This window comes from Hyphomonas sp. UBA3195, assembly GCF_002366485.1.
Taxonomy (GTDB): domain Bacteria; phylum Pseudomonadota; class Alphaproteobacteria; order Caulobacterales; family Hyphomonadaceae; genus Hyphomonas.
Genome location: NZ_DEXB01000014.1, coordinates 99,120 through 156,241 on the forward strand (window position 1 = coordinate 99,120; position 57,122 = coordinate 156,241).

47 protein-coding genes and 1 tRNA gene (1 of these 48 only partly in view) are annotated in these 57,122 nt (G+C 57.0%); 29 read left to right on the forward strand and 19 right to left on the reverse strand.

Translation table 11 applies throughout. The features are described 5' to 3' along the window. From B2344_RS04395 to B2344_RS04430, 8 genes are all read right to left on the reverse strand, one after another. Positions 1-728 carry the 5' portion of an NADPH:quinone reductase gene (locus tag B2344_RS04395; RefSeq protein ID WP_034738356.1) on the reverse strand. Its footprint begins 256 nt before the window's first position, so 728 of the gene's 984 nt are visible here — the first part of the coding sequence; it begins with the start codon at positions 726-728; its stop codon lies beyond the left edge, outside the window. A gap of 92 nt (positions 729-820) precedes the next feature. Beyond that, positions 821-2,707 (reverse strand): AMP-binding protein, encoded by a 1,887-nt coding sequence (locus B2344_RS04400; protein ID WP_349679777.1) that lies wholly within the window; start codon positions 2,705-2,707, stop codon positions 821-823. 175 nt (positions 2,708-2,882) lie between these two features. Next, entirely contained in the window at positions 2,883-4,313 is a 1,431-nt protein-coding gene (locus B2344_RS04405; protein ID WP_273241464.1) for an outer membrane lipoprotein-sorting protein, read from the reverse strand. Positions 4,314-4,350: 37 nt separating this feature from the next. Beyond that, positions 4,351-6,273, reverse strand: a complete 1,923-nt coding sequence (locus B2344_RS04410; RefSeq protein WP_273241466.1) for a hypothetical protein — start codon at positions 6,271-6,273, stop codon at positions 4,351-4,353. A 59-nt stretch (positions 6,274-6,332) separates the two neighbouring features. Further along, a complete protein-coding gene (locus tag B2344_RS04415; protein WP_273241468.1) occupies positions 6,333-8,660 on the reverse strand; it encodes an efflux RND transporter permease subunit in 2,328 nt (775 codons plus the stop codon). 46 nt (positions 8,661-8,706) lie between these two features. Further along, positions 8,707-9,798 (reverse strand): WD40/YVTN/BNR-like repeat-containing protein, encoded by a 1,092-nt coding sequence (locus B2344_RS04420; RefSeq protein WP_146740220.1) that lies wholly within the window; start codon positions 9,796-9,798, stop codon positions 8,707-8,709. A 72-nt stretch (positions 9,799-9,870) separates the two neighbouring features. After that, positions 9,871-10,653, reverse strand: coding sequence for a 3-(cis-5,6-dihydroxycyclohexa-1,3-dien-1-yl)propanoate dehydrogenase (gene hcaB / locus B2344_RS04425; protein ID WP_034738352.1), 783 nt, complete (start codon positions 10,651-10,653; stop codon positions 9,871-9,873). 701 nt (positions 10,654-11,354) lie between these two features. Next, positions 11,355-12,110: an IclR family transcriptional regulator gene (locus B2344_RS04430; protein ID WP_290484735.1), complete on the reverse strand. Its 756-nt coding sequence runs from the start codon at positions 12,108-12,110 to the stop codon at positions 11,355-11,357. 116 nt (positions 12,111-12,226) lie between these two features. On the opposite strand from B2344_RS04430, the gene B2344_RS04435 reads away from it, so the two are divergent. The 4 genes from B2344_RS04435 (at position 12,227) to B2344_RS04450 (ending at position 16,141) form a co-directional block, all read left to right on the forward strand. After that, positions 12,227-13,015 (forward strand): 2-keto-4-pentenoate hydratase, encoded by a 789-nt coding sequence (locus B2344_RS04435; protein ID WP_034738348.1) that lies wholly within the window; start codon positions 12,227-12,229, stop codon positions 13,013-13,015. A 12-nt stretch (positions 13,016-13,027) separates the two neighbouring features. After that, the gene (locus B2344_RS04440; RefSeq protein ID WP_045699440.1) at positions 13,028-13,975 is read left to right on the forward strand and encodes an acetaldehyde dehydrogenase (acetylating); all 948 of its coding nucleotides are present in this window, start codon (positions 13,028-13,030) and stop codon (positions 13,973-13,975) included. Continuing rightward, positions 13,975-15,024, forward strand: coding sequence for a 4-hydroxy-2-oxovalerate aldolase (gene dmpG, locus B2344_RS04445; protein ID WP_045699438.1), 1,050 nt, complete (start codon positions 13,975-13,977; stop codon positions 15,022-15,024). The genes B2344_RS04440 and dmpG overlap by 1 nt, the downstream gene beginning before the upstream one ends. A gap of 298 nt (positions 15,025-15,322) precedes the next feature. After that, complete coding sequence (locus B2344_RS04450; protein ID WP_034742714.1) at positions 15,323-16,141, forward strand: DNA -binding domain-containing protein; 819 nt, start codon at positions 15,323-15,325, stop codon at positions 16,139-16,141. Positions 16,142-16,469: 328 nt separating this feature from the next. On the opposite strand, the gene B2344_RS04455 is transcribed toward B2344_RS04450, so the two are convergent. Continuing rightward, positions 16,470-16,904 (reverse strand): GNAT family acetyltransferase, encoded by a 435-nt coding sequence (locus tag B2344_RS04455; RefSeq protein WP_290484736.1) that lies wholly within the window; start codon positions 16,902-16,904, stop codon positions 16,470-16,472. A 287-nt stretch (positions 16,905-17,191) separates the two neighbouring features. Between B2344_RS04455 and B2344_RS04460 the strand changes: the two genes are divergently transcribed. The 7 genes from B2344_RS04460 (at position 17,192) to B2344_RS04490 (ending at position 24,212) form a co-directional block, all read left to right on the forward strand. Further along, positions 17,192-17,758 carry an antirestriction protein ArdA gene (locus tag B2344_RS04460; protein WP_045695777.1) on the forward strand — a complete coding sequence of 189 codons (567 nt, stop codon included), beginning with the start codon at positions 17,192-17,194 and terminating at the stop codon, positions 17,756-17,758. 3 nt (positions 17,759-17,761) lie between these two features. Continuing rightward, positions 17,762-18,238 (forward strand): hypothetical protein, encoded by a 477-nt coding sequence (locus tag B2344_RS04465; RefSeq protein WP_045695779.1) that lies wholly within the window; start codon positions 17,762-17,764, stop codon positions 18,236-18,238. Further along, the gene (locus B2344_RS04470; RefSeq protein ID WP_081812297.1) at positions 18,235-20,253 is read left to right on the forward strand and encodes a ParB/RepB/Spo0J family partition protein; all 2,019 of its coding nucleotides are present in this window, start codon (positions 18,235-18,237) and stop codon (positions 20,251-20,253) included. Before B2344_RS04465 ends, B2344_RS04470 begins: the two co-directional genes overlap by 4 nt. Before the next feature lie 453 nt (positions 20,254-20,706). Then, positions 20,707-21,030 (forward strand): DUF736 domain-containing protein, encoded by a 324-nt coding sequence (locus B2344_RS04475; protein WP_034744474.1) that lies wholly within the window; start codon positions 20,707-20,709, stop codon positions 21,028-21,030. A gap of 243 nt (positions 21,031-21,273) precedes the next feature. Beyond that, a complete protein-coding gene (locus tag B2344_RS04480) occupies positions 21,274-21,489 on the forward strand; it encodes a helix-turn-helix domain-containing protein (protein WP_045695780.1) in 216 nt (71 codons plus the stop codon). Between the two features lie 81 nt (positions 21,490-21,570). Beyond that, on the forward strand, positions 21,571-22,311 hold the full coding sequence (locus B2344_RS04485; RefSeq protein ID WP_290484737.1) for a S26 family signal peptidase: 741 nt from the start codon (positions 21,571-21,573) through the stop codon (positions 22,309-22,311). Next, positions 22,308-24,212: a DUF3363 domain-containing protein gene (locus B2344_RS04490; RefSeq protein WP_290482813.1), complete on the forward strand. Its 1,905-nt coding sequence runs from the start codon at positions 22,308-22,310 to the stop codon at positions 24,210-24,212. The genes B2344_RS04485 and B2344_RS04490 overlap by 4 nt, the downstream gene beginning before the upstream one ends. Before the next feature lie 191 nt (positions 24,213-24,403). Here the strand turns inward: B2344_RS04490 and B2344_RS04495 are convergent, their stop codons facing one another. Genes B2344_RS04495 through B2344_RS04515 form a run of 5 tightly spaced genes read right to left on the reverse strand, consistent with a single transcriptional unit; the run spans position 24,404 to position 31,182 of the window. Continuing rightward, a complete protein-coding gene (locus B2344_RS04495; protein ID WP_290482814.1) occupies positions 24,404-25,465 on the reverse strand; it encodes a caspase family protein in 1,062 nt (353 codons plus the stop codon). Further along, complete coding sequence (locus B2344_RS04500) at positions 25,462-27,945, reverse strand: effector-associated domain EAD1-containing protein (protein WP_290484738.1); 2,484 nt, start codon at positions 27,943-27,945, stop codon at positions 25,462-25,464. The genes B2344_RS04495 and B2344_RS04500 overlap by 4 nt, the downstream gene beginning before the upstream one ends. Further along, positions 27,945-28,784, reverse strand: coding sequence for a hypothetical protein (locus B2344_RS04505; RefSeq protein WP_290482818.1), 840 nt, complete (start codon positions 28,782-28,784; stop codon positions 27,945-27,947). Before B2344_RS04505 ends, B2344_RS04500 begins: the two co-directional genes overlap by 1 nt. Next, positions 28,781-29,752 carry a TRAFAC clade GTPase domain-containing protein gene (locus B2344_RS04510; RefSeq protein WP_290482819.1) on the reverse strand — a complete coding sequence of 324 codons (972 nt, stop codon included), beginning with the start codon at positions 29,750-29,752 and terminating at the stop codon, positions 28,781-28,783. Before B2344_RS04510 ends, B2344_RS04505 begins: the two co-directional genes overlap by 4 nt. Continuing rightward, positions 29,749-31,182: a GTPase-associated system all-helical protein GASH gene (locus B2344_RS04515; RefSeq protein WP_290484739.1), complete on the reverse strand. Its 1,434-nt coding sequence runs from the start codon at positions 31,180-31,182 to the stop codon at positions 29,749-29,751. The genes B2344_RS04510 and B2344_RS04515 overlap by 4 nt, the downstream gene beginning before the upstream one ends. 489 nt (positions 31,183-31,671) lie before the next feature. On the opposite strand from B2344_RS04515, the gene traG reads away from it, so the two are divergent. The 14 genes from traG (at position 31,672) to B2344_RS04585 (ending at position 46,031) form a co-directional block, all read left to right on the forward strand. After that, positions 31,672-33,735: an IncP-type conjugal transfer protein TraG gene (gene traG, locus B2344_RS04520; protein ID WP_290482822.1), complete on the forward strand. Its 2,064-nt coding sequence runs from the start codon at positions 31,672-31,674 to the stop codon at positions 33,733-33,735. Next, positions 33,732-34,193 carry a CopG family transcriptional regulator gene (locus tag B2344_RS04525; RefSeq protein WP_290484740.1) on the forward strand — a complete coding sequence of 154 codons (462 nt, stop codon included), beginning with the start codon at positions 33,732-33,734 and terminating at the stop codon, positions 34,191-34,193. Before traG ends, B2344_RS04525 begins: the two co-directional genes overlap by 4 nt. Beyond that, positions 34,186-35,202: a P-type conjugative transfer ATPase TrbB gene (gene trbB / locus B2344_RS04530; protein ID WP_290484741.1), complete on the forward strand. Its 1,017-nt coding sequence runs from the start codon at positions 34,186-34,188 to the stop codon at positions 35,200-35,202. The genes B2344_RS04525 and trbB overlap by 8 nt, the downstream gene beginning before the upstream one ends. A 5-nt stretch (positions 35,203-35,207) precedes the next feature. Then, positions 35,208-35,519, forward strand: coding sequence for a TrbC/VirB2 family protein (locus B2344_RS04535; RefSeq protein WP_290484742.1), 312 nt, complete (start codon positions 35,208-35,210; stop codon positions 35,517-35,519). After that, the gene (locus B2344_RS04540) at positions 35,519-35,791 is read left to right on the forward strand and encodes a VirB3 family type IV secretion system protein (RefSeq protein ID WP_290484743.1); all 273 of its coding nucleotides are present in this window, start codon (positions 35,519-35,521) and stop codon (positions 35,789-35,791) included. The genes B2344_RS04535 and B2344_RS04540 overlap by 1 nt, the downstream gene beginning before the upstream one ends. Next, on the forward strand, positions 35,785-38,214 hold the full coding sequence (trbE, locus tag B2344_RS04545; protein WP_290484744.1) for a conjugal transfer protein TrbE: 2,430 nt from the start codon (positions 35,785-35,787) through the stop codon (positions 38,212-38,214). Before B2344_RS04540 ends, trbE begins: the two co-directional genes overlap by 7 nt. Beyond that, positions 38,199-38,924, forward strand: a complete 726-nt coding sequence (gene trbJ, locus B2344_RS04550) for a P-type conjugative transfer protein TrbJ (protein WP_290484745.1) — start codon at positions 38,199-38,201, stop codon at positions 38,922-38,924. The genes trbE and trbJ overlap by 16 nt, the downstream gene beginning before the upstream one ends. 4 nt (positions 38,925-38,928) lie before the next feature. Next, positions 38,929-40,254, forward strand: a complete 1,326-nt coding sequence (gene trbL / locus B2344_RS04555; protein ID WP_290484746.1) for a P-type conjugative transfer protein TrbL — start codon at positions 38,929-38,931, stop codon at positions 40,252-40,254. Between the two features lies 1 nt (position 40,255). After that, the gene (trbF, locus tag B2344_RS04560) at positions 40,256-40,942 is read left to right on the forward strand and encodes a conjugal transfer protein TrbF (RefSeq protein WP_290484747.1); all 687 of its coding nucleotides are present in this window, start codon (positions 40,256-40,258) and stop codon (positions 40,940-40,942) included. A gap of 13 nt (positions 40,943-40,955) precedes the next feature. Beyond that, positions 40,956-41,984 carry a P-type conjugative transfer protein TrbG gene (gene trbG, locus B2344_RS04565; protein WP_290484748.1) on the forward strand — a complete coding sequence of 343 codons (1,029 nt, stop codon included), beginning with the start codon at positions 40,956-40,958 and terminating at the stop codon, positions 41,982-41,984. Then, a complete protein-coding gene (locus B2344_RS04570; protein WP_290484749.1) occupies positions 41,981-43,237 on the forward strand; it encodes a TrbI/VirB10 family protein in 1,257 nt (418 codons plus the stop codon). Before trbG ends, B2344_RS04570 begins: the two co-directional genes overlap by 4 nt. Further along, on the forward strand, positions 43,234-43,464 hold the full coding sequence (locus B2344_RS04575; RefSeq protein WP_290484750.1) for a DUF2274 domain-containing protein: 231 nt from the start codon (positions 43,234-43,236) through the stop codon (positions 43,462-43,464). The genes B2344_RS04570 and B2344_RS04575 overlap by 4 nt, the downstream gene beginning before the upstream one ends. A 209-nt stretch (positions 43,465-43,673) precedes the next feature. Further along, positions 43,674-44,780: a tyrosine-type recombinase/integrase gene (locus tag B2344_RS04580; RefSeq protein ID WP_290484751.1), complete on the forward strand. Its 1,107-nt coding sequence runs from the start codon at positions 43,674-43,676 to the stop codon at positions 44,778-44,780. A 129-nt stretch (positions 44,781-44,909) separates the two neighbouring features. Beyond that, positions 44,910-46,031 (forward strand): Fic family protein, encoded by a 1,122-nt coding sequence (locus B2344_RS04585; RefSeq protein WP_290484752.1) that lies wholly within the window; start codon positions 44,910-44,912, stop codon positions 46,029-46,031. Positions 46,032-46,258: 227 nt separating this feature from the next. Here B2344_RS04585 and B2344_RS04590 read toward each other — a convergent pair. The 3 genes from B2344_RS04590 to B2344_RS04600 all read right to left on the reverse strand — a co-directional run bounded on the left by B2344_RS04590 (position 46,259) and on the right by B2344_RS04600 (position 50,328). After that, positions 46,259-46,334, reverse strand: a tRNA-Val gene (locus B2344_RS04590). Positions 46,335-46,423: 89 nt separating this feature from the next. Beyond that, entirely contained in the window at positions 46,424-48,841 is a 2,418-nt protein-coding gene (gene lon / locus B2344_RS04595) for an endopeptidase La (RefSeq protein WP_290478643.1), read from the reverse strand. 170 nt (positions 48,842-49,011) lie between these two features. Then, positions 49,012-50,328 carry an NADH:flavin oxidoreductase/NADH oxidase family protein gene (locus tag B2344_RS04600; protein WP_349679776.1) on the reverse strand — a complete coding sequence of 439 codons (1,317 nt, stop codon included), beginning with the start codon at positions 50,326-50,328 and terminating at the stop codon, positions 49,012-49,014. Positions 50,329-50,366: 38 nt separating this feature from the next. Here B2344_RS04600 and parE point away from each other — a divergent pair, with 38 nt between their 5' ends. Beyond that, entirely contained in the window at positions 50,367-52,364 is a 1,998-nt protein-coding gene (gene parE / locus B2344_RS04605; RefSeq protein WP_206992285.1) for a DNA topoisomerase IV subunit B, read from the forward strand. An 84-nt stretch (positions 52,365-52,448) separates the two neighbouring features. Further along, positions 52,449-54,050 (forward strand): diguanylate cyclase domain-containing protein, encoded by a 1,602-nt coding sequence (locus tag B2344_RS04610; protein ID WP_290484753.1) that lies wholly within the window; start codon positions 52,449-52,451, stop codon positions 54,048-54,050. 86 nt (positions 54,051-54,136) lie between these two features. On the opposite strand, the gene B2344_RS04615 is transcribed toward B2344_RS04610, so the two are convergent. Beyond that, entirely contained in the window at positions 54,137-54,751 is a 615-nt protein-coding gene (locus B2344_RS04615; protein WP_290484754.1) for a hypothetical protein, read from the reverse strand. A gap of 352 nt (positions 54,752-55,103) precedes the next feature. Between B2344_RS04615 and B2344_RS04620 the strand changes: the two genes are divergently transcribed. Beyond that, on the forward strand, positions 55,104-55,787 hold the full coding sequence (locus B2344_RS04620) for a hypothetical protein (RefSeq protein WP_290484755.1): 684 nt from the start codon (positions 55,104-55,106) through the stop codon (positions 55,785-55,787). A 10-nt stretch (positions 55,788-55,797) separates the two neighbouring features. Here B2344_RS04620 and B2344_RS04625 read toward each other — a convergent pair whose 3' ends face one another. Further along, positions 55,798-56,646: a hypothetical protein gene (locus B2344_RS04625; RefSeq protein ID WP_290484756.1), complete on the reverse strand. Its 849-nt coding sequence runs from the start codon at positions 56,644-56,646 to the stop codon at positions 55,798-55,800. 108 nt (positions 56,647-56,754) lie between these two features. Between B2344_RS04625 and B2344_RS04630 the strand changes: the two genes are divergently transcribed. Further along, positions 56,755-57,122, forward strand: a 368-nt coding sequence (locus B2344_RS04630) for a nitrilase-related carbon-nitrogen hydrolase (RefSeq protein ID WP_290484757.1), incomplete at its 3' end; no start/stop codon positions are given.

Sequence of the window (57,122 nt, forward strand, 5' to 3'; positions counted from 1 at the left end):
TAGATGACGGCCAGCCCCCCCTCTTTCATAATCGCCACGTCTGTTTGAATGTTGGCAGCCAGGTCTACTTCGATTATCCGGTCGACGCCCCGATGGTCCGTAACCTTGTTGATTTCTTCGACCAGCGTGTCTGTTTTGTAGTTGAATACAAAATCTGCTCCTGCGCGCCTCGCTAGGGCCGCCTTCTCCTCACTGCTGACTGTCGCAATGACAATTCTGGCACCACAAAATTTTGCCGCCTGAATCGCGTAATGGCCAACCGCACCTGCGCCACCCGCGACGAGGACAATCTGCCCTCGAACTCCTCCGTCAGTTGCGACGGCATGACAGGCGGTCATTGCAGGAATGCCGAGACATGCACCGTTCTCAAGCGCCAGCCCGTCCGGCATATGCTCGACCTGCTCAGAAGGCAGCACAACGAACTCAGCGGCAGTTCCATTGCTTCTGTTCCATGCGGCATTCCAGACCCAAACCGCATCGCCCGGCTGAAAATCGTCAACGCCATCACCAATCATATCAACCAGTCCGGCTCCGTCACTATGAGGAATGCGTGGAAATGGGATTGTGGAGGGGATGTGCCCACTGCGGGTTTTGACATCAGAAGGGTTCACACCCGACCATTTTAACCGCACCCGAACTTCGCCGGCCCCAGGCGCCGGCATCACCATCTCCCGCAGCGTCAATACGTCCGCAGCTGGCCCTGTATTCTCGTAGATATAAGCTTTCATGTTTTCCCTTTCTGGCGTCAATTCCAGATTCAAAAATTACTCATCCGTGGGCCGCCAAGACATTTGCCATTGTGGTGAGGCCGGATACGCGCCTACCGAGCAATGGCTGAAGTGATATCATTCAATACCTGCGGGTCATCGATCGTCGCCGGAACTACATAGTCTTGCGACTCCGCAATGCTCTTGATCGTTTTCCGTAGAATCTTTCCCGACCTTGTTTTTGGAAGTTGATCGACAACGATGACGCGCTTGAAGGCAGTTACCGGACCAATTTCGGTTCTCACCAAGTTTACGATTTCTCTCGTAATTTCTTCCTCTGCACGCGTGACCCCATCGTTCAAAACGATGAGCCCAATTGGTAATTCTCCCTTCAAAGAATCTGCAACTCCAATAACGGCGCACTCCGCGACATCTGGATGCGCCGCCACCACTTCCTCGATTGCACCAGTGGACAGGCGATGACCCGCAACGTTAATAATGTCGTCAACGCGGCTCATGACGAAGATGTAGCCCTTATCGTCTATATATCCGGCATCCCCGGTCTTGTAGTATCCGGGGTATTCCTCAAAGTATGATTTTAGAAATGCCTCATCGTCTTCCCACAGTGACAGCAAACACCCCGGTGGAAGCGGCAGCTTTATGACAATAGCTCCGTGCCCACCTTGCGGCATTTCAGAACCGCTCTCATCCACAATGCGAACATCAAATCCAGGCATAGGAACTGTGCTAGAACCATATTCTGTTGGCAGCTGTTCTATTCCCAACGGATTGGCTGCGATCGGCCACCCTGTTTCAGTCTGCCACCAGTGATCTACGACTGGCACATCAAGGAGACGCTCTGCCCACTGGATCGTGTCAGGATCTGCTCGTTCACCCGCAAGGAACAGCTGTCTGAAACCGGAATGATCGTAACCGGAAAATAATGAGCCTGCTGGGTCGACTTTCTTGATCGCCCTTAACGCCGTGGGTGCCGTAAAGAGCGTATTAACCCGGTGCCGCTCAATCACCCTCCAAAAGGTTGCAGCGTCTGGTGTTCCGACCGGCTTTCCTTCAAACAGTATCGTCGCACTGGCGTTAAGAAGCGGACCATACACAATATACGAATGACCGACGACCCATCCTACATCCGATGCGGCCCAGAACACCTCTCCCGGTTTGACATTGTATACATATTCCATCGACCATTTGAGAGCGACCGCATACCCCCCGTGATCCCTGACGATACCCTTCGGCTTTCCAGTCGTCCCCGATGTATGCAGAATGTATAGCGGGTCGGTAGACGCCACGCTCACACATTCGGCTCTCTCGCCAGCCGTTCTTGCGGTTTCAACCAGGGCGGCCCAGTCGAAGTCCCGCTCATGCTCAAGCTCGCACGTCCTGCTAGAACGCTGGAAAATGATTGAACACTCAGGTTTGTGCGGGCTGAGCCTGATCGCCTCATCAAGGAGAGGCTTGTACTCAACGATACGACCAGGCTCGAGCCCGCAGGACGCTGACAACACAATTCTTGGCGTCGCGTCCTCGATTCGAGTGGCAAGCTCTCTAGCTGCGAACCCCCCGAATACGACCACATGGACTGCTCCGATGCGCGCCGTCGCAAGCATCGCAATCACAGCCTCGGGAACCATTGGCATGTAAATCAAGACCCGATCGCCGGCATTCACCCCACGCTCTTTTAGCACGGTCGCAAGTATACCAACCTCATCGAGTAGTTCAGAATAAGTATACTTCCGCACCGCTCCCGTCATTGCGCTATCGTAAATCAACGCCAGATCATCTCCACGGCCATCGCGCACATGACGGTCCAAAGCATTCCAGCATATGTTGCATTCGGCGCCGACAAACCAACGGGTCGCATGATCTTTCGATTCTCTGAGTACGTCGTAAGGTCTATACCACTCCACGGCATGAGACGCTGCCTCCCAAAACTTATCAGGTGCCGATTCCCATTTCTGGTATGTCGTTCTATAACTTCCCATAAGAATGTCTTCCAATACTGCCGGGTCCGCCTTGCCGCCACTATGTTCTTTACAACCGCACAACCAGTTTCCGGCCTGTGACCAAGACGGAATAGTTCCAATTTTCTTCGGTGTGAATCGTAGCTCGGCAGCACGTGCGGGTTGGCAATCTTGATGAATGCCAACCCGAGAGTGACTAGCGTTTGTCTCTCAATTTATCGACGTCGAACAAAGAATTGTCCATCTGATCAACTTTCTCCCAATCCGACGACATGCTGAGTATCGTGTGCCGTTGTGAAATCAAGTTTGGAATAATCAGTGAACGCCACATTGCGCGTCCCGTTGTGGGCTGCCACCAGCGTGAATCGTCCCAAGTCCGCCATAGGTTACCCCGACGATCGTACATTTCCATCCACTGGGTATAGTAGAGTTCCTTATCTACCCAAATGCGTTTTTTGGAGTACTGGTAGCTGTTGGTGAGATCATCGATATCATAAACCCATACCGGCCTCAGCTCCATGTCAACAATTCCCGTCAAAGCGCAATGCGCCTCATCCGGACGATAAGGATCGTATGCTGCACCAACCTCCGGTGCGGCTAATACGAAGCCCTCTTTAACCATGGTGTACTTGAATTTGCGTTTATCAGTTTTGGTCCACTGACTACGCCATTCGTCCCAAGTAAGCTCCAGAGACGGAGCAATTGGATCTTGGCCATTGGTACCAGTAAGAGTGCGAGTACGACGGAGCGTAGGGATGAAAATCTTGAAGTTGTCATCTTTGTCAGCATCCGCGTACCGAAGTCGGACACCGGCTAATCCTCGCACATCCCTAGGCGAAGTTAGTAGCAAAGAACCCGCTTCGGTGACACCTTCATATCCCGGAACATTACCGAGCGGAGTTTTACCAACTCTACCCGCCATCTTGCGCCACCAAATATTGCCTGTGTAAGAGCGTTCGACCTTATTGCTGGAGCTACAGCCGGTCATCAGTACCGGGTTGAACCAGAGATCTTCTGTTCCCACGCCGTGCGCATTGAACAACCAGTTTAGTTCATCACCATTTTTTGGTGTCAGGAAAGGCAATCCGCTCTTTGTGAGAACGCCATTTTTTCCGTCCCTGTCTACCAGCTCACCCTTTTCATTAATCGTGAAGGGATCTTTGCCCAGCTTCTTGGTCGCATCGAGCAGAGCTTTCTGCATATAATAATGGTTCGTGGGAACAATGCGGATACCCTTGACACCCATCCACTCACTATTGAGCCGATCAATCCAGAACTTTGGAAGATAGTCTGACAACCAAGGCATTGACGCCAGGTTGTCTTTCGTGATGATTAACCCTGGTTTTAGCTCGCCCGGAATATCGGCGTCCTCTATGAGGCTCGAGGCCGTGTAACCTCTGAAATCCTTCCACTCTTTCTCAAGTTTTCGGGTCTCATCATTGTCAAGCATATCAGCCCAGGCTTTGTGTTCGGGCAAGCCCGTCTCCTTGGCAAACGCCTTCCAGCGCTCGATATAATCTTCTTGTGCATTCGCTACGGGCGTTGCTGCAGTCGCAACTGCCATAAGCGCCGTCGCTCCGATCAGAAAGCTTTTCAAGCTTAACCGTTTCATTTTCTTCTCCATCATCAAGAACCAGACATCTTTGCGTTATCGTTATGTTTCTCTAGAATTGGTAGGTCAGAGAAAACTCAACGTAGTCCGATTTGTTATAGAGCCCCAAAAGGCCCTGCTCATCCTTCCCGCTAAAGTAGCCCACTTCAATTCTGGGCTTCCAATTTCCTCCTCCTACGGAGAAATCTATTCTCTGCCTTATCGCAACGCCACCTTTATCCATGTCCCAGATCGCCAAGCCATCCAGAGTCACTTTGTCGTTTAAGAAACCCTTCGTGTACGTCTGAGTTATGAATTCCTGGTTCTCTTCAACATTTGTAAGCGCGTAAGGCGCCTGAAACAGGAGCCCATCAGCATCTTCGGTATGGATCTCGAAAAACTGAGTTGTCATAAAAATCGAACTGCGCTGGGATTCCCACCCCGGCACCCAGAAATTATAATCAAATCCGACCAAGACAGACAGCTGATCTCGTCTCGCGATTGTGTCGTCACGGGTAGTAATGAGAGCTGGTGTTCCGACGGTCACACGCCCGGGCACAAAGGGGTTCTGAATCACCCCCTTGTTGAAGGGTTTGTCAAACTCGTATGCCGCCTCCAAACGCAGTACCGGAGAGACATCCTTTCTACCGAATCGGAACTCCGTCATATCGCGTGTGAATGAAAAACCGACGGTCTTTTGCCGGAGTGTGTAATCGAGGTCAAAATCTGCAGTAATAGAACACGGCACCCCTCCCGCCGCCGGATCCAGAATATCAAGGCAGCCGAACGGAATTAAAGGAAAGTCCCCTGGCGCCGCAGTCCCAGCTGCTAGAGACTGGATGAAATCAACGTACTGACCCGGCGCATTCATCGCACCTATGGTGGTTGGGAGATCAATGGGCACATTGACAACGCCCGCTGCATTTGGATCTCCGATAAATGTGCCAATATGAACTGTTGCACCGGTGTTGACGACGATCGGCAGATCCTGAAAACCGTAAAAACCATTAACTGTCCCCTGCCCGCCAAGGACATCGAATTTTAGCCGCATGCCGACCTCGGAATCTTCCCAGTCGTCTGTTTCCTTGTCCGACAGCTTTGCTCCCAACAAAGGCATTCCAAAACCGGACTGCCCTTCCACCAATCTCGGAAAGGGCAGTCCGAAGGGCCCTCCGGACGTGCTGGAATTCGGCGTGGGATTATTCACGATGAATTCGGAATGGCGTACCACCGGAGTGTAGATCACTTCCAGTGATGGATCCTTGAGTCCTAGCCCCTCAAAAGGAGCAGCCAACCCAAGCTGGTCAATATCCAAAGATAGGGCAGCACTCCACTGAGGTATCCGCAAATCCTCGGTGTCTGTAAATATACTCCTTTGGCGGAGATCCTGTGGGTTCAGAATATCAAGAAGGCGCAGACCATCTGCTTGCCCCCACCCTCGCTGAAACTTTCCGACTTTTAGAGACGCGCGTCCCTCTGAATCAGCAAACGCTATCGACAGCTCTCTAATCACATCCTGCTCGAAATCATCGAGTATGCGATTTTCTTCACCGCTATTACCAAACGGTTCAGGAAGCGTGAGCGCCCCATCCTGCGAGAGTAAAAAATCAAAGCGATCTAGAAACGGAGGGCCTTTAGTAAAGTCTTGCGTGCCAGGCCCGGTTGAATCTCCATCATCAAGATCATAGTACCAATCGCCGCGCAGCCAAAAATCGGAAACGACCGTCACGTTGCTATTGGGAGTCCACTCAGCCTGAAGCTGCGCTACAAACTGGGAAGGCCCCACTCCAGTTCCACCACCATACCGGTCAAAATAGACGCCCGTCCCTTGCGTCAGACGTCCGCCCACCCAGACATTGTCGGGCAGGTTCAGCGCTTCAGCCAATGACTCGGCATTCGCTGCCAGCGGCATCATAAGGACTGTGGAAAATGCTGTAGCCCCGAGCAGGCATAGCTTTTGCGACTTAGTTTTAGTTTTTTTATTCTTGGTATTCATCTTTCTCTCCCTCACTTTCTATTTTTCCCGATGCGCAGCCAGGCTCTATCGCCCTCAATCTAACCAACCATAGCCCTGACTATTTTCTTCTGTGTGCTAAACGGAAATCCCCGTGGCTTCAGCAAGCCGATTGCTGCAGGCACAACAGTGAGCGCCCCCACCATGTTGAACATCAAGATGATCGCCAACAGAACGCCCATCTCGGCTTGGAACCTGATCGGAGACAGGAAGTACCACGGCAATAGCGGCAGTATCATCGTCAGTGCCGTAACTATCACGGCAATACCAGACGTGTTGAACGCCCGGCCCGCCGCCTTCGCGAATTCATGGCCGTGCCTCATTTCGTCGCGTATCCGGTCTGCCATGTAGATGCTGTAATCAACACCACGGCCCAAACCCAACGCAGCAAGCGGCAGCGTATTCAAGTTCATCCCCACGTCCATAAGCGTCATGACACTCATGGTGATAAAGTGAGATGTCGTCAGTACAAGTATGATCACGACTGCGACTGCGGGTGATCGATATAGCCAGAGCAGGTTAACTGCGATAACGATGATAATGGCAATAAGGAGTACATTTTCTTTGTGCTCGATCTCGTCGTTACTCGCCTTAATTATACCGATCTGTCCGCCGGCGAACCTCACACGCGGCTCCCCATCTGAAAACTGATAGGTGTTTAGAAATTCATGGCCCGCCGCCATCAACGCATTCACGGTGTCAGCACTATGCTCCCCCGTATAAATTGAGAGCTTACCGATGCTCCATTCCGGGTTCGTATAGGCGGCAAAGTCTCCTGGCTCACCGCCAGACCGGAACATGTAAATGTTAAACCCTATTTCTTCTTCTGTATCAGGAATTGTTTGGTATGAAGGGTCCCCTTCCCACAAAACCATGTTGATATTTTTTACAATTGGAACAAGGCTTTGTGCGCGAGTTGCGGGAAGAACTCGTTCGTAAATATAGCGATCAAATGCTTCGATCTGATGATACACACGCGGATCTAGCATTATCTCTCCATCACCGGAGAAATAGGCCTGCATTACATCCGTACCGACACGGTCAAAGCTCGAGTTGATTTTTTTGACATCTTTGTTGTATTGGGAATCTTTCCACAGGATCGGGCTCCCTTCTGCGTCACCTATTTTTAGCCCCTGCGAAATGAAAATGCCCGCAATCAACGCAGCGACAAAAGCCGGGAGGAATACATATCTGGACGCTTTCAGCCCAAAAATTTTGGCCAATACGGCTTGACCGGGTAAGGTGGTGCGGAATTTTGTCGGCTTCCGAAGGACCGCCATGAACGCCGCAGCAACAATAATTCCCGGGGTCAGCGTTAGAAGCCAAAACGTGCAAATGAAGGCAAGCGACTGTATGCTTGGGATAGTCACCAGAGCCAGAACCGTAAATCCAGCTGCATCGGTAATCACAGCCGCAGTGCTCGGGAACAGAAGGCGCTCAAGGCCTTCTTTTACTGCATCACGCATGGTGGCACTATTTTCGATTTCATCGAAAACGCGCGAAACGAATTGAACTGAATGGGATAAGACAGTGGCGAAGACGAAGAATGGGAGCAAGAGCAACAGGGGATCAAGATTGTAACCGACCAAGCCAATGACGCCAAAGCCCCAAATCGTGACGGCGAAGGCCACGAGCATTGGAACAGCAACGCCCACCCAGGACCTGAAATAGAAAAATAGGACGGCAGCGATAGCCAGCACAGAGGCCGCAAAAACCAACAGCATATGAGGCAGATATTTCTTAACCGTGCCCAGAAGTACGGGCCTGCCAACGACTGATATTTTTACATCTTTCGTCGAGAATTCTGATTTTAGATTGTCAATAAAGGCGACAAACTCCCGAGAATCCACCTCCTCTGAAAGCTCGGCAGAAATAAGCATTGAATGCTCATCCAGTGAGACCAATGAGCCGAGAAACTGCCCCCTGACGATTTGTTTGAAATGCTCCATATCAGACTCAGAGCGGGGCACTTCCGGCCACATAAGAGGACTGACCAGAATTTGCCCCTCCCCGCCGGCCACCGATCTCGTCTTCCGGAGATTGGCCGCCTCAAACAGAGGGCGGATATTGTTATCGTGAAAATAGAACTCGTCTGATACTTCCCGATACGTTTCAAGAAAGTCCGAATTGTAGATGTCGCCTGCTTTATTTTCGACTTCGACAAGGACATTATTGACTCCACCAAACTGACTCCGGAACTCCTTATAGAGTTCGACATTCGAATGGTTTGCAGGCAGCATATCTTCGATAACGACCTTCAACGAGACACCTGTCACGCCGAAATAAGCCGCCCCCGATGTGACCAGAAAAGCGATTGCCAGAATGATTCTGGGAAATCTTATGACGAAATTCGAAATATAACTTACCACTGAATTTGAGCCTTTGATTGAATTTGCAACAAGCGAACTACTCCTGTTACCACCGCACTAACGGCTCCGGATCTGAGACATCGAATTCGGTTTTTAGTACGGCACCGTTCGCCCCAACGACAACATACCCTCCGTGTTCTGATGTTTTAGAGACTCCTCCGTACCAAAGGAATCCTGGCTTACTCTCCAAGGGCAACAAATCCGATACAGGCAATCCAGCTTTTACACGGACCACACCGCCCTGGCCTACGATCACTCCGTCACCATCTTGGTCTAATGTTAGATCGAACAAATGCGCATCTGTCCCCGAGGACAAAGCTGTGATCGTCGGGACACGGTCCATTAAGCGTCCCGAGCCCTCTTCAACGTCACTGTCCGAACCAAATCGAACCATTGTAAGCTTGCCGCCAAGCCCAGATATTAGCGCCTCCGAACGCCATGCATCTACCGCTGTGAATGTGACCGAGGCATCGGGCGCGTCCAGCACCTCCCAGCTCAATCCATCATCGATTGACGACGCTATCAGGCCGAACTCCCCAACCAAAACCAACCGCCCGTCCTCGAGACGTGTAATGCCATTCAATCTCGGTAGATCACGTCCCTGATATCCGGATAACGCCTGAGTTTGCCACGTTTTACCGCCATCGGACGTGTGAAGCACTGTAGCCTCATGTCCGACGACCCAAGCTGTCTGGGCGTCGAGACAGTAGACATCTCGCAAGTTAATGCCCGACTCAATATGCACAACTTCCCAATGTGCGCCCCCGTCTTCAGACCTCAGGATCTTTCCTCTACTCGTGACAGCAATGCCGACGGACTCGTCCACAAAGTCGATCCGCCTAATTAAGTCCGTAAACGGTAAGGGCTCGCGCTTCCAGTGCCCTCCTCCATCCTCGGTCTTCAGTAGCGTCCCGTAGTATCCACCCGCCCAGCCCACAGAATCAGAGACAAAATCGACGGCAAATAAATTATCAGGAACAAACCGTACACGTCCGTCAGTTGGTAGCTCTATATTTGACCGAGGGCTTATGTCGGGGGCCGGTAAAACGGCCTGCTCAGCCAGCGCCCCAGGTTGGGAGAAGTAAAGTACCCCAGCAGCAACGGTAGCATGAGCGAATTTGAAGACCGGCAGGTTCATAGATTTGATCCAAAAGACCGCCAGCACTGCTGGCACAATTTCAACTTAGTTGGTGAACGCGTTCAGGCTGGGTCAGCCCACGCCAATACCGCCATCGGACAAGATGGTTGTGCCTGTGACGTATCGAGCCGACACCGGACAGGCAAGCAACGCATATAGCGCTACATGGTCTTCAGGCTTTGCGGCAAATCCGAGCGGTGTCATGCCCTCGAGAAGTTTGTCGATCTCTGGAATCTCAGCCATCTGGGACTTTGCGTGCTCGGATGAGGGCGACCCGGAAAGATTGGTAATCGTACCTCCTGGAGCTACGCCATTAACCCTAACGTCTGGCGCGACTTCCTTCGCAAGCTGCTTGATGAGTCCAATCACAGCGTGTTTCGATGCCACATATAGCGGACCACCTCCGCCCGTAAAAAAGCTTGAGCTAGAGGCCGTGAAAATTATGGACCCTTTAGACTGGCGAAGCGCAGGAAGACACGCGTACGCTCCGAGCGCGTACCCCTTTACATTCACACCAAAAATATCATCGCAGACTCTTTCGAGCTTTTCTTCATCCTGCGCTTCCAGAGGCGTTATAAAATCCCATATCCCTGCATTGCCGATAAAGGTGTTCAGTCCACCGAATCTCTCCACGGCAAGGGCCGCAGCGCGCTGATTGTCTGCCAGACTGCGCACATCCCCAATTACTGTTTCAACCTCAGCCCCGAACTCACCCCGCAACGAACTCGCCTGTTCGTCATTGACGCACAGAACACACAGTCTGGCACCTTCCTCGACAAAATGATGGACCACCGCCCGACCAATTCCCGTGGCTCCGCCCGTAATCAAAACGGAACTGCCGCTTAGTTTTGGCATATTTAAGTACCTCCCTAACAACCTTGCTTGAGGTGCAAGATTTTGTTCTTTTTTTGAGAAAAAATGATTTTTTTGATTGTGTCAATATTTATTTACGAACAGCGCGAGCTCAAATTCCGTAGCAAGGATCGAAATCTGCATGTGGCCAAAGGCAACTGTGCTATCGATGCCGCTGTTAATTTCGCCATACGGAACAGACGCCAGCGCAACTTAGTGCACCTGACTCCCGGATTGGAGCAGTGCTCGCCGCCCCGGATGTCGAAAAGCCATTTCCCGACTCCGAGATTTTTGTTCCGTATACTCGCTTATTTCTATCGGTTGTTCGGGAACGCTCAGAACGCAGTCCATGTTCCCACATGTCCGATTATTCGCGCATTGGCCGCTTTCGGGAATATTCTCGACGCACAAATATCATGGGTAGGCCTACAGAATTCCAATCCTGTTCACCCGAGCGCGTAGATTTCATAAAGTTTCACAATGTGGGAGCGATGCCACCCATTCGTATCCGGCCAGGTTGACGCGCAACCGGATCGCGGCACAACTCAAATGTGTCGTGTCAGGTTGAACTTCACTGCCATTCAAGGTCAGGGAACGCTCAAGAGATACGACAACCAGTCTGTTTCCTCCGGCGGAGCTAGGTCTCCGCCAAACTCTGGGAGCCTAAGCGGCTCCCATTTTTTTGACCTCTCATCTCCACATGATCAGGCGCCGGCCCCTAAAGTGGAAGAGATTGACTGAGCTACCCCGTTGAGCTGAATCAGGCGATCACGCTGTTCTTTAGGACTCGCCCACCTCTGGCTAGATGAACTAGAAATTGCGCCCACGACCATTCCCCGCGAAGTGAAGACTGGCACAGCGATGCAATAAAGTGCGTTATGAACCTCGCCATCGTCAACGCCGAATCCCCTAATGCGCGTGCGATGTAGTTCTCGTTCGATTTCGGCTGGGTCCGTGATCGTTTTATCCGTGAGCTTTGGAAAGGGCCCGCTGGTTATATACGCCTGTCGCTCGTCGACCGTCATGTGCGAGAGCAACACCTTGCCGATAGCAGAACAGTACGCCTCCAGCTGCCCTTTCTCGCGCGTGAACACCTCCTCTCCTTCAAATACCGCCTTCGCGAGGTAGGTAACCATGTCGTTCTCCAGAATGCCAAAGTGGGTCGTGGTTTCCAACGCGACACTTAGTTGTTCCAAAATGGGTCGTACTATTTCCGACAGCACAGCATGTGGTGTGAACCCCTCCAGCTTCTTCAAAAAAACAGGGTTTGGCAAATATCGTCCACGTTTGGATCGGCAGATGAGCCCGGCCGAATGGAGGGCATTCAGATGCCTGTACAGAGTCGATTCCGGCACTCCGAGCTGGACACTCATTGCGTCTGATTCGAATACACCGTCCTGCGCAACAAGTGCTCCGAACAAGGCCATCGCCTTGTCGAAGGAAGACATGGATCGTGTCACACGGATCTCCATTTATCACATTGTGATAGCAATTGGCCTGCCTCGGATTGCAGTGTCAAGTATATCGCGTAGTTAGCGATCTACATTCCAAGTTACTTACGGACGCGAACCAGACCATGATCTCCAGAGATGAAATTCAAAAGGCTGCGGATGCACTGTTCAACGCACACGCTGGACAAACCTACTGCGCGCCAGTGCGTGATCTCATTGGTCTTGATCCGCAAGCCGGATACGAGGTCCAGGCGATCAACACAGCCCGGTGGGTATCCGCAGGGCGACGGATTGTTGGCCGGAAAATTGGCCTGACGTCAGCGGCAGTCCAAAATCAACTTGGCGTAGACCAGCCCGATTTTGGCGTCCTCTATGCGGATATGGAATATTGCGACGGTGATGAAATTCCGTTGTCAGCAACTCAACAACCCAAGGCCGAGGCTGAAATAGCCGTTATACTCGGCAGGGACATCAACGCGCAGGATACAACGCCAAGCGAACTGATCCGAGCCATAGACCACGTCGTGCCTGCCATCGAAATTGTGGGCAGTCGTATCAAGGACTGGGATATCCGCATTTCGGATACGATCGCGGATAACGCCTCATCAGGCCTATATGTCCTGGGCGGTCCTGTTCGTGCACTGCATGGGCTTGATCTCGTCAATGCTGGCATGGTGATGAAATGCAATGGACGCCCGGTTTCATATGGCGCCGGCATCGCGTGCCTTGGAAATCCGCTAAACGCCGCACTCTGGCTCGCACGAAAATGCGCAGAGCTCGGAGCACCTCTCAAGGCCGGCGACGTCGTTCTGACAGGTGCTCTTGGCCCGATGGCCTCAATGGAGCCTGGTGATCTGTTTGAAGCAGATATCGAAGGTATTGGGTCGGTTCGCCTCGCAATTGCGGCGAAATAGGAGACATTGGAAATGACAACTCTCAAGAAGACCAAGGTTGCGATCATCGGATCCGGAAATATCGGAACTGACCTCATGATCAAGGTCATACGCAAGTCAAAGGGTCTCGAAATGGGCGCGATGGTCGGGATCGATCCCGACTCGGACGGCCTTGCCCGGGCAAAGCGCATGGGTATCGCGACCACGCATGAAGGAATTGAGGGTCTCGTTAAGCTCGACGTGTGGCCCGAAATCGGAATTGTCTTTGATGCGACATCTGCTGGCGCACACAAGCGGCACAATGAAGTCGTCACGTCCGCCGGAAAGGTGATGATCGACCTCACGCCTGCGGCGATCGGGCCGTATGTCATACCCGTCGTCAATGGTGACGCGCATCTGGATGCGTCAAATGTCAACATGGTCACTTGCGGCGGGCAGGCGACGATCCCAATCGTGGCAGCAGTAGCATCCGTCGCGACAGTCCACTATGCGGAGATCGTCGCTTCCATCGCCTCCAAGTCAGCCGGGCCGGGAACGCGGGCCAACATTGATGAATTCACCGAGACCACCTCAAAGGGTATAGAAGAGGTTGGAGGAGCCCGGAAAGGCAAAGCCATAATCGTCCTGAACCCGGCGGAGCCTCCGATGATCATGCGCGATACGGTATTCACCCTCTCTAGTGGCGCAGATGAGCCGACAATTGAGGCCTCAATCGAAGCAATGGTTGCAAAGGTCAATGCCTATGTGCCCGGCTATCGGATGAAGCAAAAGGTTCAGTTCGAACGGTTCGGCTCGAACAACCCGGTCAAGATTCCGGGCCTGGGCACGTTTGAAGGCATCAAGACCAGCGTCTTCCTGGAAGTCGAGGGTGCGGCCCACTACTTGCCTGCATACGCGGGAAATCTCGACATAATGACGTCAGCTGGCATTGCGACCGCTGAGAAGATCGCCGCGCAGCGGCTAGCCAAGGAGACTGCCTGATGGCGTTCGATCCAAAATCCGACAATCTTTACATTCAGGACGTCACTCTGCGCGACGGGATGCATGCGATCCGACACCAATACGGTATCGAGCACGTCAGCAAGATTGCCGCCGCCCTTGACCAGGCCGGGGTCGACGCAATCGAGATTGCACATGGAGACGGCCTGAATGGCTCAAGCTTCAATTATGGTTTTGGTGCCCACACAGACTGGGAGTGGATTGAAGCCGTCGCAGATTCAGTGAAAACGGCGAAACTGACCACGCTCCTCCTTCCCGGGATCGGAACGATCGAGGAGCTGAAGCATGCCTACAAGCTTGGCGTCAGGTCTGTCAGGATCGCCACACACTGCACGGAAGCCGACGTATCGAAACAGCATATCGGTGTTGCCAGAGATCTGGGTATGGACACGGTTGGCTTTCTTATGATGTCCCACATGGTTGAGCCTGAGAAATTGGCTGAACAAGCCGCCATGATGGAAAGCTATGGTGCCGAATGTATCTATGTCACCGATAGTGGCGGCGCGCTCGACATGGATGGATACATCGCACGGCTTCAAGCCTACGAAAAAGTCCTGAAGCCGGAAACTGAACGGGGTATCCACGCCCACCACAATCTGTCGCTTGGCGTCGCCAATTCCATTGTCGGCGTTCAACATGGCGCAAGACGCGTGGATGCTTCGCTGGCCGGCATGGGTGCCGGGGCCGGAAACGCACCGCTTGAGGTGTTCATCGCAGCCGCCGAGCGAAAGGGGTGGAAGCATGGATGCGATCTTTTCGCGCTCATGGATGCCGCTGAGGAACTTGTCCGCCCACTCCAGGACCGCCCCGTCCGCGTTGATCGCGAAACGCTCTCGCTGGGCTATGCCGGGGTGTACTCGTCCTTCCTCCGGCATTCAGAGAAGGCAGCGAAAGATTATGGGATCGATACACGTGAAATCCTGGTTGAACTAGGACGTAGGCGTATGGTTGGTGGCCAGGAAGATATGATCGTCGACGTAGCCCTGGATATATTGAAAGAACAACAATCCACTCAAAAACTTGCGACGTGAGCGACCAATCTTTATTGACTGTTGTCTTGCATCGCGGTCACGATGCGAGACTACAATCATCTATCTGGTATCAATCTCTCGATGCAGCCTGTTGTAATTGTGACGGCTGCGAGATTCAATCTGTCTGGACGAACGGCGCAGTCAGAACACGCTCAATCTGCTTATGTGCGTACAGTGCTTTTGGCTCGGTGAGCGCACTTTTTCATCGCCTTTTGACCTAAGCGAGCAACCTTGAAGTTTCCATGATAAATTGAAATTGGCACGCCTTCTGCATTCCCCTGACGCGGGAGGCAGATCCATGCTTGTTCACACGATAGAAGACCTGAACGATACCCTCGCCAGGTATGACTACACCGCCAATCTCTCACGCGGGAACTGGGCCTGGGAATTCGCCCGGCGCAATTCCGCGCTGAAAGCCGCCGCCTATGCTGCGCAACCTGACTTTGAAACAAGAACGGCATGTTGTGACATACAGCTTCTCCGGCTTTGCGAGCAGGACCGCCAAGCCGAAGACTGGGGACTTCTCTATTTTCCGAACCCAGATCAGTCGGCCCTTACCACGCATGTCTTCTGGTCCGACAAGACCTATCCCCGCAAGGTCGCCGTTCACGTGCGTGAAAGAGAGCGCGGCGAGATCGACGAAATCTTCGAAAAGAGCACGCGCCTCTGCAAGATCATCCATCTCGTGGATGCCTTCGAGCACGAACACATCCTTGTCAAAGGTAAGAAGTGCTCGATCCAGGTCAGGTGCAGTGGCAAGTCGCTCTTGTCCCTCGAGCCTGTAAAAATGGAATTCTCCATCTCGGGATTCAGCACAATGCAGGATCACGTGAATGCGCTGAACCGTGCCCAGAAGGTCTACGGCGACGACGACATGTCGCCTCCTGTCTGGTCACGCAAGGGCCTCGGCTATCGCAACGCTCTTGTCGCCTTGGATGCCCACGACGCGGGACTCACCTATCGTGAAACCGCGACGATTTTCTATGGTGAGAAGCGCATCTCGGAAGAATGGGGCGGACCGTCGTCCGCCATGAAGTCCGAAATGGCCCGCCTGCTCGCCAAGGGCCAGCGCCTTCGGGACGGCGAATATTTCTCCCTTTTGGAAGAGAACCTTTGACCTGCCCCTCCGCACATCGAAGAGCGCATACGACGTCATCCGGTCGAACGCTCTATTTCGATTAGCGGCTTACGAACTGGTAGACACCTCTTAGTATCTCAAAGCACTTGTAAGCATCGCCCCTCCCCCGCCTGCTGACGCGGGGCTGTCCGGGAGACGAGAGCCCTCCACCTCGTCCACGTCACCTGACCGGGCCCGGCTCGTCTCCGGTCACGCGGCCACCCGTTCGGGTCGCCGCGCGCTGCGGGGGCTCGCCGGCGGGGGCCGCGCTTTGCTTCCCACTGGCCTTACGGCCAGAGGGGTCAGGCGCGCGTGGCCTCTCGATACCTCAATCTGCCTCGGGCGAGGGCATGAGCCATTTGCCGAGAACGGTCACATCCTGGCGCTCGTAGCCGAGGGCATTGTAGAAGGCAGTCGCGGTCTCGTTCTCCCCGCGCACCATGAGCTGCACCTTCGGCGTCCCCCGCGCCGTCAGCCAAAGCTCGGCTTCGGCCATCATTTCGCGCCCATGGCCGCAGGCTTTACGGTCTGGGCTGACAGCCAGATAGTAGATCCAGCCGCGATGGTCGTCATGGCCGACCACGGCGCTGGCAATGACATCGTTATCTAATGTACCGACGAGGATCGTGGCATCGCGGGATGCGATCGACCGGTCCATGTCTGCATTCGGGTCGTCCCATGGCCGGGTCAGCGCACACGCCTCCCAAAGCGCAATCAGCGCTGCGCGGTCAGCTTCCCGGAAGTCTCGTATATCCAAGGCCATGGCTGTCGGGTCTGGAAGGATTCGTATCCACGGCACCAGCCTGCCTGTTTGGTGTTTGAAAGCGTGGACAAGCTTTCCCAGCAGCCGGGAGGGGGCGGACGGCGCGTCTGCCCGGGCGCGGCCCGCGCGCAAGGCGCCGGTGACCTGGGTCCGCCGGTTCTTTCCGTGCCTCCTACCTTTCCGCCTTGCCCCCGGCCCTCATACGCCCGGGCGCCCGCACCTTTCGTCCGCCCCCTCCCGCCTGCCGGGAAAGGCACGCGGGCGAGGTTCAATTTTGCGAGGCTGACATGACCCCTTCACACGAGACTCCCGCTCCCCTTGGAACAGCGACCGGACCAGATTTGCGGGACACGCCCCGCATCTATGTCGCCTGTCTTGCCGCGTATAATAATGGACGGCTCCACGGGGCGTGGATCGACGCGACAGAACCGGACGAGATGATGCAGGGCGTCCGCGCCATGCTGGCGGCGTCGCCTGAACCGGGTGCGGAGGAATGGTCAATTCATGACTATGAGGGGTTCGAAGGCGCGCGCATTTCCGAATATGCCTCCTTCGAGACAGTTTGCGCCCTTGCGGACTTCATCACCGAACACGGGAGCCTTGGAGCGAAACTCTACCGCGAATTCGGCGATGACCTTGAACAGGCTCACGCCGCGTTTGAAGACTATGCAGGCGAATATCGCAGCGCCGCAGACTTTGCCGAGGAAGTGACGCGCGACAGCGGGACAGAGATTCCGGCCTCGCTCGATTACTATATCGACTGGACCGCGCTTGCCCGCGACATGGCGATGAATGGCGAGATCATGGTGTTCCAGACGGGCTTTGATGAAGTCCACATTTTCTGGAGCCGCTGAGTCATGGCGTTCCGGGAGAGATTTGACCGCTATGTGTGCGAGGGCGACAGCATTGCCGTCGAGATTGACGGCTTTCGCGTCACCGCGCGGATCGTCCGCGACGACTGTCCGGATAGTCCAGACGAGCGCCAGGACGGATTCTGGCCATCGCTCAATATTGGCGACCCGGGATTTATCGGACCCGGAAACAATTTCCGCGAGCGGCTGACGAAGGCGCAAGCAGACGCCGAAGCCGTCATGGACGCGTGGCGCAAGGATGAGTGGTTCTATTGCGGAATCGTGCTCGCCATTGAACGCGAAAGCGTGGAACTGGAATCTCATGCCGCCAGCATCTGGGGTATAGAGGCCAACGATCCGAGGTCGGAGAACGCCTACCTGACTGAAGTCGCATGCGAACTGCTCCCCGAAGCCTTGCAAGCCGGGCACAGAGCCTTAGCGCGTTTGATGGCGTCCGCACCTGCACGGGTCGCGCAGGCATGAGCGCGCTGGATGACCTATTAGGGCCACGTCCGCACATGACCCTCGTCATAGAGGAGTCCCGCGTCGTCGAAATCTGGGTCGATGGCCGCGCGCCGCTGATTGGCCTGCATGACTATGACTGGGGCGAGACCGATCCGGACGCAAACCGCGACGCGGAAGGCCTCCCCTTCAGCCCGATCAACTGGAAAGGCCCGGCATGGGCGCTTGGCCTTTCACTTTACCCGCCAGAACAGGAGGACAATCCCATGGCACAACCCGCACTGAAAACACTTCCCCTTGAGCAACTCCATATCAGCAAGCTCAACATGCGGCACAACCGCAAGGCGCCTGATGTCTCCGACATCTTGCCCTCCATCCGGGAGAAAGGAATCCGCCAGACACTTCTGGTGCGCCCCGAAGGTGATGGCTATGGCGTCGTCGCGGGACGGCGGCGCTTCCATGCCTTGCAGGTCATTGCCGCTGAGACCGGCAAGTCAATCGCCGTCCCGTGCGCAATCATGGAAGCGGATGACGACGCCGCAGCGGTGGAGGCCTCGCTCATCGAAAATGTCGCCCGCCTGCCCGCCACGGAAATGGAGCAATACAATGCGTTCGGAAAGCTGGCGCATGCAGGCCGGACGGTGGAAGAGATTGCCGGACATTTCGGGGTCACGGACCTGAAAGTCCGGCGTATCCTCGCCCTCGCCAATCTCTCCAGCCCGATCCGTGCGCTTTACGCCAAAGACGAAATCGACCCGGAGACAATCCGCGCGCTCACACTTGCTACGAAGGACCAGCAGGCAGACTGGCTGGCCCTGTTTCGAAGTGAAACAGAGCGCGCGCCCATGGGCCGCGCCTGCAAGGCATGGATCACGGGCGGGGCCACCATCACGACCGACAAGGCGCTGTTTGATCTGGCGATCTATGAAGGCAAAGTGGCAGCTGACCTCTTCGGTGAGACAGGTGTCTTCGCAGAGGCCGACACGTTTTGGAAAGCCCAATCGGCAGCGCTTGCGGCCAAGGTCGAGACCTACATTGACGCCGGGTGGCGCAATGTAGAGGTTCTCGAACGCGGGAAATATTTTGCCAGTTGGGAGTATTTGAAGCGCCCCCGGACGAAGGGCGGCAGCGTGATTGTCGAAGTCCGCGATGATGGCACTGTGACCTTCCATGAGGGCTACATTACGCAGGCCGAAGCCCGGAAACTGGAGAAGCGCGCAAGGCCGGACGGTGATGCGGAAGCAGCCGACACCAAGCCCGAAATGTCCGGGCCGCTCGCACAATACATTGCCCTCCACCGCCATGGCGCAGCGCGTACAACCTTGCTTGGACACCCTGGAATCGCCCTCCGGCTGATGGTGGCGCATGCCATGGTCGGGTCCGCTCTTTGGACTGTCAGGCGGCACGACTTCCTCGCCCGGAAGGAGGACATACAGGCCAGCGTGGAGGCATCACGCGCCGCCGCAGAAATGCGGGCCGCCGGGGACCATGTCCGCAGCCTGTTTGACGCCCATGGGGTCGCATCCCTGCGCGCAAACGGGGACGCCTATCACCTCAGCGAGGTCTTTGCGGCGCTGCTCGAAATGAACGATGCGGAAACCCTGACCGTGCTGGCTTTTGTGATGGCGGATACGCTGGAAGCGGGCGGCCCGGTTGTGGAAGCCGTCGCTGTCGCCACCGAAACCGACATGGCCGCTTACTGGAAGCCGGAGCGTGTCTTCCTTGATCTCGTTCGGGACAAGCGCGCCATTAACGCCATGGTGGCAGACATTGCGTCTCCATCGACGGCGAAAGCAGCGCTCACAGACACGGGCAAAGCCCAGAAGGAACTGGTCTGGAACCGGATCACTGGCGAAGAGTGTGAGGCCAATCCGGGCTGGCGTCCGGGATGGATGCAGGTGCCGCCTACGCGCCTTGTTACAAACGCAGGGTCGCCGCCAGCAGATGCATGGGTCCGGATCGCCAGCCTGTTTACCTCTGGCGAGGACGAAGCTTCTCCCGAAGACCAGTCTGTCGCAGAGCAGGACGCCGCCTGACATGTTGCAGTCTCCTTGTCCGTGGAAGCGAAAGCCGTTCGGCAGCATGCCGGGCGGCATTTCCACATGCTTCTACCGGATGAGTGTGTACTCCTGCGGTTCAGATCAAGACAGATGCGCCTCCGAAAAATCGCCCGTCTGTGGGTTTCTTTTTGCCTCCGAGTGCGATTGCCAAAGCGGTCTGTTCCGCTCTCCGCTTGCCCCGAAAGACCCCTTGTTCCCGTCTATTGCCGTGTGACCTGGACGACACGAAACGGCCCTGAAACCGGACAGTCCCACGAATTTCCCCGCCGCTTTGCGGCTCCTCGCGAGACAAATTCATGCGCCTGTCCGGTGCTCCGCTTTGCTGCGCCCTTGCAGGTTCAGGCCCGCCCCGCGCCGTCCGGGCGGTCCGGCGTCGACGGGGACAAGGTGTCCCTCGAAGACAGCCACGGAAACGAAAAGGAGACCCCCATGGCAAACGCACTCGGATATGTCAGCGAAACCAAAACCGGCTTCGAAGGCGCCCTCGCAATGATGAACCTCTCAGCCGCCATCCGCATCGAAAAGAACGCGGACAAAGCTGAAGAGGCCCAGCCGGACTACCGCATCTTCGCCGGTGAGACCGCGACCGAAATCGGCGGCGGCTGGATGCGCAAGGCAAAGTCTTCCGGCCGCGAATACGTCTCCCTGACCCTCGCAGATCCGCAGATTGGCCCGCGCCGCATCTACGCGAACCTCGCACCGGTCAAAGGCAAGAAAGGCCGCCACGTGATCCTCTGGAACCCCAAGGACTAGCCCCGCACTCATCGCCAAACTGGCCGCTCCGGAGATCATTCCGGGGCGGCTTCTGGCATGTTTAATTCGCTCGATAGAGGGGCATCTGTATGCTTACGAAGTCATGCGCGCTGCGCATGGTTAAACAGGGTATCGCCGCGAAGCCGCATATCTTCGTGACTCCCAATTAGAATTTTCTTTTGTTTTCTGGGACGTGTTGAAGCCGCCACGTTGATCTGTGCCCGGCAAGACGGGGTACGGGGAATGAACGAGGCAAAAGGACGTCCAAGTCCTTTCCTGACGACGAAAGAGGCGGCGGCTTATCTGCGTATCACGGTTCGCACGATGGAGAACTGGCGCTGGTCGAACAATGGACCGCAATACAGAAAACATGGCGGCACCGTCGTCTATCATGTCGATGATTTGAATGATTATTCGACCGTCTGGAATAGGTCCCGGGGAGGCGGTCATGGCGCTTGAAATCAGGGCATTGAGAACAGATTCAATCACATTGTCGATGGCCAATTGGAGACTTCTTTCGAGCAACTGGAGGGGCTTTTCATGAGCCTCCGCGCAGTATTTTGGAGCGGTATTTCTGTGCTCGGAGTGGCATTGACAGGCCTTCCGGCGACTGGTGTTTTACCGCCCATATTACTCTACAATCCGAGCGAAAGTGCTCCGCTTGGGTGGTATCGCGTCGAACCTTTGGAGGTGATTTCGCGGGGTGATCTGGTTGTCTCGAACCTGCCAGAGGCCGCTTCGAGACTCGCGATCCAGAGGCGCTATCTTGCGCCAGGCATCCCCGTCATCAAGAACGTCCGGGCGCTCGAAGGCGACACGGTTTGTGAGATCAAGGGTGTGTTACAGATCAACGGGACTTCGACTGTCCGCCTGCTATCAACAGATAGTATGGGACGCGCCCTGCCGTCTCCCTGGACGGGCTGCAGGCAGCTTCAGGCAGAAGAGGTTCTGCTCCTTTCTGATCGCACACCGGATTCCTTTGATGGACGGTATTTTGGAGCGGTCAGGGAGGGCGACATCATTGGTCGTGCGGTGTGGATAGGCGGTGATCGGAAGGAGCATGCAGAAGGGTTGATTGGGAAAAATGGGGACAGATCGGAATGCAAGATAAAAGCTCATAGAGCCAATGAGGGGCTATCGCCTTGTCTGCACATCGATTTTTATGGTTCCATGCCTCAGGATACAGCTCTGTCCTCTGATGGAAAGCTCAATGACGACAACAGGTTCGCATGGCTCCATTCGCAGAATTTGGCCTGTTTTCCCCCGGATCAGGCCGAATGAGCACGCCGCCGGACAATCCCTTCACCCCCAGACCTGGCAGGATTCGGTCGGCCGGATCAGGGGGACGCGCAAAGACCTATCTGACGCGGATGACGAAGGCCTTGTCGTCGGCCGGCGGCGTTCGTAGGACTGCCCTGCCCGCCCGGCCGCGTGTCGGTCCACGCGGTGGGCAAAGGCGCGTGATCGTCAAGGCGCGCATTGTGCGCATGTCGGCATCGAGCGTGGCAGCACTTGCCGCGCATATCGGATACATCCGAAGAGACGCCGCGCTTGAGGAGAAGGATCGCGGAAAGCTTTTTGACGCCATGAGCGAGGATGCCAACGCGTCCGATCTGGTCAAATCCATCACTGATGACCGGCATCATTTCCGGTTCATCTTCTCGCCCGAGGACGGCACTGAGATGGCAGACCTCAAGCCCTTCGTTCGCGACTTGGTCTCGCAGATGGAGACCGATCTGCGGACGCGGCTCGAATGGGTCGGCGCTGTGCACCATGATACGGGTCGGCCGCATGCGCATTTGGTCATCCGGGGACGGCGCGAGGATGGCTCTGATCTTGTCATGCCGCGGGCGTACATTTCCCACGGGATCCGGGAACGCGCGGAGGACCTGGTCACGCTGGAGCTTGGCCCGGAAACCCGGCTCGAGCAGGAGCGAAAACTTCAATCGGATATTGCTGTCGAACGCGTCACAAAGATCGACCATTTTATCGCCCGGCAAGTCGGCCCCGAAGATGAGTTTCGGTTGAAGGATAGTCCTTCTCAGTATCGCACCTTGCATGCCGCACGGCTGCGGACTCTGGAACGTCTTGGGCTTGCCGAGAAACTCGGCGCCGGACGCTGGCAGATGCGGGAGAATTTCCGGGATGTCTTGCGGGGGCTTTCTGAGCGTCACGACATCATCAAGACGATGAACCGTGCGCTCGCTGGACGCAACGACCGGCGTATCGACGCGGATGTGATTTTCGATAAGTCCGATCCAGACGGGCGGAGCGTGACAGGCGCGGTTCTTCAGGCAGGTCTCTCGGGCGAAGCACATGACAAAGCCTACACCATCATCGACAGCCTGGATGGTCGCGCTGTGTTTGTCGAACTGGGTGTCGCTGGCGAGGTAGAGGAGTTGAAGCGCGGGGCAATTGTAACCGTGTCGCCGCCGAACCTTGAGCCAAAGCCGTCAGACGTCACGATTGAGCGGATCGCGCGGGCGAATGGCGGGATCTATTCGGCAGGGCTGCACCAGGCCGATGATCCGCGATCAGGTCCCGAATTTGTCGCGGCCCATGTGCGAAGGCTGGAGGCCTTGCGACGAGCAGGTCATGTCGAGCGGACAGCCGATGCAGACTGGAAGATTCCATCAGACTATCTGGACAGGACGAAAGCGTACGAGCGGAGTCAGGCGCGGTTCCGAGCGGCGCAGGTGTTGGTTCGCTCAGAGCTGGGCCTAAGAGTACAGGAAACGGCGCTCGGCGTGACGTGGTTGGATGATGTGCCTGCCCCGTCCAGCGTGCCGCTCGGATTTGGGCGGGAGGTGGCTGAAGCGCAGGTGAAGCGACGGACGTTCATGGCGGGGATTGGAATAATGGTAGAGGCTGGCGTTGGCTTGTCTGCCGCGCAGAGAACTGAGTTACTGAAGCGAGATCTTATGCATGCCGGCCGGACGCTGAGCGAAGAGATCGGGAAACCGTATTCGCCGGCTCCGGATCGAGGTCACGTGAATGGTACTTATCGCGAGCCGGTGTCGCGAGTGAGCGGGAAGTTTGCGGTGATTGAGCGGCAGAGGGATTTTACGATTGTGCCCTGGCGGCAGGTGCTGGAGCAGCGGCGCGGGATGGCCGTGTCGGGGGTCGTGCGCGGGGGGCGAATTTCTTGGGCGCTTGGGCGTGGGGTTGGGATAGGAGAGTAACCCAACGCCACGAGCAATCGTATTGCATAAATCTACTCTGTAGGCACTGCACAATCTTAGACAAATGTCTTTTCGGATCGTAATTCTGACTAAAGTCAGGGCTCAGAAGAATTGAGCAGTTCCAGCAAGCGACGGGCTTGAGGTGGTGAGGGTCGCAGCCACTGAGGCAGGGCGCCCAGTTGAATTGGACATCAACCATCCCGCAGCATTTCGAGATTTCGATTCTTCGGATAATCCTCAAATGCAACGTTGATGATGTCAGGGATAGAAACGCTCAATCCGCGATCGATCTGCCTCAACGCGCGAACCCATTGTATTCGTCCCGTTCCTGACAAGACCAGTCTAGAGATGTCGCCGCCTGCACGCACCCAGAGTTCCTGATCTGTTGGGCCTAGCGGATAAAGAACGCAGAATAGCTCCACTAGAGAGTCTGCTTTCGTCATATGAGCTATTTCGGAATGCAACGATTTAGGTCGAATGCGCTTTTCCACTGCTTCGCAATAAGCCACGGCAAAATTAGAGTCTTGATGATGAGCGGCATAGACCGGGGCCTGACTAGGCCATTCTGCTCTAACACTTACGGCGACATAGTTGAACAAGTCGAACACGCGAATAAAGCCGCCTTCATCGTGACCACCAGCGCCGCGAAACCCCGCGACCAGATGCTTAGTAAAAAGGCTGGTCGAATCACCGCCAAGGATCATCGAAGATTCAGAGCTTCGGCTAGACGCAATAACAACGATCCCCTCCCCATCTTCCATTTCGTCGAGCAGTGCATTGCCCAGCCATTTCGAGCTCTTGGCGCGTGCACCAGTAAGGTCAATGCCTCCGGAACAACAGGCATCAATAGCAATAAGCTTTCTTTTGGATCGGACCTTAAGCAGCGCTTCCGCAAGCAATTGGGAAGTAAGCAGCCCAGTGCCCTGAGTTGGGACGGCATCAACAGGAGCCAAAAATGCGCCGCCCGCACCAACATCTCCGTGACCAGAATAGAATAGAAAAAACGGGTCGTCCTCTTCGATGATTGCAGACATTTTCTCTAGGGTGTCTTTGATGGCTTGTAGCGATGCGTCGGCACCCGATAAGCGAACGACATTTTTGTCAGCATATCCGCAAAGGCCGGGGTCTATGAGGATGGCCCTAACGGCGTCTCCATCTGCGATCACCGCCTTGCCAAGGTCTTTGAATGCCGGGTCGATATTCGAGTCGACCGTAACAATTAGTGCGTGTCCACGAAACTCTCGATAGTTCATTGACCAATCACCCCTGAAATTTGCTGCAGCCGAGAGTTGAGGGGATAATCAGCCAACATAGCGTTTAGAAGGTCTCGCAAGCTTATCTCACCCCCAAATCTTGCGAAGCGAAGTGCCTCTCGCCACTGATTCCGGCCAGAGCCGTGTGTACTCAGGCGTGAAAGGTCCCCGCCCGCCTGCTCCCAAACATCCGCTTGTGTCGGTCCATTAGGGTAGAGCTCGCACACTACTTCAAGAAGAAGGATTAATAGGTCTTCTTGGCTCGGTCGCCATAACCCGTTTGAAAAGCGCGTCCAGGAATCCAGATGGTCGCTACAGACAACGAAATAGGGTTTCAAGCGCGGAACACCGAACGTGTAGCCAAACGTGCGTGACGCAGTACGCCAGTTGCGCGCAACGGCGAGCCGCCCCGCTCGCTCCAACTCTACTCCATCCGGTGTTCGCCCAGCCCCTAGGAAGGCCTTGAAGGTGTCAATAAACAATCCCATCGGCAATGCGTGGTTGCCAAGAAAGGTATCCAACGCGGCTTCAAATGTCCCTGCCTTGAGCGCCGCCAACAATTTATGACTCTGCGAATCATCTGCAATAGACTCTGCAAGCGGCATTTCCGGTGTGAAGAATGCTGGGTTTCCGACATTGGCTGGGTAGCTAGCGATCCAGCTGGCAGCGGTCTCCGACAGTGCTGATGATCTGCAGGTGGACGGCAACAGGCCCCAGACCTGTGCTCTGCATTCGAAAGCGCACCAATCTCCGAGCGGCGTCGACATGAGAATCGTCAGCAAACCTGCATTCACCCCAGCACCCGAGATGGCTTTGAACAAGCGGTCCTGTATCGAAGATATATCTGGCGCGATTTGCCACGCTAGTTGGCTCTTAAGCAAACTTCGATGCCAAAGGGTTTGAACTTGTGATTTGGAAATATCGTGGCGAAAAAGAAAACTCGGATCCTTCGCGACCACCTTAGCGCCTGCTTCAATGACCAGGTCATTGTCCAGACTCGTCGCGCTAGTGACAATAACTTCGTCTGGCAAAGCTAACAGACAATATTCGATAGCGGTGTCGCCGTACACAGAATGATCCCGGCCGCAGGCCTCCTCAAGAGCCGCAAGTATGTTCTTAGGGTGACTGAGAAGCAGAAGTTGCGCTTCGGACTTGTGGAAGCGAGCTCTGGCAAGCAAAGGAGAGAGCTGCTCAATTGCCTTGCCCGCGATTGTTGGTGGCGTTTGCGACATCGCAAGATCAAGGAGAGCCGTAGGAGCTTCGCCGAGGACCATCACTCCAATCTCAGTATTGGTGACAAGCAAAGTCCATATGTGGGGAGCTAGTTTGATCGCCATATTTTTGGTCATCGCGCCTAGCACGCCAATGCCTGCCCGCCGCCATTCCCTGGTCGCTGCTTCTGCATCAAACATCGCCACGAGAAGTTCGCATACATCATCCTGAGGGCCGATGCTCGCCATTCGATTTGCGAAGGACATTTCAAGTTCTTCGGGTTGATCCAAAGCCAGATTGAATGGCGCCCAATTCACATTCCGTATGGCCATAATGTGTTCTAGTGCAGCCGGACCTGGACGAGACAAGACGGCGTCCAAGATCTTACGCTTCACTGACGTTCCTTTGTCCGGATCAGGCTGCAACACCCCTACTACGCGCAAGGCTGCAACAGCGTCGCTGAAGGACACACTTGTCTTTTCTGCGATCTCGCATGATCGTCCAAGTAGTGCGATTTTTGACAGGCTGATCGAATGGATGTTGAGATCTTCGATATGTGCTTCGAGTTTCCCGCTAGACCCGCTTGACAGGTACCGCCCCGCCGCGGTTCGGGCCGGAGACTGATCGTATGTCGCATCGATCCGCCTCTCAAGCGGCCAGAGCATCTCAAGCGAAGCAGGAACCAAGGCGATTTGCAGGCCCTGACTTTGCGCTTCGTCCGGCCCAAAACTCAAGCCGAACCTAAGCTCACTGCGCATAGCTGGCGGAAGCTTGGCCCAGAGGCGTATGATAAGATTCTCAAACCGCGCGTCGTCGACCGTAATGGCAGGAAACTTCGAAGGCACAGTCACCATATCGGAAAAGGGGCCTGGTGGAGGTTCCTCAACCCTACCGGTCGCACTGATCATTCGACGTTCAGCGAGTAGCGGCGAGCTTCGCGCTTTCTGCAGATGGCCAAAGATCGCCCGTAAATCCGCAAATGCCTCGATGTCGTCTTTTGCGACAACAATTGCATGACTGAAAACCATGCCGTTTCTCTCGGCGCTGGGGTCAGAGCTCGTGCGCGCGACGACATAGCTATTCCCGATCAAAGCGCCTGAAACATAGCTTGTCAGCACGTAGCCTTGTGGTGGTTGGCCCGGAAGGTCAAGGTAGTGTGCGAGGCTTTGCGATTGTGCGTCAGAGACACTCGATGACAACACATTCATCCCTCGATCACGTTCTCCGACGAAAATTTCGTCAACAACCAAGGGCATCGGTTTAACCACTAACTGCGCCTAGCAGCGTTAAGTACCCATTCTACCGGTGACAGCAAATCCCCGGATTGGGCGCCGTCTTCATCAAGAACATAACCCATCTTATCGGGCCCCTTGGCGACGAAATCAGCATCTGGCTCGGAATCGCTTAGCGCTTGACCAAGTGGCGAGACGCCGAAAATTCGCAGGTCTTCTGAACTCCAATTTGTACGCAAGTAAGCGTCAAGGAGCGGCAATTTCAGGCGCGAGTACTCAGCGGGAGAGAGGTCCGTTTTCAATTCATCATAACAAGACAAGATCACACATATAGGTGGCGGGTTGGTCCATGCCTCCGAATAGGCGGCGACCTTGAAACGAAGCATCTGCAGCGTTTCGACAAGGCGCGATTGAGCGGATAGAACACTTTCAGTTTCATCATCTTCGGCAGGCAATCTGACCTGACGCGTAAGGACATCTTCTGGCAAGCGCACGCGGCTGGCTCGAACCATAAAGACCCATGCAGAGGTCGATTCAATCTTCTCGCGCCATGCAATCGGCATGCGCCGTTCCGCGACCATAGCGCTTATTTGCTCACCGCCATAATCGGGCCATTCAAGGGTGAAACGCGCGTCATCAGATTTGCGTCTTATAGTCCAGCGACTTGTCGACGACTCGCTTCTTGGAGTGTGGCGTCCCGCCAAACCCTGGCTGATCTGGTCCATGGTTTCGCGGAAAGGCTGAAGATTGTCGCTATTGATGAGTTCCATCGTTCCAAGACCGCTATTGAGACGCCTCAGAAGCTGAGCGCCGAAATGCGTCTTGCCGACATCGGACTCACCGATCAGAAGAATTGAAGCGGAACGCTCAGTCATGATGCGTCTCGATATGCCATGAAGGGATCGAATGCGGCGTGGTCAGGCCTCGTCAGAGAAATGGTACGGCTCCGGGGCTCGAAAGCCCAAGAGAAAATCACCTCCAACTCTTGCAGTGTCTTGTCAGGGTCAGGATTTTCTTGCTCTGGGACGCCAATCGCGAACACTGGCCCATCCTTGAAACAGGATCGGAATAGGTCTTCGATCGTATTTGACAATTCTGCGTCTCGCGGGAGATCATTCTTGGTCCATACCAGCGCCACACCTTCGGTGCCAGAATCGCTGGCAATTCTCCTGATTAAAAACTCCAGCTCCCGGCGAGAAACCCCACCCTTCTTTCCCATCAAGGCGTCGGTGTCTGCGGCGATAAGCAGTTTGTCAGAATGGTCCGCTGTCCAGCGAGCGCCGGCCGCTTTTTCCGATGTCGGCTTGTCAGTCCATGCAGAAAACCACTCCCCTGAAGCGTCGGCCAAAAGCACATCCATGCGGTTCCGATCATCGTCAGAAAGCCCCAAATGCAAAAGGCCAGGTACTCGCCCGTTCTGGGATGTATGCGGTGGAAATTTGATGGTTTCTCCTGCATTCAATTGCAAATGACGCGCGATGTTCTCCCAGCCCTGTAGAGTAAATGAGCCAGAAAACGTATGAGGACCGATACGGCGCCCGCGATAGATGGCCAGAAAAAGAAGACAGAGAAGCGTCGTTTTTCCAGCGTCAGCTGCACCGGCAATTCCTACAAGGTGCGGGCGACGTGTCGCCGAGACGAAGCGAAGATCGATGAGGCCAAGTGGACGTCCAGTCCATGGGAAAAGTTCATCATCCTCAGTACGAAACGCTCCCATTGCCACGATTGCATTGGGTGCCACAAAGTGCGGACATTTCGAAGGATCCATATGGCCTTTCGCGCACGACGTTTGGGGAACAAAGCAGTCGTCTTGCTTGCAAGTTTGGTTATCGGACAAACTCATTTGGCGGCGCCCGTCACTTTTCCGGCTGTTCCGGCCTCGTCAGGGGGAGACACCGGCGTGACATGTTGAATCGCTTTCAAGGCTTGGAATTCAAGGAACAAAAGCGAAGCGAAGGCTGCCGGATCTAATTTCAGGGTTCCTTGGAAGACGGTCCGCTCGGAGATGAGTTCTGGGCGAGTTGCCCCCTCCAGGACAAGAGCGCCCAATGGTCTTAAGTTGGCTGTTTGATCTGGTTGCGAACTCTTGAATGGAACTATTTCATCGGCCTCTGACATCGCGGCAAGAAAATCGCCCAGTGAAGTCGTTTCGTTCTCACCCGAAAGGGTACGAACCGATTCTCGCAAAAAGGCTACAACACTGGCAGGCGCGAGCGCCGGAAGCATGGATTGATAGTCCAGGGCCATTAAACCAGGCGCCACTTTGCGGTCGATCAATCGATATTCTTTCCGGGCACTCGGCGAAATCTTAGCCTCCTTCCACCAAAGCAGCCTAGATCGCAGTTCGACACCATGGGATGCAGCCGCGGTTTGATTTATCGCTGCACTGACATAAGCGGTAACCATTGTACTGATTGCGCCAAAGATTTCATCCGATGCCAAATTGTAGACCCGCTCGCCTGCGGCTCTCTTAACCGCTGTCGCGATTGCTTCTGTCGCCAGTGGAACAAATTCATTCGACCAAGTTGCGCCAGCGTTCGGCGCATGAGGATTGCCGCCAGTTTCCTCACCGGCCTTGTTATTCGGTCCTGCAGCCTTTTCGAGCCCCTTCAGCAAAGCGGCTTCGTCGATTTTGATGGCACCCAATTTGCCTTTTATCTCGGGTGGTTTGACTGCGACCATAGGAGCAAGCGCGATGGCGCTCGGAACTGACCAGCGCGCCTCGGCCTCAGCCTCGACGGCTGAAAGCAATTCAGAGACTGTTTTCTGCCAGACCTCGGCTTCTTCCCCAAGCGACATGTGTGGCAGAGCACTCGATAGTAGGAGTGTAACGCCGAGCCGAATTTGATCGTCTCGCTTTGCGTTCTGTATTACCGCGTCGAGGATGATCCCTCGAAACACCAAGTCAAGCGACCCCATCGTGACAGAGGAATAAGTCCGCCAAACGCTTTTCAGCGTTTCCTGCGCCATTGCACGGGAGGGGTCTCCAAGCCGTTCCCGAGGGTCGACGGCCGAATATACGAATGCCGCCAATTGTTCGGGGTGTGCGCCGATATGAACCGCCAGCTTGTCGGCCGCTGCGGATATGTGCTCAAACCAAGCGTCATTTCCGCCAAGCTCCAAGAGTCCCGCGTCCAGAAATGTTTCGAGAATTCGGTCAGCCACAAAAGCCCCCTGTGTCATGATTATTTTGCATTTTTGAATAGCACGCCGATATCTTACTCTCTCATTGTAATTTCGTTGCTTTCTCTCACGATCAATTGCCCCACGCATAAGAATCAGCAGTTTGAATCTATTGAATATTCGGTACGCGTCTAAGTCCTTCTGGCAAAGCTAAAGGTTGAATTTAGTCTGAATGATCACAATCTACCAGCGACGTAGCCGAGATAATGTGCCACGGCGCGACCCGTAGAGTTCAGCAACTCACACCTTTCTGATCGCAGTCGGTAGGCTGCTAATTCGCCCCACATTCGTTCTGTGAGTTCGCTGAACCCAAAAGATTGCCAACCAAACTTCAGTGCCAGACAACGTTCTCCGAAGCAAACGGAGCATCCACGTCGCACGATCCGTCAGAGTATTTCTAATGAGTTGCCTCAATTCGCTCCACGACTCAAAATCTTCGACGAGCAGAAAAAATCCCGCAAATTCTTCCCGCAACTTCACGTCTGTCACCCTGCCGTTCCCAAAACTTCAGAATACCCCCCTGATTTCCCCCAATTCCCTCTCTGGAGCGTGAGGCGATGATTGGTCAGGTTCTGCGTCATGAAACATGGCACGAACCTCTTCTGGCAGATCATCCTGGTATCGCTCGTCGTCCTGGTGGCGCTCTGGTGCGCAACCCAGTGGACAGCCTTGTCGCTGGGCTGGTCGCCCCGTTTGGGCGAGCCACTCTTCGTCATCCTCGACATGCCGGTCTATGTGCCTTGGGCATTCTTCGGGTGGTGGTACTCATTCGATGCCTATGCGCCGGATGTGTTCGACCGGGGCGGACTGATCGCCGGTTCGGGCGGTGTCGCGGCCATCGTGATTGCGGTGACGGGATCGATCCTCCGCGCACGCTGGGACAAGCGGGTCTCGACTTTCGGCTCAGCGCGCTGGGCGGAAAGCAAGGATTTGCGCAAGCCCGGCTTGCTCAAACCTTCCGGTGTGTTCCTAGGTCAGGCAACGGGTTCTTACCTCCGCCATGACGGACCGGACCATGTCATGGCGTTTGCCCCGACACGGTCCGGCAAAGGTGTAGGGCTTGTCGTGCCAACACTCCTCTCCTGGCCGCATTCGGTGCTGGTGCATGACATCAAGGGCGAGAATTGGCAGCTGACCTCCGGCTGGCGCTCAGAGTTTTCCCATTGTGTGCGGTTCGATCCGACCGATGTCGCCTCGGCCCACTTCAATCCCCTCATGGAAGTCCGGCGCGGGCATTGCGAAGTGCGCGATGTCCAGAACATTGCCGACATTCTCGTCGACCCGCAGGGCAAGCTTGGCGATCTCGGGCACTGGGTCGACAAGGCGAACTCGCTGCTCGTCGGGGTTATCCTGCATGTCCTCTATGCCGAGCGTGAGAAGACGCTGGCGCGTGTGGCGAGCTTCCTTGCAGATCCCGACCGGACATTCCGCACGACGCTGTCGATCATGCTCCGGACAAACCACCTCGGCACGAGCGAAGCGCCCAAGGTTCATCCCGTCGTCGCCGAGACGGCCCGTGAACTGATGAACCAGTCGGAGAACGAGCTTTCGGGTGTACTCTCGACGGCTTTGAGGTTCCTTTCACTCTATCGCGATCCCGTTGTCGCAGAAGTGACCTCCCGCAGCGACTTCAGGATCGAGGACCTTGTGTCTGGCGACCGGCCGCTGTCGCTCTACCTGGTTGTACCGCCCTCGGACCTATCTCGCACCAAGCCGCTGATGCGCCTCATCCTGAACCAGGTCGGACGCCGGCTCACCGAACATCTGGATGTGCGTCCGTCCTTGGTCTCGCGTGGCAGATCGCTTGTGGCAAACATCCTGAGCGCGTGCGGACTTCTGGCACCTCATGTGTCGGCTGCAGCGGCAAAATCCCGCCGGCGGGTCCTGTTCATGCTGGACGAGTTCCCTGCCCTCGGACGGCTCGACTTCTTCGAAAGCGCACTTGCCTACATGGCCGGCTATAACCTCAAGGCCTTCCTGATCGCGCAATCACTGAACCAGATCGAGAAGGCCTATGGTCCCTCGAACGCGATCCTCGACAATTGTCATGTGAGGGTGGCGTTCGCGACCAATGACGAGCGCACGGCCAAGCGGATTTCCGATGCGCTCGGGACCAAGACCGAACAGCGGGCCATGAAGAACTATGCAGGCCACCGCTTGGCCCCTTGGCTGTCGCACAAGATGGTGTCGCGCCAGGAAACCGCCCGACAGTTGCTGACCCCCGGCGAGGTGATGCAGCTGCCTTCGGATCAGGAGCTTGTCCTTGTCGCAGGCTCACCTCCGGTACGGGCGATAAAGCTCCGCTACTATGAAGACCAGAACTTTACCGAACGCCTCAAAGACGCCCCTGCCTTCGCAGCCTGCATTCCGAACGCGCGGAGTAATGATTGGGGGTCCGAAGTTCGCGCGATCCATGAAGGCCTCATGCAGGCCGCAGAGCTCGAACCTGATGTGGAGGGCCTTGGGCCTCAGAAGGCGCGCGATGCGGCCGAGGATCGCGCAAGGGTCTCAGCACCCACGAAGCCTGGCAGATCTCCGGCTCGAACGCGCGGCGCCCCTCAGCCCAGCCTCTTCGACGCGCTCGTCCAGGCTGACAGCCTCGAACAGGCGACCGGCATTGATCTCACGGGGAATGGCCAATGAAGCCCCGGATCCAGCCCTATATCTCGCCAGAGAATTTTCACTGGCTGAAGGCCATGGCCAAACGCCCTGGCCTGTCAGAAAGCACGATCATCGATGGGGCAGTGACGGCCTACCGGGCAGGCGAGTCCGACAATAAGCGCGAAGCGGCGATCAACCGCCGGCTCGACCGGCTGACGCGGCAGTTCGGGCGGATCGAGCGGGACAATCTTGTCCTGGCCGAAACGCTCGCGACCTTCGTGCATTATTTCCTGACGGTGACACCGCCCGTGCCCGCCAACCAGGTCGAGGCGGCGCGGGCCAAGGGCGACCTACGGTTCGATCTCTTCGTCCGGCAGGTCGCCGAGGCGCTCCGCTCCGGACAGCGCATTCTGCAGAATGCCGTCGAGGATGTGACGGCAGAAGCTGCCAGTCTTGAGCGCGAGCCCGAACAATTGGGCGAGGTGCGGGTCGATGCGTGACGCACAAAGCCAGACACGGACACGCGCCATGCTGGTGACGGCATTAGGGACCGAGATTGTTGCCGCGCTGGACGACCCCGCCGTCGTCGAAATCATGATCAATCCCGATGGCAGGCTCTGGATCGAGCGGCACGGGTCTGGCCGGACCGAGTCCGGTCTGATTGTCACCGCTGGCGACGTGGAGCGCGTCATCCGGCTCGTCGCAAGCCATATGAGCCGGCGTGCCGATGCAGCCTCCCCCATCGTGTCCGCAGAACTCCCCATTGGCGGGGAACGGTTTGAAGGCGTCCTGCCGCCCGTCGCGCCGGGGCCCTGCTTCTCGATCCGCAAGCCTGCCGGAAGGGTGATCGCATTGGATGAGTATGTGTCGTCCGGCATGATGGCTGCCCATCATGCCGAGGCCCTCCGGCAAGCCGTTCTGGACCGCGAGAACATTCTCGTTGTCGGCGGCACGGGCTCAGGCAAGACGACGCTCGCCAATGCGCTACTGGCCGAGATTGCCCGCACGGGCGACCGGCTGGTCATTCTCGAAGACACGCGCGAACTTGTCTCGACTGCGCGCGATGCGGTCCAGCTGCGTACGCAGCCGGGATCGGTGACGCTTGCAGACCTTGTCCGCTCGACCCTTCGCCTGCGCCCCGACCGGATCATTATCGGCGAAGTCCGGGGCGCTGAAGCCCTCGACATGCTGAAGGCCTGGAATACCGGCCATCCGGGCGGGATCGCGACCCTGCATGCCAACTCCGCCCTTGCCGGCCTCTCCCGGCTCGAACAGCTGATCGGCGAGACTTCGGCGCAGGTGCCGCATGATCTCATCGCCGAGACAATTGATTGTGTCGTCTACATCACGCGGCGGGCCGGTGCGCACCGCGTCGAGACGGTCGCGCGCATGAACGGGCTTGGGCGCGGCGGCTACGACCTCGTGTCCGTCCAGCCGGACCTGCAGCTCGTCCTGCCGAGCCTGCCCTTTTCCGAACTGCTTCTCTCCACCGCTCCAGAAAGGACGTAATCCCAATGAAATACAGACTGATCAAAGCCCTGAGCCTGACGGCACTTGCCGTCGCGCTCACCTTCCCGGCTCATGCGGCTGGCTCCGGCATGCCCTGGGAAGCCCCGCTGCAGTCGATCCTCGACTCCATCGAAGGGCCGGTCGCCAAGATCCTCGCAACAATCGTCATCATCCTGACAGGCCTCGGCCTTGCCTTCGGCGAGAGCGGCGGCGGCATGCGCAAGCTGTTGCAGATCGTGTTCGGTCTCTCGATCGCCTTTGCAGCGACTTCATTCTTTCTCTCTTTCTTCTCGTTCGGCGGCGGGGCGACGCTCTGATGGCTGACAACCGCCCCCTGCCCCCTGGCTACAGCGTGCCGGTGCATCGCTCGCTGACAGCGCCCATCCTGCTTGCCGGGGCGCCAAGGCTTGCGACCATCGTCAATGGCACGCTGGCGGCCGCACTCGGCATCGGCCTGCAGCTCTGGGGCGTGGGGCTCGTCTTCTGGATTGTGGGGCAGGGTATCTGCGTGTTCGCTGCAAGGCGCGATCCGCAATTTGCCGACGTACTGATCCGGCACATCCGGACGAGAGGCTATTACGCATGCTGAATCTCCGGGAATACCGCGCCCGGCCGGCTGCGCTTGCCGACCATCTCAAATGGGCCTGCCTGATCGCGCCCGGCATCATCCTCAACAAGGATGGCAGCCTGCAGCGGACGATCCGCTACCGGGGCCCCGATCTCGAAAGCTCGACGCCGGAAGAACTCGTCGCCGTAACAGCCCGCATCAACAATCTCCTCAGCCGGTTCGGATCCGGATGGGCGCTGCATATCGAGGCCGACCGGCGACCATCCGTCACCTATCCCGAAAGCATCTGGCGCGATGGCGCCGCCTGGCTCGTCGATGAGGAACGCCGCGCGGCGTTTGAAGAGCATGGGCGCCACTTCGAGACCGACTGCTACCTGACCCTCACCTGGATGCCGCCGGCCGACCGGACGGCCCGGATCGAGCAGCTCTTCATCGAGGATCCGGCAGACGCCCCGGCAGCGTTCTGGAGCGAGCACCTAACCCATTTCGAAACCGAAACATCTCGCGTGCGCGACATGATGGCGGATCTCATGCCCGAGGCGCGGTTCCTGGATGATGATGAGACGCTGACCTACCTTCATGCCTGCATCTCGGTGACGCGGCAGACGGTGAAGGCACCGTCGCTGCCGATGTGCCTCGATGCGCTCCTGGTCGACACCTCCCTGACCGGTGGTCTTTCACCCCTCTTAGGCGACGAGACGCTAAAAGTGCTCACGATCAACGGGTTCCCGGCGACGGGCGAGCCTGGACTGCTCTCGGAGCTCGACCAGCTCGGCTTTGCCTATCGCTGGGTGACAAGGTTCCTGCCGCTCGACAAGCCGGACGCCGAGAAGACGCTGGGTGTCTATATGCGCAACTGGTTTGCGAAGCGCCGGTCGCTCACCTCTTACGTCCGCGAAATCCTCACCAATGAGCCTGCGACGCTCCTCAACTCAGACGCCGACAACCAGGCCGCCGATGCCGATGAAGCGCTGCAAGCCCTTGGCGCAGGTCATGTCGCCTTCGGATACTGCACGACGGCGATTGTGGTCCGGCATGCGGATGCCGCGATCGCCGAAGACCAGATCCGCGCCGTTGAGCGCGTGATCCGGGGGCGTGGATTCACCTGCGTCTCGGAAAGCGTCAATGCAGTCGAAGCCTGGCTCGGCACGCTTCCAGGCGAAGCCTATGCCAATGTCCGCCAACCATTGCTCAATACGATCAATCTTGCCCATATGGCGCCCCTGTCGGCACTCTGGGCAGGGCCGGAGCGTAACACGCACCTGGACGGCCCGCCGCTCCTGATGGCCCGCTCGGCAAGTTCGACCCCGTTCCGGCTGGTGACCCATCAGGGCGATGTCGGGCACATGATGGTGGTCGGACCGACTGGGGCCGGCAAGTCGGTGTTGCTATCGCTCCTCGCCTTGCAGTTCCGCCGCTACGAGCGGGCGCAGGTCTTCATCTTCGACAAGGGTGGCTCGGCGCGCTGCGCGACGCTTGCCCTTGGCGGTACCTGGTACGACCTCGGCCTCGACGGCGACCTTGCGTTCCAGCCCTTGCGGGACATTGATAGCGAAGCCGGGATCGCCGAAGCACAGGCTTGGGTGTTGGGTCTGATTGCTCAAGAAAACGTCGCTGTGACGCCCGAAGTGAAGCAGGCCGTTTGGACGGCTCTGCAGAGCCTTGGCGCGGCACCGGTGGCGCAACGCACTCTGACGGGTCTTACAGCGCTGGTGCAGTCATCAGAGCTTCGGCAGGCGCTGGAACCCTATACGCTGGCCGGTCCCTATGGTGCCCTGCTCGATGCCGATGAGGACAGTTTGGCATCAGGGGATGTCCTCTGCTTCGAAATGGACGCGCTGATGCAGGACAAGCGTCTGGCAGCGCCGGTTCTGGCGCATCTCTTCACGAAGCTCGAAGCCCGGTTCGACGGGCGGCCGACAATGCTGATCCTCGACGAGGCCTGGCTGTTCCTCGACCATCCGATGTTTGCGGGGCGCCTTCGCGACTGGCTGAAGACACTCCGCAAGAAGAACGTGTCCGTCGTGTTCGCGACGCAGAGCCTGTCGGACATTTCGGCAAGCGCGATCGCGCCAAGCCTCATCGAGAGCGCACCGACCCGCATCTTCCTGGCCAATGCGCGCGCCGAGGAGCCCTCGCAGCGCGCAGCGTATGAAGCGTTCGGACTCAATGCCCGTCAGGTCGAACTGATCGCGCGGGCGACCCCGAAGCGCGACTACTATGTTCAGTGTCCGGATGGAAACCGCCTGTTCGACCTCGATCTGGGGCCGGTTGCGCTCGCCTTCTGCGCCGCCGGATCGAAGGCTGATCAGAATCTGATCTCCGAGATTCTTAGTGCTTCAGGCCCGGACGGGTTCGCGCCGGCCTGGCTTGCCGCGCGCGGGCTCCATTGGGCCGCAGACCTGATCGGGACAGAAGGAGACGTGCCATGCGCCGCCGAATGATCGCCATTCTTCTTGGGTCAGTGTCCTCGCTCAGCCTGATTGCACCACCGGCAAACGCCCTTCTGGGCGTCGGCGATGTCGTGATCGACCCGACGAACCTCGTTCAGAATGTCGTGACGGCCACCAATACGCTCGAACAGATCAACAACCAGATCCAGCAACTCCAGCATGAGGCGCAGATGCTGGTGAACCAGGCCGAGGACCTGAAACGGCTCGACTATGCCTCAATCGAACACCTCAAACGCGTGCTCGAGCGGATCGACACGCTGATGCGCGAAGCGGGCGAGGTCACTTACGAAGTCGAAGAGTCCGAACGCCAATACGAAGAGGCCTTCCCCGACTCCTATGAAGACCTCTCCAATGAGGAGATCGTGGTTGAAGCTGCTGATCAGTGGCGGATCAGCCGGGACGCGTTCCGGGCTTCGATCCAGGTCCAGTCGGGAATCGTGACCTCGATTGCAGACTCCCGCGAGACGCTGAGCGACCTTGCCCGCGAGAGCCAGGCGGCAACCGGCAACCTGTCAGTCGCCCAGGCGGGTAACCAGCTTGTCGCACTTTCCGTCGAACAACAGATGCAGATGCAGCAATTGATGGCGGCGCAATACCGGATGGTGGCGCTCGAAGAATCCCGCCGGGCGGCCATCGAGGAACAGGCCCGCATTCGTCACAAACGCTTCCGCGGCGACGGCGTCGCCTACAGGCGGGATTAGGGCCATGGAAGACCTGAGCGTCATCGACCAGTTTGTTGCGACCTTCTCCGCTTACATCGATAGCGGGTTCGGTCTCCTGCAGCCGGATGTCGCTTTCCTGACAAGCGCCCTCATCGCAATTGACATCACGCTCGCCGGACTTTTCTGGGCCATGGGCCCCGATACCGACATTGTCGGCAGGTTCCTGAAGAAGGTCCTCTATGTCGGCGCCTTCGCGCTGATCCTCGGCAATTTCGCGCTCCTGTCGGACGTCGTGTTCATGAGCTTTGCGCAGCTCGGCCTCAATGCCACCGGCGGCACGATCACCGCTGACGATATCATGAAACCCGGTTTCGTGGCCGCAACCGGATTTGATGCGGCCCTGCCCCTGCTCGACGAAATCGAGAAGCTCACGGGCCCGATCGCCTTCTTCCAGAACATCGTCATCATCGCTGTCCTGTTCCTCGCCTGGATCATCACGCTCCTTGCGTTCTTCTTCCTCGCCATCCAGCTCTTCGTCACCATCATCGAATTCAAGCTGACGACACTGGCCGGGTTCGTGCTGATACCCTTTGCGCTCTGGAACAAGACGTCGTTCCTCGCCGAGAAAGTCCTCGGCAATGTCATCGCGTCGGGCATCAAGCTCATGGTGCTGGCGATCATTGTCGGCATTGGTTCGACAATCTTCTCCTCCATCACATCGACCTTCCAGCCAGACGAGGTGACCCTGGAACAGGCTGCCTCCGTCATCCTCGGATCCCTCTCGCTTCTGGCCCTCGGCCTGTTCGGACCCGGCATCGCCACAGGCCTTGTCTCCGGGGCACCGCAGCTCGGCGCAGGCGCGGCGATCGGCTCAGCCGCTGGCGTTGCCGCCGGAACCGTCGCGGGTGGCAGCCTCGCCAAATCGGCCGTGGGGGCAGCCGCCGGTGGCGCGCGCAGTGCGGTCGGCGCCGCCGCCTCGATGACGGGCGGGGCGCGCACGGCCTACCAGATGAATGCGGCAGCCTCCGGCAAGACTGGTGTCGGCGCGGCCATGGCCGGCATGAGCGGGGTTGCCGGCGCCGGGGCACGGGCCGCGGCGTCCGGTGCGCGCGGCTTTGCAAGCCGCGTCTTCGGGTCTCCTGAAACAAGTCACCAGGCAGGCGCGCGTGCCGCTTTCGCGGCAACCGGCGGAACAGGCGCGCCAAACGCCAGTCCTGCCAATGGGCAGAACTCATCCCCGGACTGGGCCCGGCGCATAAGACGCGACCAGTCCACCCGGGATGCCGGGATGATGGCGGCTTCTGCCGTCCGCGACGGCGACCGTCCCGGCGGCGGCACGTCGATACAACTGAAGAATGACGAGGACTGACATGAAGCTCTGGAAGCGAACATCCACCCGCTATGGCGAGACACCGGAACCTGTGACGCCCTACCAGCGCGCCGCACAGGCCTGGGACGACCGGATCGGGTCTGCCCGCGTACAGGCGGCAAACTGGCGGCTGGCCGCACTAGGCAGCCTTGGCCTCTCGTTCGTGCTCGCGGGTGGGCTCGTCTGGCGTTCGACCCAATCCTTCGTCACGCCCTATGTAGTCGAGCTGACCGGCGAAGGCGCCGTGCGCGCCGTCGGCCCGGCCGACGGACGCTACGAGCCGACTGATGCGCAGATCGCCTTCCATCTCGCCGAGTTCGTCAAGAATACGCGGTCCATCTCGATTGATCCGGTTATTGTCCGGCAGAACTGGCTGAAGGCCTATGCCTATGCGACCGACCGGGCAGCCGCGACGCTCAACGACTATGCCCGCGACAATGACCCGTTTGCGGATCTCGGACGCAGATCGGTGTCCGTCGATGTGACGAGCGTCGTGCGCGCCTCTGATGACAGCTTCACGGTGCGCTGGCGCGAGACGGCCTATCGCAACGGCACAGAGACCGGCCAGTCAAACCATACCGGCGTGTTCTCGATCGTCATCGATCCACCCCGCACCGAAGAGGCCCTCCGGGCCAATCCCCTCGGCCTCTACGTCCACGGCCTCAACTGGTCGAAAGACCATCAATAGGAGCATATCCCCCATGAAACGCTTTGCCCTGATCCTCCTCGCCTCGTCCGCCCTCGCGGCCTGCGAGTCTTTCCCCGCAGCCGTCGGTCCAGACATTACACTCGATGAACCGGACTATGTCGAAGATCTCTATCTCGCCCCTGACGCCGAAGAGATCCATCTTACAGACGCGGACCTGTCTTCGACGCCGGTCGTCTACCGCACCTATACGCCGACAATTGTGTCGGGGACCGTGCCCGACCAGCTGAAGCCGATGCCCACGAAGACGGAGACGCAATCCCTCAAACCCTATCAGGCGATCGAGACCGCAAACGGCAAGGCTGCTGTCGAACCCTCGCTCGACAATTACATGAACGCGATCCAAGTCTATCCCTATACAGTGGGCGCGCTCTACCAAGTCTATTGCGCACCCGAGCAGGTGACCGACATCGTCCTCCAGCCGGGCGAGGAACTCGTTTCGGTCTCGGCTGGCGACACGGTGCGATGGGTGCTCGGGGATACGATCTCCGGCACCGGTGACGGCGCGCAGGCCCATATCCTGATCAAGCCGACACAGGCGGGCCTCAAAACGAACCTCATCATCACGACGAGCCTTCGTGCCTACCATCTTGAACTGCGCGCGTTCGAAGAGACCTATATGGCGGCTGTCTCATGGCGCTATGCAGACCAGCAATTGGTGACGCGGGTGGCGAGGTCTGGCGCGGCAGGTGCGTCGGCATCGCCGTCGTCTGCAGGGTTGCAGCTCGAACGGCTAAAGTTCCGGTACGATTTGGATGGGGATTTCCCACACTGGCGGCCGGATCGCGTCTTTGACGATGGCCGCAAGGTCTATATCCAGTTCCCGGCCCGGCTCGACCAGGGCGAAGCCCCGGCCCTGTTCGTCATCGGCCGGGACGGCAAGGCCCAGCTCGTCAACTATCGCATGTCAGGCGACTATTATGTCGTCGACCGCCTGTTCGCCCGCGCAGAGCTGCGCCTCGGGGAAAAGCGCCAGGATGTCGTGAAGATTGCGCGCAATGATCTTGGCGGCGCGCGGCCATGACTGAAGCTGCTTCCCCTCCACCCAAGCCGCTTGAAATCCGCGGCCGCCCGAGACCCGTCAAACGGTTTTCCAAGCGGGCGCTCATGATCCTGTTTGGGACTGGCAGTGCGATTGTACTCGGCTCGCTGGCCTTTGCCTTGCAGGGTCCGAAGGAAGACGCTGGTGGCCCCGCGCGTGAGCTTTACAACACCGGGCACAATCCGGAGGCGGATGGCCTGTCAGAGCTTCCGAAATCCTATGGCGAGCTACCGCGGGAGGACATTCTCGGACCGCCGCTTCCAGGCGATCTCGGCACACCCATCTTAAAGGCGCAGCGCGAAGGGCGCATGGGATTGTCGGAGGAAGATGCGCCTGAGGCGGATCCGATGCGGGAACACCTGGCGGCGCTGGAGGCGGAGTTACGAGAACGTGAAGCAGCCCTCTCTGATGCGGCACGTGGGAGCGGGGTGTTTTTCCAGGTTGGTGCGAGTGCCGGGTCGAACAATGGCATCGGCAGTGTTGCGCCCGCGGCGCCTGCTTCGTTGAGCTTCCCGGACTTGTCGGCATTTGCGCCGTCCGACGGCAGCGCGTTCGGGTCATCTTTAAGTGAAGACCCGAACCGTCAGGTTCGAAAGCTCGACTTTCTTGGCGCCGATCCTGATCCATCGATCTACAATCCACACCGGCTGGAGACGCCGGTCTCTCCGTACCAGCTGATGGCGGGGACGATTATTCCGGCAACCCTGCTGACGGGCGTGAACTCCGATCTTCCCGGACAGGTCATCGCGCAGGTGACGAGCCCGGTCTATGACACGGTCACGGGAGAGATCGTGCTCGTGCCGCAGGGCGCGAGGCTCATCGGTCGCTATGACAGTGTCATCGCGTTCGGCCAGTCGCGCGCGCTGCTCGTCTGGAGCCGGATCATGATGCCGGACGGCACCTCGATCCGGATCGACAATCTAGCTGGCGTCGATGCCCGCGGCTATGCGGGGCTGGCAGACAAGGTCGACTATCATTCCTGGAAATTGCTCCAGGGTGTCGCGCTCTCCACCCTGCTCGGCGTCGGATCCGAACTCGCAAGCGATGACGAAGGCGACATTGCCCGGGCGCTTCGCCGTTCGGCACAGACCGGCGCTAATGAAGCCGGTCAGGAAATCGTGCGCCGCAATCTCGAAGTCCAGCCCTCGATCACCATCCGGCCCGGTTGGCGGCTCGGTGTGCTGGTCAACAAGGACATTGTTCTGAAACCTTATGAAGGAGGCATACAACCATGAGTGAAGTCAGTTTGAAGATCGGGCCACTACCGGACCGGACGCCGCAGAAACTGTCGATCAGTCTCGAGCCATCTCTGGCTGCGGACCTCGAAGCGTATTCTCGGATCCATGCAGCAACCTACGGAGCTGAGTCATCGGTGGCTATGCTGGTTCCTCTGATGCTTGAAGCTTTCCTTTCGAGCGATCCTGGCTTTCGTAAGGCCATGAAGACTCAAACGTACCAGTGATGTCGAGCAATGGCCCGAACGCAGATACCCCCACATCTAAAAACCTGTGAAATCAAGCGCCGCCTCAAAACGCTGATCGCTGCAGCGAAAGATACAGGATTTGACGTATGCGGCGTTCGGCTCATGCCTGACGGCGAGATTACGCTTCTGGACAAGGCCTCTCTCAGGCTCGAAACTGATTCGGAGGCGAAATGGCTAGGGAGCTGACCATGTCCATCAAGGGACTGCATGTAATTGCGAAGAAGCTCGCGACGGGTCAGACCCGCTACTATTATTACGCGTTTCGCGGTGGCCCAAAGTTCTGGACGAGTGAAGGATCCAGGTTGGATGAGCCTGGCAAGCGACTGCCCCCAGAATTCATCCAGGCCTATTCAGAGGTGATGGAGGATGAAAGAGCGCCAGTCGCAGATTCGTTCGCCATGGCGGTTATGCTCTATCGGAAGAAGTCTCCCGCATTCAGAAAGATGAAGACAAAAGGGCAAACGGCCAGGATCAAGTACCTCGACAAGTGGTTGGAAATGCCCCTGAAGGCGGGCCAGCCAGCTGCGAACGCACCGCTTTCGGTTTTCGATAGCAGACGCATTATCAAGTTTATCACGTCCCACCGTGATCGTGTCTGGGGTCACTCTCCGAGCTCAGCTGATGAGGCCGTCCTGGCTCTGTCGGCCTTCCTGACCTGGTGCAAAAAGGACGGGCGACTGGACTGGAACCGAGCGCATGGAATCGAGCCGCTTTACGAACGGCCGACGGAAGCGCGTATTTGGTCTCTGGAAGAGCAGGCAAAGTTTCTCAAGACCGCGTCGGCGCATCTGGCCTGGGCGTTCAAGCTGGCTCTTCACACCGGACTTCGCCGTGAAGATCTGACCCGCTTGCCCCTTTCGGCGATCACGAAGCAGCATCTGATCATTCCTACGGGCAAGAGCCGTGGCCGCAACACTGCCCTTATCCCCATCACGCCTCCGCTTCGGTCGTTGCTTGATGAAATCGATGCGGCGCGCGCCAAACTCGCGACGGCACCCCTCACGATTCTTTTCTCCAGCAAGGGCAAGCCTTGGACTGCAGAAGGGTTCGGCACGAGCTTTGATCGCCATCGCAGCCGTATAGGACTTGGCCCTGAAAACCACGGTCCAACCATCCACGACATGCGCAAGACATGCGCGACGAATATGGTCATCCTTCAGCACCTTTACCCGACTCTGATATCAGATCAGGTTCTGACCGATTTGTTCGGCTGGACGCCCGGCACACTTGCGAAAATGAAGCGGATTTACGTGTCAGATGCAGCTGTCATTGAAGCGATGACGACTTCGCTCTAGGAGCCAGGTCTCGTAGAGTATCCCGCCTGCATAGGTAAGAAATCGCTTGGTGTTGATTTACACCAATTTGGTGATTTTCTTTACACGTTAGCTGGACATGTAAAGAAAATTGCGTTTCTTTGACATATCATGTCGAAATTACCAGATTCCTCGTACAAATTGCCAGACCTTCCGCCACCGGTCGAGATAGAGACGGTACCGGTGCTGAAGGCACTTGCGCGCGCCAACAGGGCACTGGCGGAATTGAAGGGCGCAGCCAAAGCCATCCCCAACCAGGGTATCTTGATCGACACGCTGGCCTTGCAGGAGGCCAAGGCAAGTTCTGAAATTGAAAACATCGTCACCACTCAAGACGAACTGTTCCAGGCAGACTTGTTCCCCGAAGGACCTGGCTCAGCAGCCGCAAAAGAGGTGGCGCTCTATCGTGATGCCCTGAGACTTGGATTTGACCAGCTACGCAAGACACAGGGATTGATTACCAACCGCATCATCATCGACATGTTTCGTTTGTTGAAGGGGCGAGACGATGGCTTCAGAACGCAGGCCGGAACAGAGCTGAAGAATGATCGCACAGGCGAAACCGTCTATGTGCCACCACAGGGCCCGCGTGAGATTGAAACCCTTATGGCTGGGCTCGAAGTCTTCATCAATGATGATGACGCCTGCGATCTGGACCCGCTCATCAAAATGGCGATCATTCACCATCAATTTGAGAGCATCCACCCGTTCCCGGACGGCAATGGCCGCATCGGGCGCATCCTTAATGTACTTTATCTGACGCGCACGGGCCTGCTCGACATTCCCATTCTCTATCTCAGCCGTCACATCACAGGTACGAAAAGCGACTATTATCGATTGCTGCAGGCCGTGCGAGATGACGGCGCCTGGGAAGATTGGGTACTCTACATTCTGGAAGCGGTGGCAGAGACATCTCAGACGACCCTGCAGCTGATCGAAGGCTTGCGCGCCCAGATGGCGGACTACAAGAAACGGATGCGAGCAGAGCTCGGCAAGATCTACAGTCAGGACTTGTTGAACAACATCTTCCGCCACCCTTACACGCGCATCGATTATGTGATGCACGACCTGCATGTCAGCCGACCGACCGCCACCAAGTATCTCGACCAACTGGCCGAAGCGGGTTTCGTGACCAAGCATCAGGCCGGCCGGAACAATTACTATATCAACGAACCGCTTCTCGCACTGTTCATGCGTGTGTCTGACGGTGGTGGACGGCAAGAAGGGAAGTAATCGAGCAGCGGCTAAGCCGGGACCGCTTCACTGATAAAGTCCTCACCGATCTGTTCGACTGGACACCTAAGACATGCAAAAAAATCAAGCTCGCACACACGTTTGCCGCGACCGTTCTGGGCGGATGAGCGCCACATTTTAAGGACGGAACAAGAACAGAACCTGTAAACTATGCTGTAAACTGTTCTCTGATGTTCTTTTTTCCACAGGCTAGTGCCTTGTTTTTATGGTGGGCGGTAACGGGTTCGAACCGCTGACCCTCTCGGTGTAAACGAGATGCTCTACCAACTGAGCTAACCGCCCCAATCCCGCTCAAATGCACGGGGTTGAGAGAAAAAGCAAGACGGCCGTTCAGTGTTTGAACGGCCGCCTGTCATAAGTCTCAATTCAGCCTAGTGAGGACGGGCCGGATCGGTCGCCTGATTACCCGGCTGACCGGACAATGAGGCCTGCAATGCGGCTTCATCTGCTTCTGACCACTCTATCGGCGACAAGGGCCGCGTCAGCGCGATGGCCAGCACTTCATTGATGTCCGAAACGGGTACAATCTTCAGGCCGGTCTTCACATTCTCCGGAATGTCCTCGAGATCCTTCTCGTTCTCTTCCGGGATCAGCACCGTCTTGATGCCGCCGCGCAGAGCTGCGAGCAGTTTCTCTTTCAGGCCACCAATCGGCAGGACGCGTCCCCGCAGGCTGATCTCGCCCGTCATGGCCACTTCCCGGTCAACCGGGTTGCCGGTCAGCAGCGAGACAATCGCCGTTGTCATGGCAACACCCGCGGACGGGCCATCCTTTGGCGTCGCGCCATCGGGCACGTGCACGTGGATATCGGTCGTGTTGAATACGGTCGGCTTGATGCCGAGCATGACAGACCGGGATCGGACCAGCGAGCTGGCCGCCTGGATCGACTCTTTCATGACGTCGCGGAGGTTGCCCGTGACCTTCATGTTGCCGCGTCCCGGCATCTTGACCGCCTCGATGGTGAGCAGGTCACCGCCGGTCTCGGTCCAGGCAAGGCCTGTCACCGCACCAAGCTGGTCGGTCTCGTCGGCGAGACCGTAGCGGAATTTCCGCACGCCTGCGAATTCGGGAAGGTTCTCCGACGTCACCGTCAGGGTTTCGCCCTCCTTGTCAGACAGGATGCGGACCGTCTTGCGGGCCAGCCGTGCAATTTCGCGCTTCAGGCTCCGCACACCGGCTTCGCGGGTGTAGTACCGAACAAGGTCGCGAATGGCCTCATCTGCCACAATCCACTCCCCTTCCTTCAGGCCGTGATCTTCACGGACCTGCGGGATGAGGTGACGTTTGGTGATCTCCACCTTCTCGTCCTCGGTATAGCCTGCGATGCGGATGATCTCCATCCGGTCGAGAAGCGGCTGCGGCATGTTGAGCGAGTTCGCCGTCGTCACGAACATCACGTCAGAAAGATCGTAATCGACTTCCAGATAGTGATCGTTGAACGTCGAGTTCTGCTCAGGGTCCAGCACTTCCAGCAAGGCAGATGCCGGATCGCCGCGATGGTCCATGCCCATCTTGTCGATCTCATCCAGCAGGAAGAGCGGATTGCCCGTCTTGGTCTTCTTCAGCGACTGGATCACCCGGCCCGGCATGGAGCCGATATAGGTCCGGCGGTGGCCACGAATTTCGCTTTCGTCCCGCACGCCGCCCAGCGACACGCGCACAAAGTCGCGTCCCGTGGCTTCAGCGATGGAGCGGCCAAGCGAAGTCTTGCCGACGCCCGGAGGGCCCACCAGGCAGAGGATCGGTCCTTTCATCTTGCCGGTGCGTTTCTGCACGGCGAGATATTCCAGGATCCGCTCTTTCACCTTGTCGAGACCATAATGGTCGTCATCAAGTTGCTTCTCGGCCTTGGCGAGATTGGTCTCGATTTCCTTGCGCGTGCCCCAAGGCAGGGCCAGCAGCCAGTCGAGATAATTCCGCACGACAGTCGATTCCGCAGACATTGGCGACATCTGACGCAGCTTCTTGATCTCGGCTTCGGCCTTCAGGCGCGCCTCTTCAGACAGCGGGGCATCCGCAATCTTCTGCTCAAGGTCGGCCAGCTCGTCGCGCTCAGCGCCATCGCCGCCCTGCTCGCCCAACTCGCGCTGAATCGCTTTCATCTGCTCGTTCAGATAATATTCGCGCTGGGTCTTCTCCATCTGCCGCTTGACGCGGTTCTTGATCTTCCGCTCCATCTGCAACATGCCCATTTCGCCTTCCATGAGGGCGAAGACCTTCTCGAGGCGATCTTTCGCATCGGGAAGTTCGAGCAATTCCTGCTTTTCGGAGAGTTTGACAGACAGGTTCGACGCCACCGCATCGGCCAGACGACCAGGCTCGGTCAGCGCAGCAATCGTGGTGACGGATTCCGGCGGGATCTTGCGGTTCAGCTTGACGTAATTTTCAAACTGCTCCTGCACGGCACGCATGAGTGCCTGCACGTCATCATCGGTGCCTTGGGCCTCGTCATAGGCTTCGACTTCAGCTTCAAAATATTCGCCGCGGTCGTGCAGCTGGTTCAGACGCGCACGCGTCTTGCCTTCGACCAGCACTTTCACCGTACCGTCAGGCAGCTTGAGCAGCTGCAAAATGGTGGCAATCGTGCCGACCTCGTGGACATCATCTGAGCCCGGGTCGTCTATGGCCGCGTCGCGCTGGGCGACCAGCATGATTTCATTGTCGGCCTCTTCGATCATTTCGAGGGCCCGTACAGACTTGTCCCGCCCAACAAACAGGGGCGCGACCATGTCTGGAAACACAACGATGTCCCGAAGCGGCAACACCGGAAGGTTCTTTATACCTGGCATCTACAATGCCTCCTTCTTCAAATTGAGCCCCGACTGGGCGGCAGCTCAGGAAACCCTACCTGCCGATGATGGCAGGAGTCGGGCGTTTCACCAGATGTGGAGGGCGATGCAGGCCGGTTCAAGCCACCGGATGCTCAGGAAATTCCCTCTTCTGTGGAAACCGTCTCCTATCAGGGCATTGCGGCTTTTCTGGCCTTTTCGGTGCGGCTTTCATTTTTCTGATTGGCCAGGAAGGCAGAAAGCACGCCCAATCCCGTATCCGGGGCCTCGCCGGCGCCAAGCCTGCGCAACTGTTCATAATACCAGCCGATAACGCCAAAACCGTTCAGCGCCTTCACCAGTTTGATGGGAGAATTCGGCCCCAGCCATCCCGGCCCGAGGCGCAATGTTTTCTCCCATTGCGCGGCGGCAGCGACCTCTCCGGACAAGAGCTGTTTCGGCGTGTCCGGCTCGACACAGAGCGGCCGGCCAAGACCGATCAGGTCGGCCTCCCCTTCCGCAAGCGCCGAATTCATGGCCTCGGTCGTGCGAAATCCGCCTGTCACCATGAGTGGCAACTGGCTGCGCGCCTGCACTGCTTTGGCATATTTCAGGAAGTAGGCCTCCCGTTCGCGCGTGGATTCACGGACATTCTGCTCAAAAACCGGCTCCAGGCCTTCGCTGTCCATCATGCGGGGCTGTTCATAATTACCCCCGGATATCTCGACAAAGTCGACGCCAAGCTCGTTCAGAATGTCGATCACGCCGAGACAATCTTCAAAACTGAACCCGCCTTTCTGAAAGTCTGCGGAATTGAGCTTTACCGAAACCGAAAACCCCGGCCCTGCCGCAATGCGCGATTCCCTGACGCATTCGGCGAGGAGGCGCGCGCGGTTTTCCAGCGGCCCGCCATAGTCATCCTGGCGCTGGTTCGCCAGCGGCGACAGGAACGAAGAAAGTAAATAGCCATGCGCGCCATGAACCTGAACACCGTCAAAGCCCGCCTGCTTTGCAACGCTGGCGGCCCGGCCGAAGCCTTCGATCACGGCTTTGATCTCGTCCAAAGTCATCGCGCGGGGCTGACCGAATTGGCCGCCCGGCAAGCCCAGCGCGACCGGACTTGGCGCAGCGGGGCTCGGATTGATCAGTTTTGGCGTTTGGCGTCCGGCATGGCTGACCTGCATGATCATTGCGGCGCCATGAGATTTGCCAACGTCGGCCCAGCGCGAGAACATATCCATCTCTTCATTTGACGGCTTGCCGTCTATGACCACATTTCCCGCACGCTCGAGATGATTGCGGTCAATCTGGACATTTCCTGTGATCATCCCGCCTATGCCGCCTTCCGCCCAGCGGCGATACAATGTCAGATGGCTTTCAGTTACCCGGTTGCGAGGATCAGCGAGTCCCTCTGTCATTGCCGCCTTCACAAGCCGATTGGGGAATGTAAGCCCGCTCTCCAGGGTTAACGCCGTATTAATCGAGGCTGTCATCTTATGTTCTCCCATATCGACACTGAGTCGCCCGCCCTTATCGGAGACATCATATGGCAGCCGCCAAGCAAGCAAAGCTGTTTGACCAAATGAGTACAGAAAGTACCGGCTATTCCGCCAAGGATATCGAGGTCCTCGAAGGCCTTGAACCTGTCCGCAAACGCCCCGGCATGTATATTGGCGGCACGGATGAGCGCGCCTATCATCACCTCTTTGCCGAGGTGCTGGACAACTCCATGGATGAAGCGGTGGCCGGGCATGCCAGCCGGATCGAGATCAAGCTCGACGCCGATGGCTTCCTGGCGGTGAGCGACAATGGCCGCGGCATTCCGGTTGATCCACACCCGAAATTCCCGAAAAAGTCCGCGCTGGAAGTCATCATGACCACACTGCATGCGGGCGGCAAGTTCTCCGACAAGGCCTATGAGACCGCCGGCGGCCTGCACGGCGTCGGCATTTCGGTCGTCAATGCGCTGTCGGAACTGGTCGAAGTTGAAGTCGCACGCGACAAGATCCTGTACCGGCAGACCTTCTCGCGCGGCATTCCGCAGGACAAGTTGAAAAAAGTCGGCACGGCGCCAAATCGCCGGGGGACCGTGGTGAAGTTCAAGCCGGACTTCCAGATCTTCGGCGAAAAGATGCGTTTCCGCCCGGCCCGCCTGTTTCAGATGGCGCGATCAAAAGCCTATCTCTATCGAGGCGTTGAAGTACGCTGGAGCTGTGATCCTTCCCTGCTGCCAGAAGATTCCAAGGTTCCTGCCGAAGCCACGCTCTCCTATCCGAACGGATTGGCAGACCAGCTGGATGAAGTCTTCAAGGACAAGGCGACCATCACCGATGCAGCCTTTACCGGTCTCGTTGATCAAGGCGGCGAAGGCAAGGTCGAGTGGGCCATTGCCTGGACGCGCGCCGGCTTTGGCGAGGCGGACGGATTTTCACGCTCCTATTGCAACACTATTCCGACCCCGGATGGTGGTACGCACGAAGCGGGCTTCCGCTCAGCCATCACAAAAGGGCTACGCAATTTCGGGGAACTGACCGGAAACAAGAAAGCCTCCGAAATCACCGCCGAAGATATCATGGGCCATTCCGGCTTGCTCTTGTCTGTTTTCATCAAGGGTCCGGAATTTGTCGGTCAGACCAAGGACAAGCTGTCGACGACGGCCGCGTTCCGCCTGGTGGAAAACTCCGTGCGCGACCGGTTTGACCATTGGCTGGCCGGTAGCCCGAAAGAAGCCGACAAATTGCTCGGCTGGGCGGTTGAGCGCGCGGAAGAACGCCAGCGCCGCCGCAAGGCCAAGGATATCAGCCGCAAATCGGCCACCAAGAAGCTTCGCCTGCCGGGCAAGCTGGCCGATTGCTCCAACAAGGGGCCGGACGGCACCGAACTGTTCCTCGTCGAGGGGGATTCGGCTGGCGGCTCCGCCAAGCAGGCCCGCGACCGCAAGACCCAGGCCATCCTGCCCCTGCGCGGCAAGATCCTGAATGTCGAAAGCGCCTCGCTCGACAAGATGATGAACAATCAGGAGATCAATGATCTCTCACTGGCGCTCGGCACGGCGCTGGGCAAGAAGTTCGACATGGACGATCTGCGGTATGACCGCATCATCATCATGACGGATGCCGATGTAGATGGCGCCCACATTGCCAGCTTGCTGATCACTTTCTTCTATCGGATGACACCGGGCCTTATCGAAAGCGGACGCCTGTTCCTGGCCCTGCCCCCGCTCTACAAGCTCTCCAACAAGGGTACGATCGTCTACGCGATGGACGATGCCGACCGGGCCGAGAAAATGAAAGAGCACTTCAAACCGAACCAGAAAGTCGACATGACCCGCTTCAAGGGTCTCGGCGAGATGAACCCGTCTCAGCTGAAGGAAACCACAATGAACCCGGCGACGCGGACGCTTGCGCGGGTCACTCTGGAGGCGATTGACGATGTCGAGGTTCCAGCCGAGGAGCTGATAAACACGTTGATGGGCAAGAAAGCCGAATTGCGTTTCCGGTTCATTCAGGAAAACGCTGCTTTCGTTGAAGAGCTTGATATCTAGGTAAACAAGATTTGAAACGCCGGTAAGAAATTTCCTTTATTCGGAAAGACGATTCTAACCCTGTTTGGGTATGGTTCGCCCATCATGTTATTCGGACGCACCCTATTCAAACACGACAAGAAGCGCCATTCCGGGCGCGAAATTCTTGAGTCGCACCTGAATCGGTACATCCTCGCGCTGAGCATTGTTCTGGCGCTGATCCTTGCCAGCCACATCGTTTCCCTGACTGCCCTCCGCCAAGGTGCGCATGATGCGACCGCGATCAATATGAGCGGCAGCCAGCGCATGTTGCTGCAGCAAATGTCGCATGCCGCCCATGATTACGCCGAAGACGGATCGCCGGAGCTGCGGGAGAATTTGCGCGCCAGCATCAAATTGTTCGAGACGTCTCACTATGAACTTATCCGCTTTGGCGAAGATGATGCCGCACTTCAGGCGATCTATTCCGAAGGCGACAACTCCATTCATACCAAGGTTCTTGAGCTCATCAACAATGTGAACTGGGTTCTGGTCGACCGCCGGAATACGTCCGCGGCGCTTGAGGCAATTGAATATGAGGCTTCCGGCCCCCTCGCCAATCGGCTCGGAGAGGCGGCGGACGCTTTCGAAGCGCAGGCCAACAAGCGCGCCGAATGGCTGGGTACGATCCAGACCTATACGGTCCTGGCCCTCGTCCTGACGATTGTCGCGGAAGTGTTCCTGGTCTTCTGGCCGGCCCACAAGATCATGATCCGGGCCTTCAAGAAGCTGGACCAGCAACATAGCGAAGCCCAGGCAACGCTGAAGCGCCTGTCCAATTTCTCCGCCGTGGCCTCAGACCTGTTCTGGGAAACCGATCTCCAGGGCAAGCTGATCTATGCCGAGGGCACCTTCCTCCAGAAACTTCAGGGCGGCCGCAATTCCCTGGTCGGGTGCAACTATCTCGACATTATCCAGTTCGATGAAGAAAACTCCGAGATCATGACCAATGCGGTCCAGTCGGCCGCGAGTTACGCCCGTGTGCGCGGGATTTTCACGGACGTTGATGGCCAGACCTATCACATGGATATGGCCGGCGCGCCGTGCTTTGACGACAAGGGTCGGATCACCGGCTATATCGGCACCTCCAACGACATTACCGCACAGGTCGAGAAGCAAGAGGAGGTCCGTAAATTGGCCTATTCGGACCCCCTGACTCATCTCGCGAACAAGCGCGCCCTCGAAGAGCGGCTGCCGACCATGCTCGCAGAAGCCTCAAACACCGCGCCGCTCTTTATCCTGGCGCTGGACCTGGATGGCTTCAAGGCGGTCAACGACACATATGGTCATGGCGCGGGCGACGAAGTGCTCAAAGTCGTGGCGGCCCGGATGAAAGCCATTGTTCGCGACAGCGACCTGACCGTGCGCACAGGTGGGGACGAGTTCTTCATCGTCTGCAGCACATCGCCATCGCGCCTTGCCGTTGAGGGCCTGGCCCTGCGGCTCAAGCGCAAGCTGAGCGAGCCTTATGGCCTGTCGACCGGCCACCGCGTCCGCATCAGCACGTCCATCGGCATTGCCGCTGCGCCGTATGACTGTATGGGCGAAGGCCCGCTGCTGCACGCCGCCGACATGGCGCTGTACGAAGCCAAGCGCTGTGGCCGCAACCAGTTCCGCTTCTATGAAGATCTCGGGCCTTTCGTGGTCGACGAACAGGCCATGGCCTAGGGCCCCTTCCCTCCATTTCCTCCAGAACCTTTGGCCGGAGACGCGCCCCACGCGCTCCGGCATTTTTTTGTGTTGTGAGGCAGGCGTCAGCCAGAGCTTTCCCACGAGTCCAGCCCGGCCCTGATCTGCGCGGGCAGCAGCGTCGCAATCGCGCCAAGCTCTGGCGACAGGCGGAAGGCGGAGGTCGCCGCGCCGACCGCCGGGCGCGGCTCGCCATGCTTCTGCAGGCGTTTGAGACTGCGCGCGAGGCGCAGGGCATGGCCGTCCGGGTCTGCGATGACGCGTCGGAGCGCCGCGATCCGGGCCATCAGCTTGTGCGGGGATGCGGGTCCGGAAAGGGTTCGGAGAATGTCCGGAAAATCGCCCTCAATCACCTGGCGTGCGGGCAGCAATTTCAAACGTCTTGAATAAAGGCGCGGAAAGATGGCGAGTTCGACGCCGTCGGGCAGGTCTGGTTCCGGCTTCGGCTCAGCGGGCGCGGCGCGCGGGGCCGCCGGGGCGAGTGTCAGATTGAGCGCGAGGACCAGGATCAGACGGCGGACAATGGTTTCCAGCATTTTGAGCCGTCCGGAAATCCGCCCCGCCACGCTGCGCCCGATCACTTTCGGCCCGAGATGGAGGTTCGCCAACGCGGAGGCATCCAGCACCGCCCGCCCGGCATGTTCCAGCCCCCGTTTCAGAATGTCCGTTTGCGCGTCCATGCGGGGAGTATGGGTTTGGCGGGTATCAGACGGATAGGGATCACCCAGGATGTACTTCAGGCGTGGCAACTAAGTCCGTCGTAAAAGAAGATACGTACAAGTAGTTGCCGCAAAGTTTTATAGCATGCTCAGGGCGTGAGTTAAGAGCGGGGACTTATAAAACAATCGTATGATAGTTTATAAGGCTACTGTAGTAGCGTTGTTGATTCTACGCCTTAGAGGGGGAGTGAATGTGATTGTACAGATTTCCAAGCATATCGACACACTTCCCTCACATGTCCGTCCGTACGCAGTTTGGTTCATAAGAGCAATCGCGGTAGGCATAACTCTGACGATATGGTCGACTTACGCTTTGTTTGATTATGTTGGACGGTATGGCGCGCGAGCACCATTTGAAGGCGTGGCTTTTTCCACCTTCATCTCTTTGGTTCTTGGGTTTTTTATCGGCGTGTTTGGTTTTGTCGTCTTTGAAGGAACCCGAACGATAGTAGAAGACTTGCTAAAAGGATCTCTGAAGCATCGTTCTGACGGACGTTTTTCCATAGTTAAGGATATTCTGATCCTGCTTTTTTGGCCCGCTATGAGCTTCTCAGCTTTGACGATCGTTGAATTCTTCTCTTGGCTGACGAACTCAGAGGATATCAATTGGGCTAGGAATATTCTACTATCTGCGGCATTCGTCGTACCGTTTTCTATTGCTTACTTTTTCCCGAAGCCCCATTCTAAATGGCCTCCACGTTTTTACTTAGCGATGTATCTCATTGGCGCGTTTTACGCACTGCACATCTCGACAGGCAATGGTTATGCAGAATTCTTGCGAGGGATCAGATATGGCGGTGGAGTACCAGTATCGGTCGTTACGGCCGATGGAACTACACAAAACGACGTAGGGTTATTTCTGAGAACCACAAGTAGCATCACAGTATACGATAGAAAATCTGACACCTTTTCCGAGTACCCCCTAAACGCACTAGTCAAGATAACTTATCTGCCGAGTAGAAATACCCCTCCGATACTGCCTTCACGTATCGGGTGAAAATCGAAACTCATTCATCGCTTCCATACCAACTCGAGTCGTCAATAGCGTAGCTCCGAATATCTAAATCTGTCGGCACACTCGTAGGCGCGTATAAGTGCATTTCAAAAGGAAATTCGTGGTCGATTTCCGCGCCGTCATCTGCGCTTCCATAGTGCAATGTCACGAACAAACTTCCCTTGATGTGTAAATCAATATTGGATGAATCGATGCGTCCAATCTCAAAATCATGGATTGGAATGAGGGGGTCGAGCTCATATCCAGCGCCTGCTACTAGATCGATCTCCGCAATGGTGGTTCGGACAAATTCCGACATCATTGCTTCGTATACCTGAGTCCAAAGTGCGGATGCCACTGCATCACGGCAATGATCCATCGCATCCATAAGAGCGACCATTGCAGAGAGTACACCTGTTCCAAACTCAACAACCTCTTCTTGAGATTGGTTCAATCGTTGTGGCTGAATGTGCACCAATCTGTTCAGATCATTCATCGCGTTCGCCACTTCCGAATGCAATTCGGCTAAATCTATATCGAAGGTACTAATGTATTCATCCGCGAGTCCCCCCTGGACCGCATATGTCGACCTTTGCCTTCTTGTTACTCTATCCGTATTGGGATCTTGTACGAACCAAGCACAGTTCCGAACATCATCATCAGGCGCATAGTAATGCAGGATCTGAGTAAACAGCTCCCGCGCCGCTACCGCGAAATTCGAGGCTCGCAATGGATGCTGCTGATCTAGAATTGATCTCATCGCCCCATCAAGCAGAACCCGCATGAAGTGGGTAGGCAGCTTTTCGGATAACGCAGCTTGAAGCTCTTCCATCGTTTCTCTTCCAATATCAACTCTCAACATAGCAGCTATGGTGATTTGGCAAGTTGCGTAAGCCCGGCCCAAGTCTTCGTTGGAGAACAATGGAAGGAAGCAATTGCGTATCCTGACGCTTCCGCCTAAATGCTCCTTATGAGCAAAAAGCTGAGAATCTTGGTCGCGCAGTTGAACCCGGTGGTGGGGGATATTCGGGGGAATCTGGAGCTGGCGCGGGGCGCGCTGGCCGAGGGCAAGGCCAAGGGCGCTGACCTCGTTGTCCTGTCGGAACTCTTCATCCTGGGATATCCGGCTGAGGATTTGGTGCTGAAGCCCGCCGCGGTGGAAGATTCCATGAAGGCGGTGAACACGCTGGCCGCCGAGACCGCCGATGCGCCGGACATGATCATCGGGGCGCCGTGGATGGAAGATGGCAAGCGCCACAATTCAGCCGTCTGGCTGTCGGGCGGGGCGATCAAGGGCCGCTATGACAAGCGCGAACTGCCCAATTATGGCGTGTTCGA

Coding starts and splice junctions, on each gene's coding strand:
- B2344_RS04400 (WP_349679777.1), bottom strand. CDS start 2,707: ATGGGAAGTTATAGAACGACATACCAGAAATGGGAATCGGCACCTGAT.
- B2344_RS04405 (WP_273241464.1), bottom strand. CDS start 4,313: ATGATGGAGAAGAAAATGAAACGGTTAAGCTTGAAAAGCTTTCTGATC.
- B2344_RS04410 (WP_273241466.1), bottom strand. CDS start 6,273: ATGAATACCAAGAATAAAAAAACTAAAACTAAGTCGCAAAAGCTATGC.
- B2344_RS04420 (WP_146740220.1), bottom strand. CDS start 9,798: ATGAACCTGCCGGTCTTCAAATTCGCTCATGCTACCGTTGCTGCTGGG.
- hcaB (WP_034738352.1), bottom strand. CDS start 10,653: ATGCCAAAACTAAGCGGCAGTTCCGTTTTGATTACGGGCGGAGCCACG.
- B2344_RS04435 (WP_034738348.1), top strand. CDS start 12,227: ATGATCTCCAGAGATGAAATTCAAAAGGCTGCGGATGCACTGTTCAAC.
- B2344_RS04440 (WP_045699440.1), top strand. CDS start 13,028: ATGACAACTCTCAAGAAGACCAAGGTTGCGATCATCGGATCCGGAAAT.
- dmpG (WP_045699438.1), top strand. CDS start 13,975: ATGGCGTTCGATCCAAAATCCGACAATCTTTACATTCAGGACGTCACT.
- B2344_RS04450 (WP_034742714.1), top strand. CDS start 15,323: ATGCTTGTTCACACGATAGAAGACCTGAACGATACCCTCGCCAGGTAT.
- B2344_RS04455 (WP_290484736.1), bottom strand. CDS start 16,904: ATGGCCTTGGATATACGAGACTTCCGGGAAGCTGACCGCGCAGCGCTG.
- B2344_RS04460 (WP_045695777.1), top strand. CDS start 17,192: ATGACCCCTTCACACGAGACTCCCGCTCCCCTTGGAACAGCGACCGGA.
- B2344_RS04465 (WP_045695779.1), top strand. CDS start 17,762: ATGGCGTTCCGGGAGAGATTTGACCGCTATGTGTGCGAGGGCGACAGC.
- B2344_RS04470 (WP_081812297.1), top strand. CDS start 18,235: ATGAGCGCGCTGGATGACCTATTAGGGCCACGTCCGCACATGACCCTC.
- B2344_RS04475 (WP_034744474.1), top strand. CDS start 20,707: ATGGCAAACGCACTCGGATATGTCAGCGAAACCAAAACCGGCTTCGAA.
- B2344_RS04480 (WP_045695780.1), top strand. CDS start 21,274: ATGAACGAGGCAAAAGGACGTCCAAGTCCTTTCCTGACGACGAAAGAG.
- B2344_RS04485 (WP_290484737.1), top strand. CDS start 21,571: ATGAGCCTCCGCGCAGTATTTTGGAGCGGTATTTCTGTGCTCGGAGTG.
- B2344_RS04490 (WP_290482813.1), top strand. CDS start 22,308: ATGAGCACGCCGCCGGACAATCCCTTCACCCCCAGACCTGGCAGGATT.
- B2344_RS04495 (WP_290482814.1), bottom strand. CDS start 25,465: ATGAACTATCGAGAGTTTCGTGGACACGCACTAATTGTTACGGTCGAC.
- B2344_RS04505 (WP_290482818.1), bottom strand. CDS start 28,784: ATGACTGAGCGTTCCGCTTCAATTCTTCTGATCGGTGAGTCCGATGTC.
- B2344_RS04510 (WP_290482819.1), bottom strand. CDS start 29,752: ATGAGTTTGTCCGATAACCAAACTTGCAAGCAAGACGACTGCTTTGTT.
- B2344_RS04515 (WP_290484739.1), bottom strand. CDS start 31,182: ATGCGTGGGGCAATTGATCGTGAGAGAAAGCAACGAAATTACAATGAG.
- traG (WP_290482822.1), top strand. CDS start 31,672: ATGAAACATGGCACGAACCTCTTCTGGCAGATCATCCTGGTATCGCTC.
- B2344_RS04525 (WP_290484740.1), top strand. CDS start 33,732: ATGAAGCCCCGGATCCAGCCCTATATCTCGCCAGAGAATTTTCACTGG.
- trbB (WP_290484741.1), top strand. CDS start 34,186: ATGCGTGACGCACAAAGCCAGACACGGACACGCGCCATGCTGGTGACG.
- B2344_RS04535 (WP_290484742.1), top strand. CDS start 35,208: ATGAAATACAGACTGATCAAAGCCCTGAGCCTGACGGCACTTGCCGTC.
- B2344_RS04540 (WP_290484743.1), top strand. CDS start 35,519: ATGGCTGACAACCGCCCCCTGCCCCCTGGCTACAGCGTGCCGGTGCAT.
- trbE (WP_290484744.1), top strand. CDS start 35,785: ATGCTGAATCTCCGGGAATACCGCGCCCGGCCGGCTGCGCTTGCCGAC.
- trbJ (WP_290484745.1), top strand. CDS start 38,199: ATGCGCCGCCGAATGATCGCCATTCTTCTTGGGTCAGTGTCCTCGCTC.
- trbL (WP_290484746.1), top strand. CDS start 38,929: ATGGAAGACCTGAGCGTCATCGACCAGTTTGTTGCGACCTTCTCCGCT.
- trbF (WP_290484747.1), top strand. CDS start 40,256: ATGAAGCTCTGGAAGCGAACATCCACCCGCTATGGCGAGACACCGGAA.
- trbG (WP_290484748.1), top strand. CDS start 40,956: ATGAAACGCTTTGCCCTGATCCTCCTCGCCTCGTCCGCCCTCGCGGCC.
- B2344_RS04570 (WP_290484749.1), top strand. CDS start 41,981: ATGACTGAAGCTGCTTCCCCTCCACCCAAGCCGCTTGAAATCCGCGGC.
- B2344_RS04575 (WP_290484750.1), top strand. CDS start 43,234: ATGAGTGAAGTCAGTTTGAAGATCGGGCCACTACCGGACCGGACGCCG.
- B2344_RS04580 (WP_290484751.1), top strand. CDS start 43,674: ATGTCCATCAAGGGACTGCATGTAATTGCGAAGAAGCTCGCGACGGGT.
- B2344_RS04585 (WP_290484752.1), top strand. CDS start 44,910: ATGTCGAAATTACCAGATTCCTCGTACAAATTGCCAGACCTTCCGCCA.
- lon (WP_290478643.1), bottom strand. CDS start 48,841: ATGCCAGGTATAAAGAACCTTCCGGTGTTGCCGCTTCGGGACATCGTT.
- B2344_RS04600 (WP_349679776.1), bottom strand. CDS start 50,328: ATGGGAGAACATAAGATGACAGCCTCGATTAATACGGCGTTAACCCTG.
- parE (WP_206992285.1), top strand. CDS start 50,367: ATGGCAGCCGCCAAGCAAGCAAAGCTGTTTGACCAAATGAGTACAGAA.
- B2344_RS04610 (WP_290484753.1), top strand. CDS start 52,449: ATGTTATTCGGACGCACCCTATTCAAACACGACAAGAAGCGCCATTCC.
- B2344_RS04615 (WP_290484754.1), bottom strand. CDS start 54,751: ATGGACGCGCAAACGGACATTCTGAAACGGGGGCTGGAACATGCCGGG.
- B2344_RS04625 (WP_290484756.1), bottom strand. CDS start 56,646: ATGTTGAGAGTTGATATTGGAAGAGAAACGATGGAAGAGCTTCAAGCT.